Origin of the sequence: Shewanella sp. KT0246 (assembly GCF_019654955.1) — a bacterium.
Lineage (GTDB): Bacteria > Pseudomonadota > Gammaproteobacteria > Enterobacterales > Shewanellaceae > Shewanella > Shewanella goraebulensis.
Genome location: NZ_BPEV01000002.1, coordinates 115,344 through 173,014, shown reverse-complemented (window position 1 = coordinate 173,014; position 57,671 = coordinate 115,344). Strand labels below are relative to the sequence as shown.

Below are 57,671 nucleotides of genomic sequence, written 5' to 3'. Positions count from 1 at the left end.
TGCAAGTGTTGAAGAAGCTATTTTATGGCATGGTGGTGAAGCTAAAAACAGTAAAGATGCCTTTATGGCTTTAACTAAAGCAGAACGAGATCAGTTAGTGTCTTTCCTAATGTCGCTATAATGCATTCGTCGTATTAGTTGCTTTAACACCTTATTTATAGTGTCAAAATCAGCAATTTTAAATTGCTGATTAACAAAAACGAAGTGGATAACTCATCAGGGTTATCCACTTTTTTGTGAGCAACTCAAAAGTCTTAACTATTAATAGTCGTTGTTGCTAATTTGCCGTGATCTGGTCCATGTAATTATATTTCGCTTTCTATTAAGATTAGATGTAATAGCATGGTTGAATAAAATCTTACTGAGTGTTTCAAGGTTTAAATAATCGTATTAGCTTTTTTATTATCATCGAGGTGCACGTGAGTAACATTTTAATTATCTATTCAACTGTCCACGGTCAAACCCGTAAGATTTGCGATTACATGGGAGAGAAGCTTACAGCAGCTGGTGAAACCGTCACGTTAGCGCCGCTGCAAGATAAACCAGATATCAGTGATTTTGATAAAGTGTTCATTGGTGCCAGTATTCGTCATGGTAAACATCGCCCTGAGCTTTATCAGTTTGTTGCTGAGAACAAAGAGGTGCTTGATAGCAAAGCGAATGGTTTCTTTTCAGTGAGTTTAGTAGCAAGAAAGCCAGGTAAAAATACCCCAGATACTAATATGTATATGCAGGCATTTTTAAAACAAAGTGAATGGCAACCAAAGGTACTAGAAGTATTTGGCGGTAACTTAGATTATCAATACTATGGGCCAATGGATCGCAATATCATCCGCTTTATCATGTGGATCACTAAAGGTCCAACGGATCCAAATACCAAAGTGGAATACACTGATTGGACGAAAGTAGATAACTACGTCGCTCAAATTCAGTCAGCGTAAATAAGTTTAAAGCCAACAATTAACTTGTTGGCTTTATTGATTTTATGACCCAATTTCGTTTTCCTAACACGCTGAACATAAAGTAAGGAGCATTATGAGCCAGAGTTCATCCAAGTTAATTCAGCTGATATCAGAGAAACTTCATGTCATTGTCGTGGCCTTGAGTGTGTTTCTTGTAGTGACTAGTCCATGGATATTAATTGGTAGTCGTTTACGTGCTAAAGCCAGTATTTGGGACAGTTTGCACGTTTATATAGGCTTGATAGCGGCAGTATTTGGCTTATTGTTTTTACTGAAAAACTTACTCAATGGTCATTGGCGGCAATTCTTTCCCTGGCTCAAATTAGACTTTTCACAATGTATTGATGAAGTAAAACAATTAAAGCAGGGTAAGTTACCGAGTTCTGGCGGTAAGGGCATTTTCAGTATTGTTGAAGGAATAGGCCTGATTTTGATGGCGCTAGTGAGTATTACTGGTATTGCTTGGTTTATTGTTCAAGGAACCAGTGATGCATTGATGTGGCGTAAGTACCACATTATGTTCGCTCAAGGTTTTGTTGGCTTTTTAATGATTCACATCGTGTTTGCTGCATTTCATATTATCGATATGGTTCGAAACTCTTAACTTACTAAGATGGTTAAAGTTGTAATATCAGCAAGAAACAAAAAGCCCGACTTTATTTTAATAAAGTCGGGCTTTTTAATGTCCTAATCAGCGCTTCAATTTATATTAGAAGCTTGTGACATCATAAATTACTTCTTTTCTAACGCTAAGTAATTCATAACATCAATCAAGTCACCTAAGGTGCGCATTTCGTTCATGTTGATTGCATACTTATCGTTAACGATAAATGTTGGAACGCTTTGTACGCGGAACATCACTTGCTGTTGACGCCATAGTGCTAGCTTCGCATCAGTTGCTTCGCTGTCTGCAATTTTGTCATAAGTTTCAGCATCAACGCCGTTTGCTGCAAATACTTTTTTGATGTCGTCACGGTTGTTGATTTCTGGCTCGTCATGGCTGTGGCCTGGAGCGCTATGATCGTGATGACCGCCTTCACCTTGAATAGCTTGGAACATTGCTGCGTTTAATGCTTTTTCATTACCCACTTCATGAATAACAGCTAATGCGCGCATCACTTCAGTACCAATTTCGCTGTTCATAAAGTCAACGTGCTTAGTTTCAAAGCCAATCTCTTTGTTCAAGTTGCCTTTAATTTCAGGCAGGTACTTGGTTTCCATGTTGTAACAGTTATGACAGTAAAAAGAGAAGTACTCAGAAATCTTAGGTTCGCTAGATGCTGGGCCATCAGAAATTTGAGTGTAATGCTGGCCTTCAACAAATTTAGATGGAATAACAGCAGCTGTTTCAACCGTTTTTTCAGGAGTGACTTCAACAGCTTTTTCAGCAGTGACTTCAGCAGGTTTACCACAGCCAGTAAGAGCCATTGTGAATGCCGCAAGTGCCATAGTGAATGCAATAGGTTTAATCTTAATCATTTCAGCCTCAATAAAAGTGTCGCGTTACCCGCTGGTAGTTGCGAGAAATCTTAAAATAGTCTTAATTAAGCCAATACTTAATTGCCTTAATATTAACAAGAATTATGACCTAAACGATGATTTATTTCAGGGGTAAATATGTGATGTGATGCGGCTTTCTTATAAAAATAAATAGCTACTAAGTTAGGTGCTATCCCACTTTTGAGCGTAAAGTTTGCCATGCTTCACAAACTTGTCGAAACTGCTGTGCATCTCCGCCTGGGCGATCGGGATGAAGCTTTAGTGCCAGCTTACGCCATTGTTTACGAATATCTTTATTCGTGGCGCTTGCATCTAACTCAAAAATACTCAGGGCATGGCTGTCATGCATTAATACTTGATTGACGCCAATATACTCTTGATAACTCGACCAAAAGGACTCTAACATTTCTTTGACTACGTTAGCGCACGTATCGTATTGCTGCCAATCGAGGTAATACTCTTTTAACGCTGCATCATGGCTTTGCTGCACGGCAATGTCATGGGGCAAAATTCTGAAAATCTGAATATCCATAGCTTTAACTTGCAACCATTGATTAGGAAGTAGCAAGCTCTGTAGTTCAAAAAGGGCGTTCATTAACAGGAAGTTACGTTTGAAGAGATCTTTTTCAGGTTCAGGATCTAAATCATGCATTAATCCTTTGCCTTGCAATTCGCTGGCTAAATGGTGGACTTTCCAACTTTGACAAGAACTTTGCAGTAGAGTGAGAAGCGGCCATATCAACGGATTATCACTTCTTGAAGATAATCTATCAGAGTCGGCTTGTTGTCGAAGTTGAGCGTCATTAGCTGCAAGCATAGTGTTGGTTTCGCTATGAATTGGCATTAAATTTACTATGCCACAGAACAATGTGGAGTCAATGATGTTTTTTTGTTCAACCGCTTATAGCGTCCCTAAGTTCATTTTGTTTAACAAATATGACGATTAAACGTATTCCTCACAGACAAACTATCCTAATTTGGTATAAAATTCGCCGCAATAAAAATGATAGGGGCCAAAACCAATGACAGATAAACATTACATCAGTGCACAACAGCTACTGGAAGATTCTTTTAAACTTGCTGCGCAGGTTTATGACAGTGGCTTTAGACCACAATTTATTGTTGGTATCTGGCGTGGTGGCGCTCCAATCGGTATTGCTGTGCAAGAATTCTATGATTTCAAAAATGTTGAAACGGATCATATCGCCGTAAGAACGTCTTCTTATTACGGAATTGGTACCGACAAGCAAAGCAAGAAAATCAAAGTACATGGCCTACATTACATTATTGAAAATGCTAATGCTGATGATGGACTATTGATTGTTGACGATGTTTTTGACTCTGGTCGTAGTGTTGATGCGTTAATCGATAAGCTGCAAAAGTTTATGCGTAAGAACATCCCTACTGATATTCGTGTTGCCTGCCCTTATTACAAACCAAAGAATACAGCGGTAGATTTGAAGCCTGATTACTTTATTCACGAGTCTGAAGAGTGGTTAGTGTTCCCTCATGAAGTATCGGGATTAAACCCGCAGGAAATCGCTGAAGGTAAAAGTGATTTTAAGAATATTCAGCATTTGTTTAAGTAAAAGCAACGAAACTGGTTATTTTTTGCTAAACTAGCAAGCTGAACAGTGCGTCAATGATAGTGACATACACGTGGTTTTAGTCCGTGTTTAGCTACTATCTTGATGCATTTTTTATTACCTAGAAAAAGATAAACATTCATTATGAGTTCTGTAGAAATATTTTCGCCGACATCAACGCCAACTAAGCCTACTGAAAAGAAACAGTTAGAGCTTCTTGCACCTGCAAAAAACGCTGACTATGGTATTGAAGCCATTCGTCACGGTGCTGATGCGGTTTACATTGGTGGCCCAGCTTTTGGCGCACGCCATAATGCGGGTAACAGTGTTGAAGATATTACTCGTTTAGCTGAATTTGCTCATCGCTATCATGCTCAAGTCTTCGTTGCGTTAAATACCATTTTGATGGATGACGAAATTGAGCAGGCGCAGAGCTTAATCTGGGAATTATATGAAGCAGGTGTCGATGCGTTAATTATCCAAGATATGGGGTTGCTGCAATTGGATTTACCGCCAATTGCCATGCATGCCAGTACGCAAATGGATAATCGCACCCCTGAAAAAGCAGTATTTTTAGAGCAGGTGGGATTCTCGCAAGTAGTATTAGCCCGCGAGTTAAACTTGCCGCAAATTAAGCAAATTGCTGACAACACCAAGCTTAAATTGGAATATTTTGTCCATGGCGCACTATGTGTAAGTTACAGCGGTTTATGTAACATCAGTCATGCGTTTTCAAATCGCAGTGCTAACCGCGGTGAGTGTTCGCAAATGTGTCGTTTACCATGTGACCTTTCAACCCGAGATGGTGAAGTCTTAGCTGAAAATGAGCATTTATTATCACTTAAAGATAATAACCAAACGGAAAACCTCGAAGCATTGATTGATGCGGGCGTGACCTCTTTTAAAATTGAAGGACGTTTAAAGGACATCAGTTACCTTAAAAATGTCACCGCACATTACCGTCAGCAGCTTGATGCGATTATCGATCGCCGCAGCGATCTAGAATCTATGTCTCATGGTCGCAGTGAGTTCACTTTCACACCAGATCCTGAAAAAAGCTTTAACCGTGGTAAAACCGATTATTTTATCAATCAGCGTACCGCATTGATTGAGCATTTTAGTTCACCTAAATACATAGGTGAAAAGGTCGGTACCATTGTGGGTGTTGGCCGCGACTTCATTAAAGTCGACAGTGCAAAAGCTGGTAAAACCATCGAGTTTAATAATGGTGATGGTTTGTGTTTCTTTATTGATGGTTATCAAAAGCAACGTTTGTCAGATAACAAAACCAAAGGTTTGCGGGTAAACCGCGCCGATGGGAATACTTTATTTTTAACCGATGTCAGTAAAGACTTGAAAGTGGGTGTCGAGCTTTTCAGAAACTTTGACCACCAGTTTGATGCTTTGCTATCAAAAGATTCAGCCACCCGTAAAATCATGGTCGATATGGTGTTAGATGACACTGAGACTGGTATTGCATTAACAGTTTCAGATAAGCATCAACATTCAGTCACGGTTAAACTTGAATGGGCTAAAGAGCCAGCAAAAGATTACGCCAAAGCTGACGCGAATTTACGTACTCAGTTAGCTAAACTGGGTAACAGTGACTACAGCTTGCAGCAGTTACAGGTTAATTGTGCCAATCGCTGGTTTTTACCAGCTTCAGTCATCAATGGTCTACGCCGAGATGCGATAGCGGCTTTTGATGAGGCTCGTGTAAATGCTTATCAGCGTCCACTTCGTGGTGAGCATGATAAAGAAGCGCGTTTCCCGCAAAAGTATTTAAGCTTTTTATCTAACGTTGCCAATGATAAGTCTCGTGAGTTTTACGAGCAGCATGGCGTGATTCAGATGGAAGATACTTACGAGAAAAACCAAGTATTAACTGATGCGCCATTGATGGTGACTAAGCACTGTTTACGTTACAGTTTCAACTTATGTCCTAAAGAAGTTGAAGGGATTAAAGCCGATCCTATGGTGTTAGATATCGGTAAAGATAGATTGAAGTTAGTCTTTGATTGTCAGAAATGTGAAATGATGATTGTGGGCTCAAACCAACTAGTAAAGCAGTAGCTTTACCTTTTAATTTAAAAGTGCTCAAAATGAGTGCTAAATAGACAATGTTCGCGTACACTGCGCGACCTTAATTTAAGCTGAGTTTAGCTAGGAAAAACCGAATAATGAGCAAAAGTAAGAAGTACGATTTTAGAGTGTTAACCGTTGGCGATACTTTCAAGACTGAAATCACTCGTCGTATGAGTGCAACTAAAACGATCGTGTCTAAGAGTCACGATGGTTTTACAACAGAAGATGAAGCGGTTGCATGGGGTCAAAAAGAGCTAACAGCATTTATGAGCACCCAAGTTGAACGTAATAAACGTAAAACTGAAAAGAAAATTAAAGCTAAATCTATTGCTGATGCCATTGCTGCAGAAGCGTTAACTGATGAAGCAAATGAAATAGATCTAACTGATTCAGCGGATGAGCTTGAAGATTAATCGTTAAGATAATACAGTAATGCAACATTTTGGTGACATAGTTGCTGTATTTCTGTTTGATTTAACTAGGTTTCACCTTTCAGCACCAATACCAAGGATGATTTCGGTATGAAAGCTAGCATGACCCTAATAATATCTGCGGGGCTATTTTTATTGAGCCCTTCTTATAATGTAATGGCCAAAGAGCCAACCCCTCATATTAACGCTATAACGGCATATTCAGATGCTGATGGCGGTTCAGAACAGAAACAACTTTCAATCTTTGCTAATAAAGTATCATTTGATCTGCCTGTTGGCTGGAAAATGGCTTTTAATTCTGAAAAAGGCAACATGTACAAAGCTGAGTTTGTACCTGCTGGTGAAACTCTCAACGATTGGTCTGCGTTATATTGCATTCAAGGCTTTAAAGGCCTAGCTACCAGCATTGATAGCACTCAATTTCTAGATAGATTTGCTGATACATACCAAGATGCCTGCCAAGGTAGTGTGACTTATGAGCAACTTGGTATGACCCAAATTGGTGGCAAAGAGGCTTATCACGGTATTATTGGCTGTACCAATATGAAGAATGTTTATGGTGGAGCAACATCTAGAACACGTCAGGGTGAAATTGGTTATTACGCTGTACTTAAAGATACCGAAGATATGTATTTAATTCATAAGTCGATGAGAGGCGAAGTGTTTAGCGAGTCTAATCCACCGCTAAATGGCTCAAATCATCGCGATTTCATTTCAAAAATGCTGCAACTTAAATTTCAGCGTTAGGTCTATTTAGCAAGCCTTTATCTATTTTATATGAGCTCATATTATTCAATCTGTATAACTCAGCATTGAATAATATGAATGATCCTCATTCTTTATACCAAAAAGTAACTTTAACCAGTTATAATGCGCCTAGTTGTTATATGGACTTGTTTAACGACAATCGTAACAATGACAAATTTATCGTCAATCTTATGTGGTGCCTGTGAGTGCTTCATCTTTGTGATGTTGTGACACGGGATAATCGGGAAACTAGTGAGAGTCTAGTGCTGCCCCCGCAACGGTAATGGTGAGAACTGAGTGCGTTTGCTTATGTTTGCTATTAATTACAATAAAGGTAATTACAGTAAATGAAAACGTTTAAAACTCTGCTTCGTGAGTCATTTATATGACTTTATCCTAAGTCCGGAGACCGGCCCCAAAAAGATGATTTTGAGATTTCGGTGGGCAGATCTCGAAATGTAGCTTCACTAGTTGATAGCAAAGGTGAGTGGATCCAATAGATCCGATTCTCTGGCTGAACACTAGCACAATTCGCTGCGGCAAATATGCCCCATTTTTCCTTTCAGGAGTTAAAGGTAAATGGGTACTAATCCAACTAAAATCGCAACTGCGCTTAGCCTAATATTAAGCGTTTCTGCTGTATCATTTGTTTCAAGCGCAACAGCTGAAACAGCTAACACTTCTTCTGCTACTAATAGCACTGAAACCATTGTGGTTATCGGTCGGAGTGAAGCCAATCCGTTAAACATTGCTGCCAACGTTAACGTTATTGATCAGGTTGATATTGAAATGAGCGGCGCGGTGAGTTTAACTGACTTACTTCGTAGCCAAGCAGGTATTCAAGTTTCTGATAATAACTCAGGAACCACCTTTGCGATGCGTGGCTTTACGGCGTCACAAGCTGCCAGTAACACCTTGATTTTGATTGATGGTCGCCGCTTAAATAATATCGATATCTCAGCGCCTAGCATCAATGCCGTGCCATTAAATCAAGTTGAGCGCGTAGAAGTTCTATACGGCTCAGCAGGTGTGCTTTATGGTGACCAAGCTGTAGGTGGTGTGATTAATATCATCACTAAGGCACCTAATGGCACTGGTGGAGCCTTTGAACTTAGCGGTGGTAGCTTTGATACTTATGAAGCTAAAGGTGATATCTCTGGGGCGATAAATGAGGCGTGGCGTTATTATTTAGCAGCGAGCTATAACCAAAGTGACAACTATCGAGACAATAATGAAAGCGAAACTGGCTCAGTGTTAGGTCGTTTACAGTATCAATCAGATAAACAGCAATTCTTTGTCGAAGCTAACTATTTTGATGATAACCGCCAAGCACCAGGTGCATTATCACTTGAACAGTTTGAGCAAGACCCAACTCAAGCTGCTCCTTTCACTGATGGCGAATACACTCACGAAATGACCACAGCGCTGCGTAGTGGCTATGAATATCAGTTAAACCAAGAGTGGGCATTAATTGCTGATTTAACCTACTCAGACACGTTAACCACTAACTTTTTATATGGCAGCGCTGGTCGTATTGAACGTAATTTATTAAGTTTTTCACCAAAAGCCACGGCTAACTACCAGCTTGAACAGGGTGATTTAGATATTGTTGCAGGTATTGATTTAAGCATCGGTGAAGCTGACTTTGATTTAGCCTATACTCAAAGAAACAATGAGCAAAAAATGGCCAGTGTTTATGCTCAAGCGTCAGTACCGTTAACTAAGACATTATCTTATGTTGTTGGTGGTCGTTACAGTGAAGTCACTGATGACTTAACAGATCAAACACTCTATCCAACTGGTGTAGAGCTTGATAATGATGCGCATGCATTTGAGTTAGGCCTTAACTATCGTCCAAGTATTGAAAACCGTTTTTATATCCGCGCCAATGATAACTTCCGCTTCGCTAAAGTGGATGAACAAGCTTATACCCCTATCACCACTATTGGGCTAGACCCACAAACTGGTCGCTCATATGAAGCGGGTTGGGATTGGACCACAACAGCACAGGTATTTAAGTTAAATGCGTACCGCCTCGATTTAGAAGATGAGATTGTTTACGATGCTGGTCGTACTGACGGTCCTCAAGGTGGTGGGGCTAACGTTAATGCTGATGCATCGCGTCGATACGGGATCAATACCAGTTACGATATTCAGTTATCAGCTGATTGGTTATTAGGAGCATCGTATGAATACATTGATGCAGAGTTCACTGAAGGCGAAAACGAAGGTAAAGCACTTTCTTGGGTTGCAAAGCATAACGGCCGCGCGCACTTAAGTTACGATATTGCATCTGAGTGGCAGCTATTTGTAGAAGGTATCTACACAGGTGAACGTTTTATTGAAGGTGATAATGGCAACGTTGATCCTAAGTTATCAAGCTATGTGCTAGCTAACTTAGCGCTTAACTATACACGCGATAACTGGTCTGCGAGTTTGCGCGCCGATAACTTATTAGATGAAGAATATGTCAGTGCGGGTTACTACTCTGCTTGGGGCAATGGATATTATTCTGGTAATGGTCGCTCAGTTCGCTTAACGGCGGGATACCGCTTTTAAGCCATTTTTTTGTACTGCTATTATATTCGCTTAGCTGCGTAAATGACGAAGAATCTAAAGCCGACAAGCAGCTTGTCGGCTTTTTGTTTGATAATAGATTAATTACTTGACCTTAGTGCCGCTTATGTGGATAAATTCCCTAATAGAAATCTAAAAATATTAAAGGGAAGCAGTACAATATGACCTATCTTGAGCAACAGGTGCTAACTCAAGTCAAAGCTATTATCGGAAACGAAGAGCAAGTGATTGGTCGACGTGGTATTTTGATTCCTTTAAAGAAAGCACTGATTAACGAAGCCGATATTCGTATTTTAATCGACATCGTTTCAAGTGACCCAGCCTTAGCTGCGCATCTATTATGGCGCAGTAATACTGCTCAAGCTGGTGGTATCATCTCTACTAAAAATCGTAGTATTAAAGATGCTCTTATCCGTTTAGGACAAGTGAATATTTATCGCTATGCGTTTTCTTTTTATTTAAAAGAGCGTTTAGATGAGTTAAAAGAACCTTATAGTAAACTGGTAAAAGGCTATTGGACATTAACTGAGAATATTGCAGTTGATGCGGTTCAGCACCTTCGTGATATTGAAGAGAGCGATCAACCCATTGATATTGATGCTGACGAAGTGCAAACCCTAGCCTTATTCAGTGTATTTGGCCAAGTGATTACCTTGAGTGCTTTTGCATTTTTAAATGCCGCCTCAGAGAAAGCGATTGCATTGCAAGTGATTAAAAACTTAATTGATACACAGCAGCAAAGTTTATCTATCGAAGCGTTTGAGGCGCTAGGTTTAGATGATGATTTACGTAATGAATTTATGGTTGCTCATAATATTAGCCAAACGAATAATCCTAATTCTGCGGGGATGGTTTTGAGACATGTGCTAGCTAAGCGCAATGTGCTGATTAATCCGCTTGTGGGAGATGAGTAACTGCTAACTTATAAGTTAACTCATGGTTTTATCTAAATAGTTTCAGATACAAAAATGCCACTCAATGAGTGGCATTTTTATGTCTAACGCGCTCTTTGACAGGTTATATAACTGCGCTCAGATTAGTGTTGCTGACTTAAGCGCTGTAACTTTAAGCCCTCTGCTGCCACTAACGTTAACCATTTTTGAATTAAACTCGTATTAGCCGCATTACGGCGATAGGCTGCAAATAATGGACGCTTTAATCCTTCTGCGCCAAGTTTTACTGAAGAGAGGTTTAATCCATGGCTCTCATTAATTGACCAACTTGGTAATGCCGCTATGCCATCGTTACACGCGACACGTTGTAATAACATCGCGGTTAAGTCGCACTGTTTTTGCTCACCAGCTTCAACACCTGCAGGTTCTAAAAAGTGTTTAAAAATATCTAGACGCTGCAGTGGAACAGGGTATGTAATTAATGTTTGTTTAGCTAATTGCTCAGGCTTGATGAAAGCTTCTTTTGCTAATGAATTTTCGTTAGCGACAACTAGTTTAACCTCAAAATCGAATAAATGCTGATAAGCCAAGGCGTGACCAGGTACAGGATCTGAGGTCAGCACTATGTCTAACTCACCCATTTCTAATGCATTTAATGAATCAAACAAATGTCGACTTGAAAGGTCAATTCGTCCGTCTGGTGCAATATGTTTAAAAGCTTCTGTCACTGGCATTAACCAGCGGAAACAGCTGTGACATTCAATGCCCAGTTTTAGTGATTGTGACTCCGCATCTAGACCTTTTTTAAGATCTGATTCGGTTACCATCACTTTAGGCAAAATCTCTTCAGCGAGATTCAATAATCTAGCGCCTTCTTGTGTGAATGACAGCGGTTTGCTTTTTCGAATAAAAATAGCCGAGTTAATTCGGGTTTCTAATTCTTTAATCTGATGTGATAACGCTGACTGAGTTACGAAACGTTTTTTCGCGGCACCAGCTAGGCTACCACTCTCTTTGAGCGCCATTAGAGTACGAAGGTGTCTCAGCTCTATCATATTATCCTCACATGAATTTTGTTCAACTTTCGGGTGAAATCTATTCGATTGCTTAGATGCAGAGTACCACAGTAAACTTCTAGACGTCCAGACGCCTGTGTAATTAATTTACATAAATGTACTTAACTTGTTAACTTGTTGCGTTTTTTGATATGAAAATTACAAACTTACGGTTTCCTTTTATTCGTCACCAATAAAGCTAAAACTTGTATTATCGATTCCTTTTGCGGATAAACTCATAGTGTTTTATTGAATAAGCCTAATGGTTCGTTCGGCCTTATGATCGTAGATAAATCCATTTGAGTTAGGGTAGCTAGCAAAGTTACCTAAGCCTTATAGAATAAGGCTTTTATGATATCCAATCACCAAATATCCATACTGTTTATGCAATAACCTGTTTAAGCCATAAAGTGGCTAATAAAATGTCAAACGTTCAATTATGCTTCAGCTTTGGTAGTGGTTAAAAGTTGAATGTGAGAGTAGAAGTAAGTCACTTTTAGTGACTTGTTTGACTCATTTTATTGATGAAAAAAGCTTTGGGTTAAAACTTAGAATAAACATAACAAGACTCTGCTGCTTATCCTTAAAAGTGCTTTTAATATGAGTAATATTCATTCATTGTGTTGAAGTTACGCAGATTTTTATAGGTTATCTATACTCAGTTAATGTCCTTTAATAATGATGGAGTAACAATGAGTCATACCTATAAACTGATTGAATTGACAGGATCATCACCAATTAGCTCGGATGACGCGATCAAAAATGCGATCGCGGCGGCTAATAAATCAATAAAGCATATGCGCTGGTTTCAAGTGGTCGAAACAAGAGGGCATTTGGAAGAAGGTTTGATTGCGCATTGGCAAGTGACTATTAAAGTTGGATTCACTTTAGATCAAAGTTAGCAGCTTCTAGTGACTCTTTTACTATTAAACACAATGCAGTTGAAGGTCACTTCAGCTGCATTTTAGTTTTTATCACTTGGCTATGGCTATATGAAAGAGTGCTAGGCGTCTCTAGGTAAGCCTTTTTCAATGGCTCTAATAACACGTTGAGTTTTACGGCTGAGTATTTCTGTATGAGCTTTGTTTTGCTCTTCGATGGCCCAATCAATATGTTCAATGACCATATCGTTTACTCCATCAGAATCCTTACGAGCAAGCAGCGCCAATATAATATCTTCATTAAATGGAGCATTACCTAATGCAACGGCGATGTTTCTGAGCCAATTCTTATGGCCAATTCGCCTTATTGGACTGCCTTCGGTGAGTGAAAGAAACTGTTTCTCTGTCCAAGCGAATAAGGTGAGCAATTTAGGCTGCAATAATGGCTCACGAATATGAAAATCAGCTTGCTCTGTTAAAGGGGCTTTGGCGTTAACAGGGCAGACTAATTGGCAGTCATCACAACCATAAATACGATTACCAATGGCACGTCGAAACTCAACAGGAATAGCACCTTGAAGCTCTATGGTTAAATAAGAAATACAACGGCGGCCATCAACCACATTATCTTCAAGTATTGCATTGGTGGGGCATGATTTAATGCAAGCTACGCAGGTATTACAGCTTTGATTGATTGGAATATCAATTGGCAGTGGAATGTTTATTAATACTTCACCTAAAAAGAACCAACTGCCAGCTTCTGGGTTTAACAATAGGGAGTGTTTCCCTGTCCAGCCTAAACCCGCTTTTTCAGCCAATGGTCTTTCAAGCACTGGGGCTGAATCGACAAAAGGTCGAAAATCAACACCTGTTACACCTAAGTCGTTGCAATGTGAGACAATTTTATCGCCGAGCTTTTTAAGCTGTTTGCGAATTAATTTATGGTAATCACGTCCGCCAGCATAACGCGAAATATACCCAAGGTTGGGATCGGAGAGATTAGTCGCAAACCCCGCCTGTGGCGGTAAATAATCCATTCTTGCACTCAAGACTCGCACAGTACCTGGATGAAGCTCATAGGGGCGTGCTCGCATCATGCCGTGATTTGCCATGTAACTCATCTCGCCGTGATAACCATTGTCCAGCCATTGCTGTAACTTAGGTTCTTCTGTTTTGAGATTCGTATCTGTTATTCCTATCTCGGCAAAGCCTAACTCTTGTGCCCATGATTTTATCTGGCGTGACAAATCTGACGTTTCTTGAGCTGTCATTTCACGACTCAAGCTTGAGTCAGCTTGAATGTCGGTGTTTGGTTTTGAGTCAGGCATGAAAGGCTATTACAGTTGATGATTACTAGTGCTGATTATACTCGCTAACGGCTGGCTAAGCATCATCACGGAAGTAAACCACTTGATTGCGGCCTTGGTTCTTAGCTTGATATAAAGCCAAGTCGGCTTTTTTAATGATCTCGGTAAGTTTAGCTTCGTCTTTATAGGCCGCGACTCCAGCACTTACCGTTACCGATAAGTTTTCACTAAAATTACTAAACTCGACAAAATTTACTTCATCAATAATAGTTTGAGCTGTTTTTATTGCACTTTGGGAGCGAGTGTTAGGCAGTAACACTAAAAACTCTTCCCCTCCTACACGGCCCATAACACTCGTTTGCGATATTTTACGACGTAAGATTTGTGCAATAGTTTTTAACACTATATCGCCAATGCTGTGACCATGTTGGTCATTAACCTGTTTAAAATGATCGATATCTATAGATATTATCGAGAAGGGCTGTTGATGTTGAGATAATCGGTTAAAAGTATCCTGGGCTTCTCGATAAAAACTGAGTCGATTGGGTAATTGAGTCAATAAATCTGTTAACGCAAGTTCCTTGAGTTGTTTAGACTTTTTATTGAAATAGAGACTGAATAAAATTAACAATAATATCGATGCAAAACCCAGCGCAAGGGTAATGATTTGTAATCTCTCGTTGTCTTGTTTAATGCTCAATTGTTGATCTTTTAACTGATGAAACGCCACTAATTCGGCATTTTCGGCTTCAATTTTTTCGCTATCAAATTTTACACGCATTTCAGTACTGGCTTGGTTTTCAAGAGCTTTATCTAGAATAAGGTGAATATCATAGAGCTTAAGTTGTGCTTCGTAAGCCTGTTGCCACAGTCCTAATGATTCATAAATTTCTACTTTTAGTTCGAGAAGCATTTCATGACCACGTTTATTGTGGTTTTTATTAAAACCTGCAGTGGATTTTTTGAGATGGGGTATGGCTTGCTCGGTTAAGCCTAAACCATGTTTCGCCTGGGCTTTATAAAGATGTAAAAAGCTGTAATGGGTATCAACTGATGGGCTGATCACCGATTCAAATTTGTCGAGATAATCCAATGCTTGCTGATACTGGCCTAGGCGGATTAAAGCTGATGACATATCGACTGCAACACGGGCTGTAAAAGTAGGATCTGAATGGACCTCTTCATAGTATTTAAAAATTGCTAAATAATAATCAGCGGCCTTTTGATATTCATTGATATCTTCATAGGCATAAGCCATGTCATTTTTCACTAACATAACCAAGGCAATTTGATTGCTGTCACTAAAAGCTTGTTCAAGTTCTGCGTAGTACTTAAGCGCCGTATCGGTTTCACCAAGACGGCGGTATGTGATGGCTAAATCCAGCAAACCTAACCGTTCAAGTGTGATCAATCCTAATTGCTGGTAACGCTCATAAGCTTCTAGTAGGTTTTTAAGTGCAAAAGCAAAATCTCCTGTATAGGAGGCGATTTGACCTAGCATTGAATAAGCATCGGCAATGAGTCGCTCATTTGCTATTTGTTGGGCGTTGTTAAGAGCTGCTTTAACCATTTCGTTTGCTTCAGTAATCTCGCCTTTATAGCGTAATAACGTTGCTTCACAGAGCTTTAGTTCAATGCTAATTGCTGGTGGTATGTCAGGATAATGATTATAGATATTGCTAAGAAACTCTTGAGCATTCTGGTTTTGTTGCTCTGCTAAAAAATTATATGCCATACACTGCTTTGGCATTAGACGGTAAGTTCGTTCAATATCACCTTCAGCAATTAGCTGCGCCATTTCTTCAATTAGAATGGGGAAACTGGCATCATTGATATCGCCGTCATCAACTTGTTTAAAAATCTCTTCAAACCTAGGGTTATCGAATGGTTTCTTTTCGCTTGCAGTAATTTGAGTTGTATCAGCGCTTAATGCGAAGGCTTGCGAAGAAAGCGTGATAGATACTGTCAAGCATATCGACATGGAAAGCATGAACATGACAGTGAAGAGATGGCGCATCATTGGCTGTGCTCCTGCTTTGATGATTTAAGGTTTAGTGCTAAATCTTCTTCATCTTCATCTTCATCTTCAAGAGCTATTTGATAATTCACGTAGCCATCTCGGCCAGCATTTTTTGCTTGATATAGTGCGATATCTGCTTTTTTAAGTAATGGCGAGATTGCCTTTTCATCTGTGACTGTTGCAATGCCAATACTGACAGTAAATGGGTTTGGCATCGACAGAGCTTGCGTATCAATGAGCTTTACGTGCTGGTTAATTCTACTGGCTAAACTGATTGCATCGGTGTCGTCAGCATTAGGCATAATAACCAGAAACTCTTCGCCGCCAATACGCGCTAACGTGTCTTCTTTGCGACAGATTTCATTGATTTTATGAGCGATTAATTGCAATGCTGTATCACCAACATCATGGCCAAAATTGTCATTTACGGCTTTAAAGTGGTCAACATCAATTAGTAGGATAGAGAACTTATTTCCTTTTAAAAATAGATGCTTAACTATTTTATATGCAAACAATCGATTAGGGATTTGAGTCAGTGGATCAGTTAAAGCAAGTTGCTTATATTGGATGGATTTAAATATGAGTTTGACGAAGAAAATAGCCAATATAACAATGAGAATAAAGGTGAGCACTATAGCTACATATTGTAACTGTTGTTTGGTGGATAAGGCTTCAAGCTGGCTTTCTTTTAAGGCTTGGAATGCAATTAACTGGCTCTGCTGTTCTTCAAGCTGTTTTGAGTCAAACCGAATACGCATTTCAGAGTTAAAGGTGGCGAGTGCATTTTCATCCAATTGATTATGGATGGTTAAAAACTTATGATGCCAATGATTAGCTGATTTAAAATCTCCTTGCTGAGCATACAACTCAGCAACCACAGGATAAGCAATGGCTAGGCCTTTCTTGTTATTGTATTTATCAAAGCTCTTCTTGGCTTCAATAAAATGCACTAATGCTTGCTCGTATTGCCCTTGTCGTAATCGCAATTCAAGGTAGTAAGTGTGCATATAACCAAAGTGAGAATAATTATTAGCTTTAATGAAGGGCTTAGCTTGATCTAACCACTTTTCTGCTTCATTTAAGCGGTTAAGTTTAATTAAAGGTGCTGACATATCGACAGCGATTTCAGCCATGTACAAGTCACTTCCAGATTTTACTGCGACCTGATATATCTTCTCAAAGTAATTCAGTGACTCTTGGTAGTCACCGCTATCGAGCTTAATATAAGCCATCGCTTGTTCTACCGTGGCCAATAAATTGAGCTTATTGTTCTCGATAAAATGTTGCTCAACAATATTATAATAATAGAGGGCTTTTTTGTTATCTCCCAAACGACGGTAAGCACTGGCTAAGGAGATAATATTAATATTGGCAGTGTTCCAATAGCCCAGCTTTTGATAGAGCTCAAACGATATCGACATACTGTCGATAGCGCTTAAAAACTGGGATTTAAATAAGCTTAATTGGCCTATTGTAAAATATGCATCGGCAATTAATTTGGTTTCGCCTAATGCCTCTGCTTTGGCTAGCATTTGTTGATTTATCTGCTCAGATTGTTGCAGCTCACCTAAGTACATCAGCGCAATAGAGCGGCACAAATTAAGTAATACGGGCGAAGATTGATAATAAAAATTCTGTTGTTCAAGGCTTGAGTATTGAGTAACAAAATCCTGCAGCTTTTCTTTTGAACCAGATGGGATTCGAGTACAGCTTAAGGTAGAAAGCTTTTCTAATCTTGGTTTATCAGCTTCATCTATCAGAGCTTCAAGCTCAAGTAGCTTTTCATCAAAATATAACGTTCCCGTCAGTTGATCACTTTCAAACTGACTTATTAACTCATCTGCCGCCTTATTCTCTATCATGTTGGCTGAGGCTGAAAATGAAACGTGCCCGAACAACACGATAATTGAGACAAATATACGGATGAGATATCTATAATAATCGTTACATCGAATATGTTTTTGCAAGGTTATTTATACCGTCTTAACACAGTTTCTTCCTGCAGACTTTGCTTGATACAGTGCATTGTCGACACGTAATAATAGCGCTTCTAAGTTACTATCATTGTCAAATTGACTCACGCCCGCACTAATAGTTTGTTTAAGCTCAGGGGCAATTTCATGCCAATCAGCATTAGCTACGGTTTTGACTAACCTTTCGGCAATATCCTGTGCTTGTTGCTCATTGGCACCTGGTAATAAAACCAAAAATTCTTCACCACCAACGCGTCCAACAGTATCCGATTTGCGCATTAAATTACGAGAAACCTCAGCTAATAGCACTAATACTTTATCGCCTATATCGTGGCCAAGCGTATCGTTTACCTTTTTAAAATGATCGGCATCGAATGAAATCAGCGAAAAATGAGTACTTTCTTTACGTGCTTGTTCAATATAACTCTTTGCCAACTTATATGTGTGTCGACGATTGGCTAATTGTGTTAACTCGTCAGTAAGTGCTAGGTTCTTGAATAATTGCTTTCGTTTGACCTGTTTAATTGCATACAGGGTCATTATAATTAAAATAATGGCGACTAAAAAAATAATAACTTGCTGTAACTCTTTATTCTTCTCTAATACTTTGAGCTCTTGTTCTTTTATACGCTGTATGTGTTGAAGCACCTGATTTTCAGATTCAATTTTATCGGTATTAAATCGTGCACGCATTTCACTATTGCGACTGCTGAGGCTTTTTTGATCAAGTTTATGGTGCAGTTTCAGATAATCACTCAAAGCGTGGTGGGCAGATTGATAGTCCTCTAAAAATAAATAAATTTCATTTCTTAAGGTATAAACTTGGCTTAGACCTCGCTCATTTTTACTGACATCGAAACCCATTTCAGCTTCGATTGCATAGTCTAATGCTTTTTCTGGTTGCTGTTTTATTAGTGCTGCCTGAGCCCTGAATAACTTCATAAAACTAAATAAACCATCAAGCTCTATGGTAATGGTCTTTTCTGCGAGCTCTAACGTTTCGATGGCTAAATCAACTTGACCCAGTTTTAACTGAATACCTGCAATATCAACTGCAGCACCTGCTGCAGGGATTGGCTGGTCTCTGTTTATCCAGAATTGATAACTTTTCTCGAATCGTTCAAGTGCTAGCTCATTTTTTCCGAGTTCTTCGTAGGAATAAGCGATTTGAGTATTGACATCGATAGCTTCTAAATCTTGATTATTTTCAAGATAAGCTTTCTCGAGCTTTTGCTGATAATTAAGCGCCATTTGTGGGTCGCCGAAACGGCGAAAACTATTGGCTATCTCACTTAAGTTAACTTGTGCCCAGTAATCCAATTTAAGCTGTTCATACATAGATTGCGCGGGAATGAGATCTTCAAGCGCGCCAGTATAATCTCCTTCATAGGACAGCATAGCACCGCGCATACTTCTACCATCGGCAATTAAGCGTAAGTTTTCAATTTGATAAGCTTCTTGAATCGCAGCGTCGTAGTCTAATTTTGCCTGTTGAGGCTTACCTGAATATTGATAATGAGAAGCGCGGCAAAGTAACAAATCTGCGTGAAGGGCTGATGGATAGCTCTTTTGATGGCGATTCATTAATTCTTCGGCGTGTTTAATCGCTTGTATAAATTCTTCGGACGTTTCTGAAGGATGGTACCAGCATTGAAGAGGAATGAGTTTTTCTTGCTGCTTAATATCATCTTGAGGAATGAGCGTTTCAAGTTCAGCTAAGTATGCTGCTAGTTTTTCAAGATCACCTTCTTTCCCCTCATTGAACACGTCGAATAGATAATCGATTCTTTGTTGGGTTTTCTGATCATTAATATTGTCGTTAGCTTTAGCTTGAGTTGTGAGAGCCGAGACACACAAGAATATAGCTAATACAAAGTGCAGCAGGATTTTAATCGAATATGTCTCATGTGAGTTTAAATGTCTGGCTTCATTATGACATATAAACTGGTTTGTTCAATTAAAGCTTTAAGGTGATTGCTATGTGGTCTTTTGTTAACTTATTTGAGATTAATTAGCGGGTTACTGTTGCTTAAATAGCAGCTTTTATTGATACAAAGGTTAAGTTTAAGTGAGTGGTAATTAATGTACTAGTCATGTGTCTACCCACTTTGTTAGGCTTCTATTTCACTTACTTCTTCTGAACTAAATTTGAAATGAATTCATCATATTTACTGAAACAAATATGTTGATATCTTGTGTTTGTAAATATATTAAACAATCATATTTTCTCTTGAACGTCTTTAGCTTTATGCCAGTTAAACAATGTGTTTCTTTTTATCTAAGCTTAATTAGGTAACTATTTATAAGGCTGAGCTTTATAACATCAGCTTAGAACACATGACTGCATAAATATCAGCATCCAGTGTATGAAGTGGTGACTCAAGTTATGTTTGCTACTTTTAAAGTCTACGCGAGAGGTAAGTTTGTGAAACTCTCAAAGATGCAGCTTACGCAGGCTATGTTGCTTTACTAGATTAAGTGAAGGCATTAAGGTATGCGCCATTGCTGGATATACACCGTCGAGTATCCAAACCCTGATTGGTATCTAGAAGTACTTTTAAATCAAGAGAGAAATGTAAATGAGTCATATGAGTGAAGAATATAAAGCAGTAGCGAAGCAAGTGTCTTTCAACGTAGCCAACAAAGTACTGCCGATGGATAAATTGCCAGAGACATTACTTGAAGCTTATGAAGGCTTATTCAAAGAGTTAATTGAAGATAATGCCGGCTTATTCGTTAAAAGCTGGGATGCTATGCCAGCGAGTGCGCAGAAATTGATGCCACAAGCGGAGTTCCACGGTTTCTATATTGCCAATGCTTGGATGCAATTAAGTCGAGTAGCTCAAGAAATCGCTGATGAAGCTGAGTCTGATGAAGCTATTGATGAAAAAGAATATGACGGTGTCTTTGGCCGCTTAGCTGAGCAGTCATTGAAAGAAAGTATTAGAAAATTGAAAAAAGCCCGAACTGATCGTTCGATGTTGAATAGTTTTAAACAAGTTATGTCAGCATAACTTGTTATAGCAAATGTTTGGAAACCCAATGACGTCAATATTAACCAACCAAATAACCTGGCCTTGTGAATTAAGCGAGCGAACTAAAGCCGAAATACTAGATGTTGCGATTGAACTTGATGGCATTCAAAAGTATGCGACGCTTCTTCATGGTGATGATGAACGTGGTTTGTTTTATTGTGCCCAAGGGTTAGGAACATTTGCGACAACCAGTTTAGATAACAGACCTTTAGCGAGCTTTATATTTGGCAAGCAGATGTGGGTTGGCGCCGTTGCTATTGAGATTTATCCTAGGTTTAACTTATACACTTGTGAGCTTGAACCTATTAGAAGTCTGTTTTTTCCTAAAAAAGAACTCAATGAATTAGCTAAGACTAACGGTGAAGTATACAAGCTGCTTTACAGCATTATGCGAACCAATAGTCCTAAGCTTGTACAAGGTATGCATTTATCTTTTTATGGGATTGAAGAGCGAATTAATTTCTTCTTATTAGAGCTTGCTCGCAGTAAAAAGGTTACAGACTCAACAAGAATTGAAATCAAAATTACTCAACAGCAGTTGAGTGAAATTGCGAATGTGAGCCGTCCTCGCGTCAATGAAGTGCTTAATAAGTTCGCCCAAAAAGGGTTTATTGAGTTGGTAAGAGGCAAAATGATCATTACAAATTATGCGGGTATGTGTAAGGCGTTAGAAGATAAAGTCGTCATGTAATTCAACATTATATTACTCGCTTAATACTGCACCATTTGGTATTAAAATAAACATCACCATATGCTCAATAAAAAAGCCTAGCAATTGCTAGGCTTTTTTGAGCTCATCATTTAATGGCTTCAACTATTAATGATTAGAACGAAGTACGTCTATAACGGCGGTATTCAGGCTCCCAGAAGTTGCTATCAATCTTCTGAATCAATAAGTCATCAGGGCAAGGTAATGCCAATTCTTGTTCAATGGCTTTTTTCGCCACGGCAAAGGCAATGTATTTACTGACTTCTTGAATATCTTCAAGGGCTGGCAGTAATGAACCTGAGCCATTCTTACCTAGTGGTGAGCATTCTGATAACGCCAGACTAGAAGCCATTAGCATTTCATCTGACACGCGTGTTGCCCCGCTAGCTAATACGCCTAGACCGATACCAGGGAAGATAAAGCTATTATTACATTGGGCTATTTCGAAGGTTTCCCCATCAATGACGACTGGCTCAAACGGACTACCTGTCGCGACTAATGCTTGACCAGAAGTCCAATGCAGCACATCTTTAGGTGTCGCTTCAACACGGCTAGTCGGGTTCGATAAAGGGAATACAATCGGACGTTTACAATGGCTATGCATTGCACGAATAATTTCTTCAGTGAATAAACCTGGCGCGCCAGATACACCAATTAATACGGTTGGTTTGGCATTATTTACCACATCAAGTAATGAAATATGATCGCTAAAACCATCCCACTGCTCAACATTGACTGTTTTTTGTGCCAGCTTTTTCTGGAAATCCAGCAAGGTCGGCATGTTATCAAGCAATAAGCCCCAACGATCGACCATAAATACTTGCGAACGTGCTTGTTCATCTGAAATACCTTCAGAAACCATTTGTGCCACAATGGCTTCAGCAATACCACAACCTGCGCTGCCAGCACCTAAAAAAGCGACACGCTGCTGACAAAGTTGAGTATTAGCCGCCTTACATGCCGCCAATAATGAGCCGACAGTCACTGCTGCAGTGCCTTGAATATCATCATTGAAAGTACAGAATCTGTCTTTATATCGCTCAAGTAATGGCATGGCATTTTTCTGAGCAAAATCTTCAAATTGAATTAACGCTTCAGGCCAGCGGCGACTCACTGCTTGCATGAACTCTTCGATAAAGTCAGCGTATTCTTCGCCACCAATACGAGGGTGACGCGAGCCCATGTACATAGGGTCGTCTAGTAAATTAGGATTATCGGTACCCACATCCAAGGTAATCGCCAAGCAATAGGCTGGACTGATACCACCACAACTGGTGTATAACGATAACTTACCAATTGGGATCCCCATGCCACCAATACCTTGATCGCCAAGACCTAGAATGCGCTCACCATCGGTTACCACGATCACTTTCACTTTGTGACGGGTTGAGTTATTTAAAATGTCATCAATACGGTCTTTGTTGTCGTATGAGATAAACAGGCCACGGTTACGGCGATAGTTTTTCGAAAAGCGCTCACAAGCTAAACCCACTGTAGGGGTGTAGATAATCGGCATCATTTCACTGATGTGGTTGCGCACTAAGCGATAGAATAAGGTTTCGTTAGTATCTTGAATATTACGCAGGTAAATATGCTTATCGAGGTCATTACTGAAACTTTTATATTGTTCATAAGCTCGTGATGCTTGCTCTTCAATGGTTTCAATAACCCAAGGAATTAGCCCTTCAAGATTAAAGTAAATGCGCTCTTCTTCGCTAAAGGCGGTGCCTTTATTTAGCAAAGGAGACTCAAGAATGGCCGGACCTGCGAAAGGAAGATAGAGAGGGCGTTTATTATCGTCCATTGGAAACCTTATTATCAGTGTCGAATTACTGTTATTTCTAGCTAGTGTTAGGCGGTTATTCTTGCCTAATAGTAGACGCTTATTGTTATCGGTGAAGGTTAACACAAGTTATATTTTTTGTGGTCTGTTAAGTGAGCTATTTCACACTTTTTTTCTGTTTGAATTTGACTTGAGATTGGGTGGTTGGTTATAGCTGCGGGAATGTTGTTAGAGGTAAGGCGGCTAATTGATGAAAGTGAAGGTGTAAAACATCGTAACATTTTGATTCTGACATTAAGGTGATTAAGTGCCATGCTGAGTTGTGTATAAATTTTATTCTGTGAGGTGTGAATGGCTCTTCCACTTATTTGGCTTGGAACCGCAGCTGTGGGTGCTATTTTGCTTGCTGACGATCGAAAACAACGAAAGACATTGCAGCATGAGCGCCTCATGGGGCGATCGCCAAAAATACCTACTGAAAACTCAGCGAGCGCTTTAACTCCAAGCATTTGGCATAGAGGAGAAGTGAAAGTTGCAGCTGCGCCAGGTGCTATTGTTTGTTGTTTTGTTTTTGGCGTGATTGAGCATAGCGGTATTTGGCTAGGGGATAATCACTTGGTTGAGTTACATGGCAGTGGCTTAATAAGGCCGATATCGGCACAACGGTTTTTAAAAGGGCGCAGTGGCAGTCGTATTTTCCAAGCATGTAACCATTTACATCAACCTCTTATTTCTCCGAATGCGCTCACGCGAGCAGAAAAAGCAATATATCAATATAGAGAATATGATCTGTTCACTAATAACTGCCATCGTTTTGTATGGTCTTGTGTTAACGGTGAAGAGGTGGAAATACGGAGCTTTGAACAACTCAATACGCTATTAGCACAGAAATTTAAGCAGGTTGTTTATTGGGATGAAGTGATATTAAGTGATAAGTGAAAAAAAGACATAAAAATGCACAGCCAAAGCTGTGCAATCAATAGCGATGAACACTACAACGCATTTTTACAACTCAACACCGCGGTGCTTGATTGATAATCCGTGTAAGAAGTTACGTAAAATCTGATCGCCACAGGTTTTGTAGTTCTTATGATCAGGATTACGGAACAATGCGCCTAATTCTGACTTGCCAATAACAAAGTCAGCTAAGCCACAAATTTCAATAATGTCATCTTCTCGAAGTTCAAGCGCAATGCGTAACTTTTTGAAGATTAGGTTATTGGTAAGATTTTTAACAGGTGCAGGTACTTCACTACCTTCACGTAAACCACGTTTTTCGATAATTAGTCCGTCTAAGAACTGACACATAACCTTATCGTTACAGGCTTTGTAACCTTCTTCCGCTTCTTTTTTAAGTAAGCTAATGATTTCATCAGTGCTGACTTCAACATTGGCTTGAGCGAAAACTTTAATCATTTTGGCATTCGAATAATCAAACACAAAACGAAGACGGCGAATAATATCGTTGTTAATCATATAAGTCTCTGGGCGCGGCTGCGCAGTTTTTTAATAGCAGGATTAAGATTCCAGCAATTAAATAAAAATCGGACACGGATTATACCTGAAAATAGCCACATAGTTCAGTTTATCTGCAATTAAACGGTTAAAAGCTTGAAGGTAAATAGCAAAAATTGCTGCATTTATTGAATGGCTAACTTCCAATAAATAAATAAGCCAGAAAATCCAACCAGATAGACCAGTCCTGTCCACGCCAGTATCTTCATTTTTGTACCATAACGGTGTTTTTCTGGCAGGGTATCACTGGTCATTAATCGAAGGTTGAGCCATGCAAAAATCACAGTGGTTAAAAACGCTAGGGTCATGACAAATTCAAGTAGTGGCAGTAGTGCACCTTTAAAAAACCAGGTTAATAGTAAGCCCAGTGCCGACACTATCAACATGACACGGGTTAACCTTTTTGAGCAGTCCTGTTGGTTGTTCAATAACTGCCAACCAATATCTAATGTGCGGCTATAGCCATCAATCACAGTCACAGTGGTACTGAAAATACATAAGAAAGCCACAAGGCCAATTAAATAGCGAGTTTGTTCGCCCATAACATCACTATATAAATCCACTAACTGACCTGCGAAAACAGCGCCAGAGTTTGAGAAAGACTCGCCGCTTCCATGCATGACTAATGCGCCAAGAGCAAGAAACACTATGGCTAAAATAGCAGTGACGATAAAGCCTAAATTAAAATCGAATATTGCTTGTTTACTCGTTATTGTTTGTGTTTTTTTCTTTTCGATTAACCATAACGAATTCCACGCGCTGACTTCTATCGGTGCAGGCATCCAGCCCATCATTGCCACTAAAAATCCAACATAAGCCCATTGCCAAGGGCTGGTCGAGGTCTCTGTAATTGCTGGTGCTTGATAATGTTGCCAAGCGAGAGCTACGGCTATAAGGGTGGTTAAGGTGAGTGCGAGCATGATGACTTTGGTCATTTTGTCGAGCAGTTGATAATGACCTAAAATTAGCACAGCTAAAGAGCTGATTAAGACTAAAAAGGCTAACACATCTATGGGTAAAGGGATGAACTGGGTCAGCATTGCCGCGGTTAGCATGCAGACTCCCGCAGTGCTAGCAATGGCTGCGATAGTATTTAAACAAGTAAACATTAACAAATAGCCGCGGCCTTGTTTTAAATAGCCGTGCAGTAAGCTTTCATTAGTTGCTGCGGTATAACGAGCACCAGCGGCAAAGAAAGGATACTTAAGAAAATTCACCAGTAACACCACCCACACGAGTTGCCATCCAAACTCAGCGCCAGCGCGAGTGGAAGACACCAAATGAGATGCCCCAATTGCGGCTGCGGCCATCAAAATCCCTGGGCCAAGACTGGCAAATAATGTGGTAGCTGAGTATTTACTGTTGGAGGCTTTTTGATTCGGCATCATGTTCTTATTGTTTAAGGTGAGAATACTATTCAGTTTCAAGGTGATGTATGACTATGTCATATTTTGCTGAATGCGCAAAATAACAAATTGTTTACAATATGTAAGTGATAAAGCGTTCTGTTACAAGTGATTAAAAACTAGCCATTGACATCTGGTGTGAATTATTTATGTTAGAAAAACATGATGCACTAATGTAGTGCGCATGAGATGAACCTAAATAGAATAATTTGTAAGTCATTCATATTAGGAACATAAAGGCTTAAAAATGATGTTGAGTCTATTCAAAATAATAATTCATATTAGGGACAATTATGAAACGACCTCAATTCTGGCAGAGCGCCTGCGCCGCTGCCGTATCACTCATCCTTACTCCTACTGCTTTTGCTGCCGAACCCGAAGTCGAACGCATTGAAGTCACAGGAACCCATATTAAACGAACCGATTTAGAAGGTGCTTCACCGATGACGGTGTTAAGTGCTGAAGATATCGCTCGCTCAGGCGCGCAAGATATTTCGCAGTTATTGAGTAAATTACCCGTGTCAGGGAGCGGCACATTTTCAACTCAAGGTAATAACTCAGATGACACCGCGAATGGTGGCGCTGCGGTATCGTTACGTGGCTTAGGTGCGGATGCCACATTAGTGTTATTAAATGGTCGCCGTATAGCGGTGTCATCATTTGCTAAGTCGATTGATACAGCGTTTGTTGATATCAACTCAATACCTATTTCGGCGGTGAAACGTATCGATATCGTCAAAGATGGCGCATCTGCGACTTATGGCTCCGATGCGATTGCAGGTGTAATTAACATCATTATGAAAAAAGACTTCGAAGGCTTTGAAGTCAACGGCAAACTTGCTGAAACTGTTGAAGATGGAGGAGGCCAGCAAGCAGGGTCTATTTTGTGGGGGACTGAGGCGGCAAACGGTAAGTCTCATACCACTGTGATTCTAGATTACTTCAAAGAGCGTGAAACACTTTTTGCCGATCGCGATTACTCAAGCTCTGCCGATCAAACCCCTAATGGCGGGGACGACTTTAGATCGTCCGCAGGTAACCCTGGCTCTTATATTCCAGCCACGATTGGAGCTGATGGCTCAATCACCCCTAAGTCTGATTTGTTCAGTTGGACGCCAGACGTTAATTGTCCTGCTGATAGCGTGAAGGGAAATTACTGTCGATATGATTACGCGCCATTAATGACTTCTGTACCAGAGTCCACACGCATGGGCTTATCTGTTTTTCAAAACTATGAGTTTAATGATGACTTAAGTCTGTTTGCTGAAATGATGTATCAACATAATGAAAGTGTGGTTAAAGGGGCTGCGAGTCCATCGTTTGGCGAGTTTTATATGCTTAACGACAACCCATTATTCACCAGTGGTGCAGCAATAAACCCGTTTCCTGGTGAAGATTTAACTATGCGTCGCCGTCTAACTGAAACAGGCCCGCGTCAGAAATCTTCAGAATCTGACAGTGCGAGATTGGTATTGGGGCTTAATGGCATGCTATCAGATTGGGAGTGGGAGTTAGCTTATACCTATTCCTATAATCGCAATCATGAGTACGGTGAGCAAGGTTTTGTATGGACTCCACGTTTGCAAGAGGCCATAAATTCAGGTGAATTTAATCCGTTAGCCACCACACAGCAAGGTGATGTGATTGACGAGATTAGTGTCAGTACCACTCGTAACGGTAAATCCACAACCAATGCTTTTGACGGAAAAATAACCGGTGATTTATTTGATATGCCAGCAGGTAGTGTAGCGATGGCCGTTGGGTTTGAGTATCGTGAAGAAGAGTTATCTGATAATCCTGATGAGTTATTTAAGCGGGGAGAAATATTTGGTACAGAAGCCACTGAAGCCTATGGTGAACGCGATCAAACGTCATTGTTTATTGAGTTAGCTGTTCCCGTTTTTGAAAAGCTTGAAGCTCAATTAGCACTACGTTATGAAGATTATAGTGACTTTGGTGACACAACTAACCCTAAAATAGCTCTGCGCTATACACCGCTTGATAATTTAACCTTCCGTGCAAGTTGGGGCGAAGCCTTTAGAGCACCGTCTTTAGTGCAGTTAGGTTTAGGCCCTTCACAGGAATCTCCAGGTTTAGTTGATGCGGTGCGTTGTCCTTTAACTGGGCTTGAAGAAGATTGTACCGCGCAAGAGCGTACAGTTATTTTTTCAGGTAACCCTGATCTACAGCCAGAAGAATCGACTTCGTATAACTTCGGCGGTATTTGGGAAATTACCGATGGTTTAAGCGTCGGAGTGGATTATTGGAATTATGATCAAGATGGGCTAATTACCTCGGATACTCAATATTTGGTAAACACTCAAGGTGATGACCCAAGTGTGGTTAAGCGCGAGCCAACAGATGCTAATGGTGTACCTGGGCGAATTATCGAGATTTACGACCAATTTGCCAACTTAGGAAGTCAAACAACAGACGGTGTTGATGTTGACTTGCAGTACACCATGAATACTCAGTCTGCTGGTGAATTTGGCTTTAGTTATAACTTAACTTGGGTTAATAGTTTTGATCAGGTTCGCGAAGATGGCAGCAAGCGTGAATTAGCAGGTGAGTATCAGCATCCTGAGTATCGTTGGACGGGGGGCATGGATTGGGGTTATACCAATTGGCAAACCAGTGCGCGTTTAAATTATATTGGTGAATACGCTGATAACATTGATGCTGGCGCTACGGGTACCATTGATTCAATGATGACACTTGACTTGAACGTGACTTACATCGGTTTCGACCATTGGTCACTTACTCTAGGTGGTAATAATGTATTGAATGAAGAGCCTTCATTCAGTGCCGCAGACTTTATGGGTTACGATCAAGCGACCCATTCAGCCATTGGTGCATTATGGTACGGTAAAGTCAGTTATCAGTTTTAATTAACCGAACATATGTTAGGTTTAATTCCTAGCTTAAGAAAGAAGGCGAGCTTTAGGCTCGTCTTTTTTAATACCGATTTTGGTGGCGCCAATTTAAAGTCGGTTTGATTGTTAACGAAGTCTGGTTCAGTAGTTCATTCGCCAAAGGAAGATAAAGCATGGAAATAGATGTAAGCAAAGGTATTACCTTATATGGCACGCCACGTTCTAGAGCGCTGCGGGTTTCATGGTTATTGGAAGAGCTCGGAGTTAATTGGCAGTTTAGATTTCTTAATTTTGCTAAAGGTGATAACCGTAGCGAGGCATTTTTAAGCCTTAATCCAAGCGGTAAAATGCCTGTGATAACTGACGGTGACTTTGTGCTGACAGAATCAGCCGCTATTTTGCAATACCTTGCAGAGAAGTACGGCAAGGGTAAATTTTTACCAGAACCAGGCAGCAAGCAAGCAGGCTTGCACCATCAGTGGGTGAGTTTTGTCATATGTGAGTTAGAACAGCCGTTATGGAGTATGGGCAAACACCGTTTTGCTCTGCCAGAAGAACAGCGTGTAGACGCCATGTTACCCGTTGCTAAATTTGAATTTGATAAAGCCGCTAAAATTGCAGAGAAATGGGTACCCGATACAGGTTATGTTTGTGGTGACTCGCTAACTATCGCAGATATTCTACTGACTCAAACCTTGTTATGGGGAACGGTATTTGAACAAACGATACCGCCGAAACTCGCAGCCTATAGAGACCGCTTAAAACAGCGACCTGCAATGACAAGGGCGTTAGAAAAATCTGAAGCGATTGCTAAAGCGGCTCAAGAAGAGCTGTAATGATTTAGTCCGAATAATGGATATAAAAAAGGGAAGCAATTGCTTCCCTTTTTTAATCATTAGACAGCTTTATAGCTGAGTCGCAGCCCATTTTGCACGGCTTTCACGAGACTCACTCATGCCATTATCAGCGCGGAAGCTTTTATAAGCTTCAACTTCAAGTGGGATTAAGCTAACTTCTACTTCTAGTACAATTTGACACTCTTTTTTGATGCGCCATGCCGCAGTATTATAAAGCTCTGTAAAAGGTAGTGAGCTTAAAAACTCGGGGTTGTACTGAGTGTAAATCGCTTGAGTTGGATACACCACAAAGGCTAAGCGACGCTTTGGCTCTGTTTTAAATAATGCTTCGATACCGTCTGTGGTGTTGAGGACTTGCATCTCAATGGTATCTTCAATTTCAAGCAGCTTCTTTTGTGCAATAGCTGGCGCTTCGGCTTCACCGGCTTCCCAAGCTGTCACGGCTTCAGCTGTGCTTTTAGTTAGCTCAGCAATTTGCTCAACACTTAAGCCTAAAGATAAGCGTAAGCACTGCATTTCAATTGCGTTTAGGGTGTTTGATTTAGCCATGGTAGTTCCTATAAATTCAATTCTTGCTGGTGAAGTCTTTGGCGTTTTAGCTTCAAGATAAGCTGTTGGCTATTTGCGTTTCAGCCAAATATCTTGGATCCAATCCCAAAGCGATTCCCACATGATGTCTGCCATGCGACCATTTTTAAAGAAGCGCACATTGCCTTCTTGATCGATGCAGTAAAAGTTATCCCCTTGCTGACAAATAGCAATATATTCTCTTGGCATACCAACAGACCATGCATAGCTGGTCACTTCTGGTAAGTAGGTATGAGAGTATGGATCAGATGCGGTGACCATTTCGATGGCGCCGTAAATTACATCACTGCCAAATAGCAGGTATTCTTTTAAGTCGTTTGGCAGTGAAATTAAAATTTGTTCTTCAACTTCTACCAGTTGCTCGAATGTCGGTAATTCAAGTGGTACAGGTACCGTTTCGCTTAACTCTTGAAGCATTTCAATGATGTCATTCATCAGTGTTTCCCGTTATCGGCAATAATGGCGGGAGTATAGCTTGAATAGCGCCTATAACCAATTATCTCATCGGTAAAAAGACAAAAAAAAGCACCTTAAAATAAGGTGCGAAAGGAAGGGGGTCTTACGAAAAATAGATGAAACTAAATGGGGTTATGCTGCTTGTGTCTGTTCTCCTATTTGAGTGTTGTCAAATTGAGCAAGACTCTGGCGTTTATAGCCAAGCCAAGCTTTGTGGTAAAGCTTATGAGATGACTGACGTAATTTGACGATTTGCATCAACTCAATATCTGTAAGTGCACGGTGTTGGGTTTGTGCTATAGCTTCAATATTTTGAATCTGTTCATATACGTGATGTTCAGGACCACTCTTAATGTCGGCAATTTCAGCTAGGTGTAATTGAACTTCTACAATCATCTTGGTTTGAGGCAGTTTTACTAGCAAGTTTAAATCGCGGTAACCTGAGGCCTTTGGCTCTGCAAAACGGTTTTTAACTTGCACAACTTCAGTGGTCTCAGCCAAAGCGTGATAGCTACGCATTAAGGTTTCAACGTCATCAGCAACCAAGGTTGCTCTGGCTATGTCGGTTATATAACTTGCATCACCATCAAATTTACGGTCAATTTTAAGTTGGGCACGTTGGTAGCTTTTAATCTCTGGTATTAACAATTGTGCATGGCAATCTTGACTAATGTTATTCAGTAAATTGGTTAATTCGGTTTGTGCTAAGGGTGCTCGTTCAAATAATTGGTTTAAGTTATCTGTATATTGTTTTGGCGCTGTGCCAGAAGTGCTGGCTAAGTTGAGCAGACTATCTAAATCATCAATTAGAGTATGATTCACATCATAAATGGGTTTAACAGGGCTGGTATCTACCGTCACTGCAACCGCATTTCGGGTCGTAAGCAGTAATAAAAAGATAAAAAAGGTACGAAAAATTCTGTTCATTTGCGTTACCACTGACTCTATAAGTAATGAATGCATGAGTAATAAAGTTTTTATATATAACCCTTTTGGGATATGTGATTACTTTAACTGGTTGAAGCTGAATCAATGCTGAATATTTTATCGAGATTGGGTGGGTTTACGCTTCTTTACAAAGTCAGTTTTAATAGTGTGACAGGGATGTAGAGCTGGGTTAGATTTACAATTTTTAGAAAAAGAAAAAGGACATCTGAATGATGTCCCTTTTAATAATGCTTATTCCTTTTGGAATAGCTGTTAGCTTAATTTATTACCAAATTTTTACGCGTTTAGCTGGCTCGATATACATCTTATCGCCTTCTTTTACATCGTAAGTGCTGTAGAATTCAGGCATGTTTGATAATGCACCTAAAGCACGGAAATGACCTGGCGAATGCGGATCTGTCGCAACGCGGTTACGCAAAGCTTCTTCCTTCATTTTAACGCGCCAAATTTGCGTGAAGCCCATAAAGAAGCGCTCATCGCCAGTTAAACCGTCAATGACAGGTGCTTCTTTACCGTCTAACGACATTTGGTAAGCTTTATAAGCAATCGTCACACCTGATAAATCACCGATGTTTTCACCTAGGGTTAGTTCACCGTTGACATGTAAGTCGTCAAACACTTGGTAACCGTCGTATTGAGCGATTAGTGCATTACCTTTAGCTGTGAAGGCTTTTAAGTCAGACTCGGTCCACCAATCACGCATGTTACCTTCGCCATCAAACTTAGCACCTTGGTCATCAAACCCATGGCCCATTTCATGGCCGATTACTGCGCCGATGCCACCGTAGTTAACTGCGTCATCTGCTTGCATGTTGAAAAATGGCGGTTGCAGAATCGCTGCTGGGAACACAATTTCATTCATGGTTGGATTGTAATAAGCATTAACGGTTTGTGGCGTCATGTGCCACTCACCCTTATCAATTGGGCCACCCAATTTGGCAATATCTTTATTGTGGCTTTCAATGCTTGCACGCTTAGCATTACCGGCTAAATCATCACCTTTGATGGTTAGCTTGCTATAGTCTTTCCATTTATCTGGGTAACCAATTTTTGGATTGAACTTAGCTAATTTATCTTTAGCCGCGACTTTAGTGTCAGCGCTCATCCAATCTAATGAATCAATACTAGTACCGTAGGCGCCACGTAAGTTTTCAACTAAAACACTCATGCGATCTTTAGCTGCAGAAGTGAAGTGACGCTTAACATACACTTTACCCACTACTTCGCCTAAAGTGCCGCTAACGGTATTTACACCTCGCTTCCAGCGAGACTCTTGTTCTTCTTGACCGTTCAAGGTTTTAGCAAAGAAATCAAAGTTTTCTGCATCAATGGCTTCAGATAAGTTACTGGCTGAGTGAGTTAACACATTCCACGTCATATAAGTTTTTAAAGTGTCTAAATCGGTCGAGCCAATCACTTCACTTAAACCGCTTACATAGCTAGGTTGATTGATAATGATATCTTTTTGGTCTGCAACACCCATAGTGGCTAGGTATTGATTCCAGTCAATATTTGGTGCTAATTCAGCTAATTCTGACACCATCATCTTGTTGTAAGTTTTAGTGCTATCGCGCGTTTCAACCACATCCCAATGTTTTTCTGCAATGGCGGTTTCAAGAGCTAAAATAGATTCGGCTGCCGCTTTACCATCAGCAAGGCCAGCTAAGTTATACATTTTCTCAATGTGCTCAACATAGGCTTTGCGGATATTAACGAAACGTTCTTCTTGGTTAAAGTAGTAATCTTTTTCTGGAAGGCTTAGACCGTATTGCCAAATATGCGTGGCGTAACGAGTTGAGTCTTTGGCGTCAACGTTAATGTAAAAGGCAAGTGGTGTGCCGTAACCATTGACTTGGCTGTAAGCAAAAAAGTTGGTTAAGTCAGCTTTTGAATCAATCGCAGCGATTTTATCAAACTCAGCTTGAATAGGTGTGACACCAAGCTTATTTAATGTCTCTACATCCATGAAAGAGCGGTACAAATCTGCAACTTTTTGCTCATCTGAACCCGCAGTTAGAGTTGGCATAGCAGCCACTTCTTCAATAATGGCTTTTACGTCTTCACGGGCGTTTTCACGTAAGTCGTAAAAGGCACCAATATTGGTACGATCGCCTGGGATCTCAGCTGTTTTTAACCAAGTACCATTTACATATTCATAGAAATCATCTTGTGGGCGGACAGATTTATCAATGTTTTGAAAATCGATCCCTGAAGTTAATGCAGTTTGAACAGCTTCTGCAGTGGCTGTTTTTGAAGTGGTTTGAACTTCATTGTTACTACAAGCACTTAGGCCTGCGATAAGGGAGGCACAAAGACCTCCAATAACCAACTTTTTCATGTTGTTTCCCTTTGCATTGTTTTAATAAGCCCTTCTATGAGCTTTAGATGCTAATTTTTCATTTACTCTTACTCGCTAAAGAGCTTCCAACGAGAAATAGTAAATAAAAAATGAGTCTTTATAGTTGTGAATCCTATGTTAAGTGTTGAAAAGGTCATTTAACAAGGGGATAGCTGGTTTTTGTTGATAAAATGTGAGCTTTTAATAGGAAGATATGTAACTAAAAATTACCGTTTTACAGCGATAGATGAATATTTGATGTTCATTTAATTACTGACAGCTCATAATAGCGCTTAATTAAACTCTCAATTGGTTGTAGTAATGCGTTTAGATAAGTTTATCTGTGAAAGTACTGAGCTCACACGTTCATTGGCAAAAAGGGTTTTAAAGTCAGGTGAAGTAACCTGTGATGGCATTGTCGTCAAGGATGCTAGCTTTAAAGTCGGTGATGATACCGAAGTCTGTATTGAAGGCCGCAAGATAAACATCATTGGCGAACGCTACATTATGATGAATAAGCCTGCCGATATAATCTGCTCAACAATTGATGAGGAATATCAGTCGGTGTTGAGTTTAATGGATATTGAAAAGGTCGACACTTTACATATCGCTGGACGTCTCGATGTTGATACTACTGGACTTGTGTTGATCACCAGTGATGGCTTGTGGTCGCATAAAATCACTTCACCTAAAAAAGATTGTGGCAAACGTTATTATGTTGAAGTCGCCGACCCATTAGATGAGGCTTTAGTCGAAACCTTTAAAGAAGGGGTGCAACTTCGCAGTGAAGATGGGCTAACCAAACCCGCTGAACTTGAAATTATCGATGCAACTCATGCTCGCTTAACTATCAGCGAAGGTAAATATCATCAAGTGAAGCGAATGTTTGCTGCGGTGGGTAATAAAGTGGTTAACCTTCATCGTGAAGCCGTTGGAAGTATCGAAATGGAAGATGAGCTCCTTGAAGGCGAGTGGCGATTTTTAACGGATGAAGAAATACAGTCTGTTAAGTAACCTTAAATTTAGTCTATTTACCCTATCTATATGTCTGAAAATCAAAAATAAAAAAAGGGCCTTCTTGGTAGAAGGCCCAAACACTAGTTTTGGAACGCTTTTTTAGTGTAGTTTACGGCGACGAACTGCGCCTAGTAAACCGACTAAAATCAGACTAAAGATCCCTAAGCTACCGCCTGAATCAGACTTAGCAGGAGTGTCATCTGGCGTCACTTCTTCAGCTGGTGGGGTTGGATCAACACCATCAGAGTTCACCGTTAGCATGAAGCTTGTTGAGCCGCTATCAGATGGGTATGCCATGTCATGAACGGTCACTGTGACTTCTGTTGTCCCGTGCCAATCAGCATCTGGTGTAATCGAGAATGTTTCACCGGTTACTTCAGCTGTGATGTTCTCACCAGAGACCATCATGCCGTTGATAGTGCCCTTAACATCATTATACATCACGGTTAAGCCTTCCATTGTGGTGTTCTCTTCCATGCTCATATCAGCCATATCAGCAACAGTAATGTTACTTGGTGTTGAAATGGTATGAGATACAGATGCTAATTCAGAATCTGAATACTGAGTTTCCACCGACAGCATACTGTCTGCACCAATCGCATTAGCAGATACACGAGCGGAGAATTTTAAGGTTACGGCTGATTGTTCTGGCCCGCGATAATCGGCACATACAACCATACCTTCAGTTACTTTTTCATCGACATCGTTGTATGCAAAGCCATCGTTTAAGTAACCAAACGAAGGTCCAAATGCACCTCGTTCACCCCAATAACCGTGCAGGCCTATAGATCCTATATTGTCATTTGCAGACTGTAATGTGTGATATGCAAATATCATTTCAGGGCTTTCTTCATCAAAACTAATATCAGTAGAGATAATGGTCTGAATGTTGAATTTTGCATCTGGATCTGGATTTACGTTACCGGTTAAGAAGCTATTCCATTCTTGACCACCGTCCCACTGGAAGATGTAATGATCATTCGTCACGACACCATAAACAGCATTTTTATAACGGAAGGTTACCCAATCAATCACAGATTGAGGCATTTCTACATCACCTCGCCATAGCGGTGCAATAATAGTATCAGGGAACGTTTGGAAAGCTTCATTAAACGGAAGATGAGCATTCCAAAAGTCTGGGTTAGAATCTAACTGAATGTACCCAAATGGTGAGATCCCTAAGACATTTTGACTAAACAAATCTGGATTAGCATACAAAGGAATAGACGGTAGGCCGCTTTCTTCCATAGGAATATAAAATACTTGGTTAGCAGTACCCGAAATATTCATATGCTGATGACCTTGCGAAGGTAAATCAAAGAATGATGGGTCTTCACCATAAGGGACTTTACACGTTGCGTCTTCTAGGTTTGTGGTAAACACATAGTGGCGTGGCATGTCACTTGAAGAAGGTTGAACTGCATTGATAGATAAATTGTTACCTTCAATAGTCATACCTTCTGCAAAGTTACCAACACCACCTACGCTGACAGAATCTTCAATCAGTTGCATGCCTTCAGTTAGATTGGCGTTCAGAGTAAACTCCCTTTCACCACCTAATAAATTCGGTGCAAGTTCGACCACAAAATCGATAGTATCACCGACTTTTGCTGCAGTTTGTGAAGCTTCAATTGTTGTATCTGAACCCATGTGAGTCAGTTTGACAGGGAAATTGCCTAAGTTTGAATCGTTATATTCATCGGTACCTAAATTAACAACACCGTAGTAAGTATCACCTTCAACAGCATCTGGTAAGTCGTAGTTTAATGTTAGTTGATAAGGTGTAATTCCATCTGTAGAAGCTTCACCTTCGACGGTCATGTTTGATTCGTCAGAAGTGCTGACAATACCAAGACTTAAGACAAATTCATCTGAGGTTTGTTTTGGATCTTCATAATCGAATTTCCAGTTAGCGGCGATTGCCCAGTAGCGACCAGGTGCTGGGTTATTAACAGCACAGTAATCACCATTATCTGTGTATGAATAACAAAGTGCTTCATCTAACCACTGAATTTCACCGTCCTCATTAATATCCATCCCTAAATCAATTGATGAAAAAGCATGTTTTTCAACAGACAGTACTTCCCACACAATTCGTTGAGTACCTTCAGGTACATCAAAGAAAATGACTTTAGCACCACCCGCTTCAATTTCAGCAACGGTTAGACCGTTTTCATATAGTCTTTCTAAGGCAATAGGTAATTCATAAGTGAATTTTTCACCTTTAGTTAATCCTGTTACCTTGCTATTTAACGATTGGACTTCATCAGTTGTTAACATCGGGGTGAGAGTATGTCCCTGGGCACGATGAATAATACCAGAAACTTCTTGAGGTAAATTGTCGCCTTTAAAACGCACACCAACAGGTAGTTTCTGCACAGGTTTATCTGCGTTGGTATTACTGATATTCACAGAACCCGTTAATTGAAGCGAAGAAGAGTCTGCGCCAATTGCTTCAATTTCTAATATTTTAGCTTTAAGACTAATTGCCTGTGATTCACCTGCTTTTAGGGTAAAGGTTTTTGGAGTGACCTCTAGCTCAAGCATAGGAGCACCATCGATAGTCTCAGGTAGTGCCTCGACAGTCCAAGTGCCATCTTCTGTTGCTGTTACTGTTCGCATCCAGCTACAACTACCTGCGCAACTATCATTATAGAAGTAAGGTAAGTTCAATGTATGGATGTTACCGCCATTGCGTGGGTTTGCTGTACGATAGTTATCCGCCGTTTCATCAAGCAATAACGTTGCGTTGTTAGCGCGAGATACATTAATCACCCCACTACCCGCATCACTGTATCCAGCAGGTACAGGATCATATGGAGAAGCGTCACGCGCACGAGTTGCATTTTCGATTGAAGCTGTTGTCATTAGGGCTGACTGAATTTGAGCAGCTGTCCAATCAGGGTGAGCTTGGGTTAGCAAGGCCATGGCTCCTGCTACATGTGGCGCTGCCATTGAAGTACCACTTATCTCCGCCCAATCAGCAGGCATGCCTTGTAAGCTAAATGGCATTTCATCTGCATAAGCGGCATAGACATCTACCCCAGGAGCTGCAAGGCTTGGTGACATCACATCAGGTGCTTCAAAGTTAGGGCCACGGGATGAGAAGTCAGCGACATAGTCAGGGGTGCGCTCGCGAGACAATACTTCTGAAGCGGTAATAGTCAACATGTGATCGCTGCCAGAAGATAGCCACTTTTGTAGACCGTAGTAGCCGTTTAGATAATTACCGTAATAGCTACCGTAATCGATGTTAATGCCCGGAACAGAGTAGGCATCATTGTTTGTGGTTTCTGAATATCCTGAGTTCCACAAAATTAACCCACCAGCCCCACCAGCTTCAATATTGGTTGCTTTAGTTACACGAGGTATATCACCACGTTTACAGACAACAATAGGGGCGCTAACAAATGGATTGCCATCTGGGTCTGCATCGAAAAAGCCTGCAGGGAAGGGTTCGTTACATTTTTCAAACTCATAACCATAGTCTTTAGCTTCAACAACAGGGCCGGTATAAGCTTCAGTAATACCCCCACCAACGAGATCCCCTAATGACTGATCGCCACCAGAAGAATCGGTAAGCATTTTACCTTCAACGGTAACTTCACGACTATGGGTGGTTGCAGCAACAGAGGTTAACCAAGGGGATAAGTGATCAATTGCTCCTCGAGCTTGGCTTGCATAGACTGGGTCATATGAGTTGCCTGCAGAAGCTGAAACGGAAATACCTGCTTCACGTGCAGCAAGGAAACCGAGCTCCATCGGGTCATCCCAAGGGAATGAGCCATAAGTGGTACCAATAGAATAATTGATAACATCAACACCATCAGCAACGGCATCTTCAATTGCTGATAACAATGCAGAGCCAGGGCAGCCTCCGTAAGAGTCACCGTAACTGCCATCACCTGGGTAACATACTTGGTACATAATGATATTAGCGCGAGGAGCCACCCCTGATACTTTATCAAATTTTAGGTCAGTTGCTTTGCCATCGCCTATTTCGCCGGGCTCTGCTATGACATAGTCAACATTGAATAGCTCATTACCGGCAGACGTAGAGGCAGTATGAGAACCGTGGCCATTATAGTCTTCACCATTTTGAGGGCGTTTAGGTTCAAAATCTCCCCAAGACGGTAAATCAGGTTGAAAAGCTGGGTCTTTATAGCTATCAGTGATTGAATCATATGAACGAATACCAATGAGCTTATCATTACACATGCTAGCAAATTCGGCTTTTTCACAATCGCCCAAGTAACTGTTGTAACGATCAGGCATTTGATGCACATATCCGTCACCTGCAGTTGCAGCAAATGATGGGTGATCAGAATTAATACCGGTATCTAGTACACCAATGACGATACCTTCACCTTTGTATTTATCGTCAGCTGCACTGCCTGTCCATAGGCCTTCTGCACCAATGTGTTGCGGTCCATTATCAGTATGAAGCTCATAAATTTTTTCGATACTGACGTTTCTCACGCCAGGTAATTCAGCCACTCTTGCTGCTTGCTCTTGAGTCATTTTAAGAGACATACCATTAAAAGCTAAGGTATAGCGACTTTTGACATTTAATTGACCACCCACATTGGCAGAGATCTGTGATAGCACTTGATCTTGTTTGCTGGACAGATATTGGCTGTAACTTTTAACCGCAGTACTGTTGATATCAAGCTTGTTGTAACCGCGAGGGTTGAGCATAGTTGGAACCGTGCTCATTTTTGGAGAAGTGGCTTGAAATTGCGAATTGTCTCCACGATATAGAGACACAGGTTTATCACTTAGCTCAATAATATAAGTTTGCTCACCTTGAAGGTTTGCTTGGTATTGAAAAGGAACTTTACTGTTTTGGGTTGTTGCAATTGCTCGATGAACATTTTTCCCGTTACTGGTTGGACGTGAAAGGCTGTTGCCAGCTCTACTTTTGCCACTTCTTAAATCTTCATTATATTTTATAATCGCATCGGTAATTTCGATACTACGCATGTTGTTATTGTCATTAACAGAAGCAGCAACGGAACCTGCCCCAGCTGCATATATTGCAGCCATAGTCATCAGACTTATTTTTTTTAGTTTCATGAAACCTTCCCTATTATTGTTGTTTGAGCAGGTCAAGCACAATCCTGTCTTTCCCTTTTTATCTTTCAGAACAATCGACATCCAATGTCTTTGAGCTATGCATAAATGCTCAAATGGAATGCATAAAGAGAAATTTTGATGCAAAAAATCATTTGTTAAGGGTGTGTTAACGTATGGTGTTAATGTTTAACGTATTGTTTTGTTTGTTTTTAATTTTATTTGTATTGCTTGATGTTTGATTGTTACATTTAGGTTGCCAATGTTAATTTGTGGCTAAAAGTGTTCTTTGGGATATAAATGGTCACAGAATGGAGGCTTGTTTGTGATTGATTAGTTATTTGCTTTTGCTAAGGTCTTGTTACCCAAATAACAAGAGAATTAATGTGTTTTGCATTTTGAAAATTAGAGCCGAATTTAATAATTTTTAAATGTTCAACATCGGGGAGGATAAGCATATGGAGCTGAGGCATATTAAGCATTTTGTGTTGCTTGCAGAGGTGAAACATTTCAATAAAGCGGCTGAAGTACTCAATATTACCCAACCTTCATTATCTAAGAGTATTCAGCGACTCGAAATGCTGATTGGTGGGCAATTATTAAATCGAGACTCAAAATCGGTTTCGGTCACGGCGCTAGGGCAAGTTTTACTTAAGCATGGTCAAAAAATTCTTAAAGAGTTTGAAGAAATGGAGCAAGAGGTAACTTTGTTCCAAGGTTTTGATAACAAAGAACTGCGTGTGGGAGCGAGTCCAATACCGTCAAATAGTCTTGTTGGTCCAATTGTCGGTCAGTTTTTACGCCATTATGCTGATATGAGTGTTGAGTTAAAAGTCGCCCCTTGGGAGGACTTATATCAACAGTTGATATACGGCGATATTGATTTTTTTGTTGCTGAAACAAAAATCACTGAACTTGAGAAAAGTGAATTATTAAAGGTGACCGAATTACCGCCATTTAAAGTGATATTTTGCTGTCGCCCCGATCATCCGTTAACGCAACTACAACGGTTATTTTTGCCTTCATTTAGAGATTACCCATTAGCTATTCCGCGTCATATGCCGAAATCCATTGCCGATGCGTTTGAGGATTTGTTTAAGCAACAACGGGAAGACTTTTCTGGTATGGTGCGTTTTGATCAATTTCATCCTATTAAAGAGTCCATAATTAATGGTGATTTAGTTGCTTTAACTCCTGAGATTTCGGTGAGAAACCAGCTTGAAAAAGGAGTTCTGGTTGAATTGTCACCCTATATCATGCCACTGATTTATGCACGATTTAGCGTGGTGTCGTTAAAAGAAAAATCTCACTCTAATGCCGCTGAGGGTTTTATTGATTTTCTGGTTAAGCGTGCAGAGGATGTTAAATTGGAGTCACCAATGCAAAATGAAAAGCAAGAAACTGTGCAGGCTTGATTTCATGCATTGTGTGACTGAGTTGCTTACAACAGGTTATATAATGTGTTTGCATAACGAAAAAGGCCTTCATATGAAGGCCTTTTGATTTTATCGATATCGCATTGACATATTATGTGAAGGTATTGAGCTTAATGACGTTTTTGACGACGGATGGTCGTTAATCCCAACATCAATAACAAACTCCACAAACCTAAGCTACCGCCAGAATCAGATTTGGGTGCTTCTGGCTCAATTGGGTTTTCTGCTGCTGGTGGCGTTGGCTCAATACCATCTGAGTTTACCGTCAGCATGAAGCTTGTGGAGCTCATGTCATTAGGGAAAATATTGTCAGATACTGTAACTGTGACCATTGTTTCACCCCAAAAGTCAGCTGCAGGCGTAATGTCAAAGCTTGAGCCCGAAGTATGACCGTTCACGACCGCGGTAATATTGTCACCCGTAACTGTAATGGTGTTGGCAGAAACGCCACCATCGTTATCAGCATAAGTCACTTTAATACCTTCGAGTGTGGTGTTTTCATTAGTCATTTTATCGCTAATATCAGACATAATGATATTTGAGGCGACATTAATCATTTGCTCTGCATTGGCATTAGCAATACCTTCGATATCACCAGTAACGGTGACGCTTTGATTAACGCCAAGGGCGTCTGTTGTGACTTCAGCTTGCATATTCACAACCACAATACTGTCACTTGGGCCGGTAATGTCATAACACACCACTAGGTTGTTAGACACTTTGTCTTCAAGATCATTGAAGGCATAGCTCACACCAGTGTGGCCTTTTAATGGGCCATACGTGCCACGAGGGCCATTATAACCACGCACACCAATTGAGCCTTCACCCGCTTCACCTGCAAAATCGATGTTGTTATATGCCATAACAATTTCATATTCACCTGGCGCATGACCGGTATTATTTTTCAGAAATACTTGGTAATCATAGCTATCATTTCTTGGGGTTATCACTGTATTCCAGTTTTCATCCCAGCTCTTGTCATGAGTTGCTGCTTTATTCCATTCAATGATGGTGAAATCATCCGCAAAGGCTAGTGTCACGCCTTTTTCTTGGCTGATATCCCAGCTTTGCTCATACATCGCCAATGTCCACTTTTGTGGACCAAACATGGCCATAGGGTCTGTAGCATCTAAGCCGCCCCATAAAGGCGCAATGATAAAATCTGGTGGAGTTGAATAATCATTAGTTGGAAGCTCTAAGTACATATTCATAGGGACAAAATCCCAAGGGTTATAGTTGCCCGTATCTAATTGCAACCAACCTTTAGAACTTAGAATCATAGAGTCAGTACTAAAGTAATCCTGATTATCAAATGGAGTCAATGTACCTGCGTTTAATGGCATTTCAACATCATGAACCCAGTTTCCGCCCCACTCAGTGGTTTCAAAGAAGCTACCCCACGACACGTTAATGCCAAATTTTGCCAAGTCTAGGTATCCACCATCTACTGGTGTTCCGTCAGGATAGTCAATATCCAATGGCGTACGACACATGGCATCTTCAAGGTTTGTAGTAATGGTGTAATTGGTTTCACGTGCTGAGGTATCAAGCTGACTACGGAGTAAGCTAAAGCCGTTTCCAGTTTCAGTCAGCCCTTCAATTGCAGCGATGCTTCCTGGTACTAACTTAAGACCTGCCGACAATGTTGCATCGAGCTCTAAAGAACGGTCATTACCAGATAAGTTAGGCTGAACCACAACACTCACATCAATAATGTCACCTACTCTAGCAGCATCTTGAGAGCTATTAATTGAAACACTATTCACATCGCGCTTAATGTTTAACGGAACGATTGCTAAAGAACCTGGTGCATTATCACCTGCTGAAATAGCAGCTGCTGAGTAGTAATGCTTTCCTTGTTCCATCTCCATATTCCAGTCGATAGTTAATGAAGAATTTAGCTCGCTAGTATCTTCAAAATTAAGGTTAATAGCTGATGAAGCTTCTTTAGGAATGACCACATGAGCCATTTCAATCGTATCGACATTATCGTATGGGAATAATGGGTAGGCACTCATTACTAAGATAGTGTATTCACCCGCTTCAGGCTCTTCTAAAGCACAGAATTGACCTTTGGTTGTTTGCCCAAGCATTGAACCACAAATGGCTTCAGATTGGTGTAAACGCCCATCATTGTTGAAATCTCTAAAGATATAAACATCTGATTGAAGGTACTGGTTAAATGGATGGTCAGTCTCAGAGGCAACGCGACCTAGTAATTCAGCACGTAATACTGCGCTGTTTTCAGGTACGTCGACAGTGAAGGTTTTGATGTTAGGTAATGTGGTATCCCAATAAAATTCTTCATCAATGGTTATCGCACTAAACTGACGGCGAGGTAGATCAAAGGTTTCGGTTGTCGCTTCAACGGGAGTATAAGCAACACCAGTTAAACTCGAACTAGGTGCGCCAAACGGGACATCAGCTATCACGTGCTGAGATTGGTCATCGTTTGCGGTGATATTGATGGTATTCGGCAGTGTTTTTCCGTTGTACGTTGCCAAAAATGGCCAATGTGCAGCAGGAATGGTTTGATCTTGAGGTGTGAATTGAATTTCACCCGCAGCCGTTTGCACTGTACCATCGTACCAAGCCATGTCTGACTCTTTAAATAGGCTAGTGACAGTTAAGTCTATCGTTTCGCCAGCTTTAAGGGTAAAGGTTGATGGAGTCACGTTAACTTTTGCGGTTGGATCTAAGGTAAAATCCCAAAACAGAGGCGAGCGATCAGAATATTGTGCTTCAGCACTCCATGTTCCATCGCGGGTTGCTTTAACTGTACGGATCCAGCTACAGCTTAAACCACAATCTTTATTAATAAGTTGCGGTAAATTAAGCTCACGCACCTGACCACCATTTTGTGGGTTGGCTCTGCGAAAGTTTTCTGCAGTCTCATCCATGACTAGACCACTATTAATTGCGTGTTCAACATTGACTAGGCCATGTCCTGCTCTATATGGACCTGCTATTTCGACTTTTCGATCATAAGGGTGAACGGTTTTAATCGCTTGGCTATCGGCGGTCATTTGTAATGCCGATTGCACTTCTGATGCTGTCCAACTTGGGTTTGCTTGACGCACTAAAGCCATAACACCTGCAACATGTGGACTTGCCATTGAAGTGCCGCTAATGGCGTTATAGTTACGGGTATCTGCTTGCGGGTTTAATGGATTTTCATCATTCCATGGGGCAAATATATCGACGCCTGGCGCCGCAATTCCAGGTGAGAATAGCTCTTCAATAGTGCTTGATGGGCCACGAGATGAGAAGCTCGCAAGTTGATCGGCATTTTCTGGAGTGATAACGCGCGTAGCTGTCGATGCGGTAATGGTGCCTTGTAATTCACTGCCTGATTGAAGCCAAGGTTGAAGGCCTTTCGTTTGCCAATTGCCATACCACTGATTTGCCGTGATATGTACACCTGGTATTGCATAAGTGTCATTAGCGACGTCATCGGCTTCGTTCCAAGTGTTATAAAGTACAAATCCGCCAGCGCCACCTGCTGCAGCATTTAAAGCTTTTTCAACGCGTGCAATATCACCACGTTCACAAATAACAATGTCTGACGCTTGGAAAGTATCGGCAGGGAAAGGTGAATTACAACGTGCATCACCAAAATCAGCGGCGATAACAAAGTTACCGGTAAACGACTCTGAAATACCAGCGGCATCCAGCCTATCTGGAACTAGCGTTTCGTCGCCACCGACAAAATTATCTAGTGCTTTATCTTCAATCGCAATTGAGCGTGCATGCGTCGTTGCTGCAACGTTCAACACCCAAGGTGATGTGTGGTCGACGGTATAAAGTGAGTCTTCACCATTTGCCGCGCCAGAATTACCTGCAGATAGTGCAACAGCGACACCCGCTTCTCGGGCCGAAAGAAACGCCATTTCAAACGCATCATCCCACGGGAAGCTTTCACTGCCACCAATAGACATGTTGATGACATCAACACCGTCTTTAATCGCTTGCTCGATAGCAAATAACATGGCATCGCCAGAACAGCCGCCACTTACCATACACACTTGGTATGAGATGATATTTGCATGTGGTGCAACGCCTGAAATTGATGGCATTTGCACGCCAATGGGATTACCAGGACCACCGCCAAGTTGTGAACCAACGACATCTACATCATATAAAACATTACCCGCAACTGTGCCTGCTACATGGCTACCATGGCCTTGAAAATCTTCACCAAAATCTGGTGCTAATGGGTTTCCCCATTCATCTTTAAATTCAGCTGTAATGTCTTTGTGAGTATATACACCAATTAATTTATCATTACAGCGGACTGCAAACTCCTCAAGACTACAATCCCCGAGATAATTTCCTTGCCCTAATGGATTGGTGTGTTCAAAACCATCACCGCCAACGGCAGCAAAAGAAGGGTGATCAGTATTGATGCCTGTATCGATAATACCGACTATCATGCCTTCACCTTGGTAGGCTGTACCATCTGCAGTGGAGGTACCATCCCAAACTCCAGTTGCGCCTATATGCTCAGGACCAACATCGGTATGTAATTGATAGATTTTTGAACGTTGAATGTAAGCAATTTCTGACATGGTAGACAGTTGCATTGCTTCTTCTTGGGTCATTTCAACTGTAAAAGCGTTCGCAGCTAAGGTAAATTGTTGCTTTACCTCTAAGCCCGCTTTTTGAATAAGACTTTGCTGTTTTGATAGTAAGTGATTGGTATAAGCATCAATGGCATTAACACTTGCGCCAGTGGCGACTCCCGCCGTGAATAGTTTGGTATTTTTATTATTGATTGTAGCCTGAGTTGCTTGTAAACCTGGAATATCACCTTTGTAAGTTGCTACAGAATTGCCATGCATTCTTACTATGTAGGTCTGTTTGCCAACAATTCCTTGTTCAATTTGAAACTTGTCTTTTGCTTGCTTAGCTTGGAAATGAATATTGCGCATGTCACCACGTCGTAGCGGCGCAGTTGTATCGGTACCCATTCTTGCCTGAGTTTCCTTCTGGGCGAGGTACATTTCCATTAAGTTAACGCCTTGCAATTGCACATTATCATTTGCAGATGAAGGGCTACTTGCAGCAACACTACCAACACCGCCCGCATATATTGCAGCCAATGTCATGAGTGATAATTTTTTTAATTTCATGATGCTTCCCTATTAATTATTATTTTAATAACTGCAAATGAATATATTTGACAGTTAAATAGAGTTTGCAAAATTGTTAATTAATAATCCAATGAGAAATTAAGCATTTAATGATGCATGAAAACTATTAATTGATGTTTTGTTTTTTATTTTATTAATACATTTTTTGAATCGGACTAATGTTTATAGGTAATCGATTAATTTAATATTAACTGATACATTTTGATACGTATTAATTTTAAGTTATTTCCTTTTTAAACAGTGGTTTATGTTAATTTTGGTTTGATTGTTATTTATATTGATTTGTTATTGTGTTTGTAGTTAATATTCAATTAATAAATTAATTTTTTAATTTTTTAGTTTGTTTTTATAAATTGTTTTTTAATAGTAAGTTGACGTGAATGCTATTAATTATTTATGTTCTTATTTAAATTGGGGTTATTATGGAATTGCGTCATTTAAAACATTTTCTTGTTGTTGCTGATTTAAAGCATTTTCATCGAGCAGCATTGGAATTAAATTTAGCTCAACCTTCGTTATCTCGAAGTATCCAAAAGATGGAAGACTTATTGGGAGCTAAATTATTAGAGCGAACTTCTCGGTCTGTGAGATTAACGCCATTTGGTGAGATTGTTGTTGAACATGGCAGCCGAATAATACGCGATGTCGACTTTTTAAAGCGCGAAATACAAGCAGTTCAGGGGCTTGAAACGGGTGAGTTAATTATTGGCGCCAGTGCTATCCCATTAAACAGCATCGTCGGGCCAAGTATTGGTCAGTTTATTCATACTTTCCCCAATGTTAACGTAGAATTAAAAGTGGGCAATTGGTTATCGCTTTATCAGCAGCTATGCAAAGCTGAGGTCTCACTATTTATTGCAGAAACTAAAGCGACAGAGTTAGAGCACAGAGATGATATTGAGGTGGTGCCGCTGCCGAGTTTTCAAGCTATTTTTTGCTGTCGTAAAGCGCATCCATTAACACGAATAAATCCACTGAATTTAGCTGATATTAAGCAGTATCCCATTGCTATTCCATCAGCCTTACCTAAGACCCTATATGATCAATTTGGCGACCTGTTCAATAAGTATCGTAAAGGATTTTCTGGTTTGGTTAAATTTGAGCAGTTTCAAGCAATTAAAGAGTCATTGAGCGAATGTGACTTAGTTTCTTTAGCACCAGATGTTTCGGTCAAAAAAGAGCTCGTTAATGGCTCGTTAGTCGCATTGCCGATAACCGATATGCCAGATATCAGAGCATCGTTCAGCATAGTGTATTTAAAAAGCCGCAAACTGACACCGGCAGCTAAAGCTTTTATCGATTTTATTCATCCAGCAGAGTGCTAATTTTACAGGTTTCTCTCAGATAAATGTTGTTGCTTAACTATTGCCTCAATCGTGTCGAATAGCCACTGAAACAACGGTTTGTTTCTATGGCGATAGTGATGACAAAAATAGCTATTCAGCTCGACAGGTTTCTCTCTGAAAAATGTTGTTGCTTAACTATTGCCTCAATCGTGTCGAATAGCCACTGAAATAACGGTTTGTTTCTATGGCGATAGTGATGACAATAATAGCTATTCAGCTCGACAGGTTTCTCTCTGATAAATGTTGTTGCTTAACTATTGCCTCAATCGTGTCGAATAGCCACTGAAATAACGGTTTGTTTCTATGGCGATAGTGATGACAAAAATAGCTATTCAGCTCGACAGGTTTGTTATTGATATGAATAATTTTACTACACACTTTATCAGTATTAATGCCGTGGTATTGCGCACCTGCTGCATGAATTAAATGAGTTTGCGAAACCACACTTAATACTGAATCAGGATGCGGACTTCGATAAGCTATCTTCGGTGTTAATCCAGCATTTCTAAGATACTTTTCAACATAGGTTGTATTTTCGTTCCACCCTGTCACATGTAAAACAGCTAGTGGATAATCGGCAAATGATTGTTCATTAATGACATGCCTCGCTAAAGGATGTTGCTTGTTTAAATAAGCTTTGGCAAATAACTTTGGTAATGTCCTAACTGTCATTTCTTTGGAAAAATCAGGTTCAACCATTGTGACGGCGATATCTTGCTTACCTGATAGTAACTCTTGCTCTGTGTTACTACTCCACACCGAAACCACTAATTCAATTTTTGGTGCTAATTGATGCAAGGCTAAAAATAATTGGTCACTAATTAATCCTATGAGAGCAGGGTGCAGAGTGACATTAATTTTACCCGTGAGCGCCTTAAGCTCAAACTCTTCCATGTGGTTAATAATATCGGTCAGCTCTTGCCAAGTATTAGGCAACTTTTGCGCTAAATAATGGGCTTTATCGGTTGCAGTTAAGCCGTGTCTGGTTTTAACAAATATGGGGTCGTTAAAAGCATCACGTAACTTCTGTAATGCTCTACTCACAGCAGGTTGGCTGATGTGGAGCCTTTCGGCTGCTTTATGGGTGTTTAGCTCTTCATATAAAATGAAAAAAACATTGATCAAATTAAGATCGAGAGCTTCAAATGGCGTTTTATTCATTAAATTTAATAGCAATGCCGAAACAAGGTGTATTCAGTGTATTGCCATTGAGCTTAAATGTCGAAAGTGAGTAATTGATACATTGAATTGATAGTAAAAAAGGGCGCAAATATTGTTTGGAGCTAAATGCCCTTAATCAAATAGAGTTTAATTAAGGGCTAAGTTAGCTAAGTATTTATGACTACTTCTCTAGTTTTACTTTGCCACTAATTGTGCTGGCATTAAAGCTACCGTCACCTTGTTGAGTTTTAAACTGAATAGACTGTCTTGAAGAATATTTAGTTTTCATTGGTTTATCGCTGGTTAAGCGGTTTTCAATTTTGCCACCTGGGCCACCATCAATTTCAAATGTTAAATTAGGCATATTGGTAAACTTGACTTCAATGTCGCCACTAACGGTATCCAATAACACTTTAGATACCGCGTTACTAAGCTTAACTTCGATATCACCGCTTACTGTGACGACTTTGACTTTTTCTGCCGCAATAAAACTGCCTTCGACATCACCAGAAACTTGATCAATGCTTAAATCAGTGACTAAATTATTTTCAGACTCAAGTTCACCACTAACTAAGCGATATTTTGCTTTACCTTGAATATCCTTATCTTTGATGTCACCAGAAACTGTTTCTAGCTCAATTTTACCATTTAGTCCTTCTGCTTTGATGTTACCTGATACGCTAGCAAGGCTGATTTTTCCTTCAATATCTTCGACTTTCATATTGCCGCTGACTAAAGATAGCTCGACTTTACCGGTGAGTTTCTCCATCGCATAATCAGCAGAGACCCCTTCAGCAGCGATCTTTAGTTCTGATGGCACGTAAATCACCAAATTAGAACCTTGTTTATTATTGCCTCGGTAGCTACTTGGTAGTTTATCTTCGATAATGACCTCATCGCCTTTCTGTTCAAAAATAAACCCTTCAGATAACTCATCTAAATGACCTTTTACACTTATGAGACCTTTATCCCAGCCAATAATTTCTACTTTCCCACGCTGAACTTTTAATTCAATCTGCGGGTTAGCTGAAACCGAAATTTCACGGTCAACTTGCTCTACCGCTTGGGCCATGAGTGAGGTGAATAACACACTAGAGCCGATAATAATGCGGCCTAGCAGTTGGCTAAATTTTGCGTTCATATTAGATTTCCTTGAGTCGGTGGAGTCGTATTAATTGGCGTACGTTGCTGCTGTTGTAACAATTCGATTTCTCGCTTCATGATCCAAAGCCATAAATCCCATACCTGCTTGTTATTTGGATCATTTTTTAAGGCTTGTTGGATCTGTTTTGATGCAAGCTCTAGTTCTGAAAACCCTTTATTGAAAGGATTCGCTTGATTATCAAGCTGCATACCTACGGTATATTTGTTGTCATCAAAGGCGGCTATTTGTTGCTGGTGGGTCTGAGCAATTTGATCCACCAATGCGATTAAATCTTCAGTTGACTGATTCGATAAGGCATTGTTAACCGTCAAAGGCTCTTGAATGGGTGTTACGGCTGAAGTTGATAGTTTCCAACCTAAGACCATCACAAAAGCGAGACTTGCAGCCATAGCGAGCATTTTCCAATGCTGTTGATGACTGGCGCTATTTGAATGGCTGATATCATGAGTCGTTTTAGCACTGATTCGTTCGTCAATGTTTTGCCATAAATCAACAGGGGGCGTTATCTCTTTTGGCAAGCTTGCAATGAGCTCATCAAGTTGATTCTGGTTATTATCTTGCTGCTCTAGAAGCTTAGACTGTGTTCTTTTCATGACAGCATCTCCTGTAACATCTGTTTTGCTCTGTGGTACTGGGCTTTGCTGGTACCCACTGCAATATTTAATATTTGTGCAATTTCCTGATGCTGATAGCCTTCAATGGCGCTTAATACAAAAACCACTCTGGTTCTTTCTGGTAACTTCATAATCAATTTATCTAAACGGTGGTACTCGTATTGTTGACTTGAGTCTTGCTCATTTTCTTCAGCAATATTGCTGTCAGGTAAAAAACGATGCCAAAAACGTTGTTTGGCTTTCATGCTGTTGATGGCTTGATGAACCGACAATTTATGCAGCCAAGTCGTAAACTGACTTTCACCGTTAAATTGATCCAACTTTTGCCATAATCTGACGAAGCAGTCTTGGCAAATTTCGTCAGCATGGTCATGACTGCCACTTAAGCGAAAACTAATCGCATATACCCGACCTTGGTGACGCTGATAGAGGGCTTTAAATGCGGCCTTATTCCCCGATTTTGCTTGGTTCACTAATGCCTCGTCAGACATAGGTCCGTCGATGTGATCATGGCTAGTTTCAGCTGTAAGCGTTTGCTGCTGAAGTGGCTGATCATGTTCAGTGATGTTGCTGGAATTCAGGTTCACCGTTTTATCCGTTTGAGTGCGAGTTACTAGATTAGACATTAGCAAGTACTTAAAAGGTTTACTCGTATTTAAAAAATATATGAAGATAATTGTTACTTGGTCGATAAATATACAGTGTTAAGGTTGTACTAATAAAGTAATAGCTTGTATTTCCAGCACAAATTTAGTTTGCTTAAAAATTGTCTAATACTGAGTTAAGCATCTATATTTTTAATGTACCTGAAGGATATTAGGGATTTATATGTTAATTCGTACCAAATTAATACTTAGTGTAGCCGTGTCTCTGGTGGCTTTTACTGCCATGTTTGGTTTGCAGTTATATACCAGTGACGTGAAGTCAAAATTAGCCAGCGCGGCTAATCATGTAACTGAAATTGAGCGTGAAGTATTACAACTTAGAGTGATTGAAAAAGATTTTTTTGCGCGCTTAGATACAAAATACACGCAGCAGCATGACAGTACTTTTGCTGAAATAAATACGATTATTCAGGTGCTCGATGAAGTGCTTATTGAACGTGGATTGCCTAATCAAAGTTTGACCAGTTTTAGTCAAAGTTTACGGATCTATAAAGGGCTGTTTAGTGAATTAGTTACGCTGCAAACAGAAATAGGCTTAACACCCAAAACAGGTTTGTATGGTGATTTACGTCAATCGGTACATAACGTTGAATCTATCCTTAAGCAGCAAAATCAAAACTTACTATCGGTAACTATGCTACAACTGCGCCGAAACGAGAAAGACTTTATGTTGCGCCGCACCCAAAGTTATTTAGATAGATTTGATAAAAATATCGACTTATTTAAATCTCAATTGAGTGCCTCAACGCTCGATTATCAAATTAAAAAACAATTAAATTCTTTAGTGGATTCTTATCAAAAAAGCTTTGATTTACTGACAAACAAAGAAAAAGAATTCGGTTTAACTGCTTACGATGGTGATATGCTCAAATTAAGAGAAGCCATTAAAAAAACTGATATAGATTTAACCACCTTACAGCAACAAACCCATCAAGAAATCAGTGCCGCTGAGAATAACGCCCTCATCTTAGGTGCCAGTATATTTATTTTAATCACCTTCATTTTATGTGTTTTCGCTTACATGATATTACGCAGTATTGTGGTGCCAATTAATGATATTAATAAAGTGATTTCTGAAGTCGAAAAAAACAAAGATCTGACCCTTAGATGTGACGAAACTAGAAATGATGAACTCGCTAGAATAGCTAAACATTTTAATGCCATGGTGGTTAGCTTTCAGACCTTGATTGAGCAAGTTAATGAATCTGTCGATGCGATGAATATCTCTTGCGAAGAGTTAACCCAAAATGCAGTTGTGGCCTCAGAAGGGGTGTCAAGACAGCTGAGTGAAACCGACATGGTCGCAACTGCCATTACTGAGATGGGCGCGACAATTGAAGAGATTGCCAGTAATACTGAGCAAGCCGCGCTGAAAGCTAACGAAACCAACGATCATGCTCAGCAAGGCTTAGTCAGCGTTGAGCAAACCATTGAGAAAATTCAAACCTTAGCTAGCCAATTAAGTGATTCATCTGAAGTGGTTGGAGATTTAGAACGTGATAGTGAAACCATAGGTAGTGTGTTAGATGTTATTAGAGGCATTGCCGAGCAAACTAATCTACTGGCATTAAATGCCGCCATTGAAGCTGCCAGAGCAGGCGAACAAGGGCGTGGTTTTGCGGTTGTGGCCGATGAAGTGAGAAGCCTTGCTATGCGCACTCAAGAGTCAACTGAGGAAATATCCAAAATTATTACTACATTGCAATCTAGAACCCACTCAATAGTGCAATTAATGGAAGCGAGTCAGCAACAAGGTAGTGACAGTGTCGATCAGGCTGCAGGGGCAGGGAATTTATTGCAATCTATTACTCAAGATGTGCAAACTATTTCTGATATGAGCACTCAAATCGCAACAGCCATTGAAGAGCAAAGTATGGTCGCGGCCGAAGTGAATAAGAATGTCGTGATTATTCGAGATATTGCTGATGAGACAGCCAATGCCACCGAAGAGAACTCAGCAGCTACCCAAGATGTAAGACAGAGAGCTGAGACATTACACGAAGCTGTGAGCTTATTTAAAGTGGGTTAATTCCGCTTATTAAAGCCAATAAAAAAGCCCAATCAATGATTGGGCTTTTTGTTTAATAAACGTATTTGTTTAATAAACGTATTTGTTTAAACTGTTGCTTTCAGACGACTTATTCTGGCAAAACGGTTTTAACACCATCTGGTGAACCAACAAGCAATACGTCAGCGCCACGGTTTGCGAACAAGCCGTTAGTCACCACACCTACAATAGCGTTTAGCTGAGTTTCAAGTGCTTTAGGGTCAAGAATTTTGTAGTTGTACATATCTAGAATAACGTTGCCGTTATCTGTTACTACACCTTCACGGTAAACAGGATCACCGCCAAGTTTAACCAGTTCTCGGGCAACATAAGAACGTGCCATAGGGATCACTTCAATTGGAAGTGGGAACTCGCCTAATACGTCAACTTGCTTGGTATTATCAACGATACAAACAAATTTCTTTGCTACTGCAGCAACAATTTTTTCGCGAGTTAATGCCGCGCCGCCACCTTTAATCATATCCATGTGAGCGTTGATTTCGTCAGCGCCATCAACATACACAGATAAGTCTGCAACACTGTTCATGTCGAACACTTCAATACCTAATTGCTTCAGTTTTTCTGTTGACGCTTCAGAGCTTGAAACTGCCCCTTGAATGTCATGCTTCATCGTTGCTAATGCATCAATAAAGTGATTTACCGTTGAACCCGTGCCAACACCAACAATACTGTTTTCTTCAACGTATTTAAGCGCAGCCCAGCCGGCAGCTTTTTTCATTTCATCTTGGGTCATATCAACATCCTAAGGTGGCAAATTTGCAATGGTAAGTATTAAATTTGGCAAGAGTATAGCAAATGCCGTGCTGTTCAAGATATGGCAGTAATTTAATTAATTGCCTCAGCGGTCTCAGAAGTTGACATAGAATAAAGTTCTGCCTGTTTAAAGGCATTTAAAACTCGAAAATTAATATCGCTGGCAAACTTTCGTTCTAGCCTGATATCCATCACATAGGCCTTAATCGTTAACTGAATAAGATGTTCGCCATACTGGTAATCGGTAGCAATATTGACAGTAATGGGTTTATCTAAAAAAGTATAAGGTGAGCATTGAGTTGCCTCTTTTGCGAGCTGTATTGCTTTTAAGTGATCTGCTTTAATGGGGAGATTGAATGTCACCACCACCATTTCATCTAATGCACCACTGTTAGCATTCGACACCGCAGTTTTAAGCGCCTCAGCGTTAGGTATCATTACAGTATTATCATCAAAAGTCCGCAGCCAAGTGACACTCCAGTCAAGTTGAATTACTTCACCGTAGTGACCAGACAGCGTCACCATGTCGCCCACTCGATAAGGGGGGGTAATCATAATGATTAGGCCAGCAATCATATTTTTGGCGGGCTCTTGGGTAGCTAAACCCAATACAATACCGATTGAACCAATAACGGCTAAAACCAGATTTTCGTGGGGGTTTATGATCTCAGTGATGGTGTAAATTATCACTGTCGCCCATACAAACAGGCGTACAAAAGGGTATAACCGGCTCCAGAGTAATCGGTACTTAGGCAGCTTTATGGTTAACTGCTTCAGAGCAAATTGTACAATAACCATGATTATCCAAGCGAAAAAACACACCAAGGCAAAGGCAAATAGTTTATCAAATGAGATGATATCCAATATGGCTTGTAAGGCTTTACGAGAGTCTTCCATGTTGCGCTCCTACAAATAAAGCTTGTTGTGGTTGACTAAATGGGTCGCAATAAGTCGAGTTAACGTGGGGGTGATAACATAATTATGCTGGGCAAAATCTTGTTTCGAATAATGTGCCTTCAGCAATCCTTGCCGTGATAGGTACTCAAGTTTTAAAGAGCTTTGTTCAACACTGGTGGCAAATATCTCGGCGTGCTGGAATATACGCAAACCGCCATGGACGTATAGCTCCGCTAAACTAAATAAGTCTTCATCTGAACATTGTTTAAGTGTGGTGGTATCGGGCGTGCAAATAGGTTCAATGCTTAACGGGTGGTTTGGGTCTTCAGTTAACGCATTAAACAGTAACACACAGGCCAATTTACTATGACCGCCACTGACTTGATGTAGCTGCTTAGTGAGTTGTTCAAATGCTGTTTTTTCAGCATCTTCATTGCCATCGTGGGTTAATATCAGGCCAATATTAGTGGTTTTACATTGAATTACATCCCTAAGCTCTAGCAAAGAAAAATAGTCTAATCTGATGATCGTTTTGACAAAGTTAGTGATGGAGTATTGCGACGATAAACGATGCCATACATAAGTTTCGCAACCTAATATCCAGCAATGCTGTTGCCTCGTTTCCATAATCACAGTGGCGAACGTCACTAAGGCTTGGTAATTTCCCATCATTCTCAACATCAGTTTGTGAAGATCATCAATAATAATGATATGTGAGTCTTGCTGGTTAATCAGTGAAATAGCCGCAGTGATCGATTTAGGTTCATCGGTTATGTTGAAGCAATAGCACAGGTTTGCGATGGCCTCTTTAGTGGATAGTGCTGCATGATAGAAGCTTAAATAAGTGACAGGCTCTGTTAAATGGTACTGGTAATGAAATTGATTCAGAAATGAGCTCACACCAGATCCAAATGGGCCTATGACTGCGGTTAACTCACCTTTGTTGTTTTGCCAGCGCGTTATCGCATCAATGACTTTTTGTCGTTGAATATCTCGGCCAATAAAAAGACTGTCATATGCCAATGATCTTGTAACCAAATTCTGGTTCGTTTGCTCTGATAATTTTTGAAGGTGTTGATCTGAGCCTATGTCTGCGCTTAATTCTGAGCTTAATTCTGAGCTTAGTTCTGCAGTTGGCTCAGTACTGGATATGAAAGTCGAGTCTGTTCGAAACTGGCGATCGGGTCTTATTGGATTATAAAGCAGACTTTTTTCTACTTCTGATGCGATTGGTTTATTACGAGGATAAAGTTGAGTGATTTCTTTGAGTGATAGTTTTCCTTCAATACTATCACTATCTGAGCTTATAGGAGCTTGCCCTGATAGTAAGCTTTTGATCGTTTGCCATGCTTTAGCAACGAGAGGAAATTGAACATCCATTTAGTGGCAGCCTTCCTGTCGGCCTCCTGACGACTAATGTCTTCAAAAAGCTCATTATTCCATTGGTATCACTTAACTCTAGCATAGTTATTCACATAGTTAATTGTGGTTAAATTAATCGCTTTTTTCAATTCGAGTGTACACAACACAAATAACTTCTGCTTGTATAGATAGGAACTGGACATTTACAGGGAAGAGTGTAACTGGAAAAGACGATTTTTTGATACAAAATAGTGTGATCTATTCTGGTTGTAATCGGTATTTTTGATGTGGAGCTGATGGCTAATCTGTTATGTGGTTAACCTATCTTATTTGCTAAAAATAACAGTGATTTAAGTCTCGTTTTTATCATCCAAATCTGCGATGGAGTCAATCGGATTTTGTCATTTTATCTCTTAAAAAAGCGAGGATAAGATAG

Annotated in this window: 42 protein-coding genes and 1 riboswitch (1 of these 43 only partly in view); of the genes, 19 read left to right on the top strand and 23 right to left on the bottom strand. The window is 40.3% G+C overall.

Annotation, left to right across the window (positions count from 1 at the left end; translation table 11 throughout):
* The 3 genes from K5Q58_RS01805 to K5Q58_RS01795 form a co-directional block, all read left to right on the top strand.
* Positions 1-121: the 3' portion of a di-heme oxidoredictase family protein gene (locus tag K5Q58_RS01805; protein WP_220751961.1), read on the top strand. Its footprint begins 1,541 nt before the window's first position; the window shows 121 of its 1,662 coding nt (coding positions 1,542-1,662); its start codon lies off the left edge, out of view; it ends in the stop codon at positions 119-121.
* 298 nt (positions 122-419) lie between these two features.
* Positions 420-941, top strand: coding sequence for a menaquinone-dependent protoporphyrinogen IX dehydrogenase (gene hemG, locus K5Q58_RS01800; RefSeq protein ID WP_220751959.1), 522 nt, complete (start codon positions 420-422; stop codon positions 939-941).
* Between the two features lie 94 nt (positions 942-1,035).
* A complete protein-coding gene (locus K5Q58_RS01795) occupies positions 1,036-1,566 on the top strand; it encodes a cytochrome b/b6 domain-containing protein (protein ID WP_220751957.1) in 531 nt (176 codons plus the stop codon).
* Positions 1,567-1,694: 128 nt separating this feature from the next.
* On the opposite strand, the gene K5Q58_RS01790 is transcribed toward K5Q58_RS01795, so the two are convergent.
* Both K5Q58_RS01790 and K5Q58_RS01785 read right to left on the bottom strand, forming a co-directional pair.
* Positions 1,695-2,441, bottom strand: coding sequence for a thiol:disulfide interchange protein DsbA/DsbL (locus K5Q58_RS01790; protein WP_259651198.1), 747 nt, complete (start codon positions 2,439-2,441; stop codon positions 1,695-1,697).
* Positions 2,442-2,631: 190 nt separating this feature from the next.
* On the bottom strand, positions 2,632-3,306 hold the full coding sequence (locus tag K5Q58_RS01785; RefSeq protein WP_374758468.1) for a DNA-J related domain-containing protein: 675 nt from the start codon (positions 3,304-3,306) through the stop codon (positions 2,632-2,634).
* Between the two features lie 178 nt (positions 3,307-3,484).
* On the opposite strand from K5Q58_RS01785, the gene K5Q58_RS01780 reads away from it, so the two are divergent.
* The 6 genes from K5Q58_RS01780 (at position 3,485) to K5Q58_RS01755 (ending at position 10,802) form a co-directional block, all read left to right on the top strand.
* On the top strand, positions 3,485-4,051 hold the full coding sequence (locus K5Q58_RS01780) for a phosphoribosyltransferase (RefSeq protein ID WP_102528939.1): 567 nt from the start codon (positions 3,485-3,487) through the stop codon (positions 4,049-4,051).
* Between the two features lie 141 nt (positions 4,052-4,192).
* Complete coding sequence (locus K5Q58_RS01775; protein WP_220751955.1) at positions 4,193-6,121, top strand: U32 family peptidase; 1,929 nt, start codon at positions 4,193-4,195, stop codon at positions 6,119-6,121.
* A gap of 107 nt (positions 6,122-6,228) precedes the next feature.
* Positions 6,229-6,546: a DUF3622 domain-containing protein gene (locus tag K5Q58_RS01770; RefSeq protein ID WP_220751953.1), complete on the top strand. Its 318-nt coding sequence runs from the start codon at positions 6,229-6,231 to the stop codon at positions 6,544-6,546.
* A 108-nt stretch (positions 6,547-6,654) separates the two neighbouring features.
* Positions 6,655-7,311 carry a hypothetical protein gene (locus K5Q58_RS01765; RefSeq protein WP_220751951.1) on the top strand — a complete coding sequence of 219 codons (657 nt, stop codon included), beginning with the start codon at positions 6,655-6,657 and terminating at the stop codon, positions 7,309-7,311.
* A 177-nt stretch (positions 7,312-7,488) separates the two neighbouring features.
* Positions 7,489-7,744: riboswitch (cobalamin riboswitch) on the top strand.
* Positions 7,745-7,890: 146 nt separating this feature from the next.
* Positions 7,891-9,870, top strand: coding sequence for a TonB-dependent receptor (locus tag K5Q58_RS01760; protein ID WP_220751949.1), 1,980 nt, complete (start codon positions 7,891-7,893; stop codon positions 9,868-9,870).
* Positions 9,871-10,049: 179 nt separating this feature from the next.
* The gene (locus K5Q58_RS01755; RefSeq protein ID WP_220751947.1) at positions 10,050-10,802 is read left to right on the top strand and encodes an HDOD domain-containing protein; all 753 of its coding nucleotides are present in this window, start codon (positions 10,050-10,052) and stop codon (positions 10,800-10,802) included.
* A gap of 122 nt (positions 10,803-10,924) precedes the next feature.
* On the opposite strand, the gene K5Q58_RS01750 is transcribed toward K5Q58_RS01755, so the two are convergent.
* The gene (locus tag K5Q58_RS01750; RefSeq protein WP_220751945.1) at positions 10,925-11,836 is read right to left on the bottom strand and encodes a LysR family transcriptional regulator; all 912 of its coding nucleotides are present in this window, start codon (positions 11,834-11,836) and stop codon (positions 10,925-10,927) included.
* Between the two features lie 692 nt (positions 11,837-12,528).
* Here K5Q58_RS01750 and K5Q58_RS01745 point away from each other — a divergent pair.
* The gene (locus K5Q58_RS01745) at positions 12,529-12,738 is read left to right on the top strand and encodes a dodecin (RefSeq protein WP_055026266.1); all 210 of its coding nucleotides are present in this window, start codon (positions 12,529-12,531) and stop codon (positions 12,736-12,738) included.
* A gap of 101 nt (positions 12,739-12,839) precedes the next feature.
* Here K5Q58_RS01745 and queG read toward each other — a convergent pair whose 3' ends face one another.
* The 4 genes from queG to K5Q58_RS01725 form a co-directional block, all read right to left on the bottom strand.
* Entirely contained in the window at positions 12,840-13,988 is a 1,149-nt protein-coding gene (gene queG / locus K5Q58_RS01740; protein ID WP_259651202.1) for a tRNA epoxyqueuosine(34) reductase QueG, read from the bottom strand.
* A 112-nt stretch (positions 13,989-14,100) separates the two neighbouring features.
* Entirely contained in the window at positions 14,101-16,044 is a 1,944-nt protein-coding gene (locus K5Q58_RS01735) for a tetratricopeptide repeat-containing diguanylate cyclase (protein ID WP_220751941.1), read from the bottom strand.
* Positions 16,041-17,906, bottom strand: a complete 1,866-nt coding sequence (locus K5Q58_RS01730) for a diguanylate cyclase (protein ID WP_220751939.1) — start codon at positions 17,904-17,906, stop codon at positions 16,041-16,043. Before K5Q58_RS01730 ends, K5Q58_RS01735 begins: the two co-directional genes overlap by 4 nt.
* A 111-nt stretch (positions 17,907-18,017) precedes the next feature.
* Complete coding sequence (locus tag K5Q58_RS01725; protein WP_220751937.1) at positions 18,018-19,874, bottom strand: GGDEF domain-containing protein; 1,857 nt, start codon at positions 19,872-19,874, stop codon at positions 18,018-18,020.
* A gap of 722 nt (positions 19,875-20,596) precedes the next feature.
* On the opposite strand from K5Q58_RS01725, the gene K5Q58_RS01720 reads away from it, so the two are divergent.
* Together K5Q58_RS01720 and K5Q58_RS01715 are read left to right on the top strand one after the other, a co-directional pair.
* Positions 20,597-21,031, top strand: a complete 435-nt coding sequence (locus K5Q58_RS01720; RefSeq protein ID WP_220751935.1) for a DUF3069 domain-containing protein — start codon at positions 20,597-20,599, stop codon at positions 21,029-21,031.
* 28 nt (positions 21,032-21,059) lie between these two features.
* Positions 21,060-21,743, top strand: coding sequence for a Crp/Fnr family transcriptional regulator (locus tag K5Q58_RS01715; protein ID WP_220751932.1), 684 nt, complete (start codon positions 21,060-21,062; stop codon positions 21,741-21,743).
* 133 nt (positions 21,744-21,876) lie between these two features.
* Here K5Q58_RS01715 and K5Q58_RS01710 read toward each other — a convergent pair whose 3' ends face one another.
* Positions 21,877-23,565: an NAD-dependent malic enzyme gene (locus tag K5Q58_RS01710; protein ID WP_220751930.1), complete on the bottom strand. Its 1,689-nt coding sequence runs from the start codon at positions 23,563-23,565 to the stop codon at positions 21,877-21,879.
* Between the two features lie 330 nt (positions 23,566-23,895).
* Here K5Q58_RS01710 and K5Q58_RS01705 point away from each other — a divergent pair, with 330 nt between their 5' ends.
* The gene (locus K5Q58_RS01705) at positions 23,896-24,483 is read left to right on the top strand and encodes a DUF778 domain-containing protein (RefSeq protein ID WP_220751928.1); all 588 of its coding nucleotides are present in this window, start codon (positions 23,896-23,898) and stop codon (positions 24,481-24,483) included.
* A 66-nt stretch (positions 24,484-24,549) separates the two neighbouring features.
* Here the strand turns inward: K5Q58_RS01705 and K5Q58_RS01700 are convergent, their stop codons facing one another.
* A complete protein-coding gene (locus K5Q58_RS01700) occupies positions 24,550-25,020 on the bottom strand; it encodes a DUF1456 family protein (RefSeq protein ID WP_102528924.1) in 471 nt (156 codons plus the stop codon).
* Between the two features lie 164 nt (positions 25,021-25,184).
* The gene (locus tag K5Q58_RS01695) at positions 25,185-26,444 is read right to left on the bottom strand and encodes an NRAMP family divalent metal transporter (RefSeq protein ID WP_259651197.1); all 1,260 of its coding nucleotides are present in this window, start codon (positions 26,442-26,444) and stop codon (positions 25,185-25,187) included.
* A gap of 314 nt (positions 26,445-26,758) precedes the next feature.
* Between K5Q58_RS01695 and K5Q58_RS01690 the strand changes: the two genes are divergently transcribed.
* Both K5Q58_RS01690 and K5Q58_RS01685 read left to right on the top strand, forming a co-directional pair.
* On the top strand, positions 26,759-29,353 hold the full coding sequence (locus tag K5Q58_RS01690; protein ID WP_220751924.1) for a TonB-dependent siderophore receptor: 2,595 nt from the start codon (positions 26,759-26,761) through the stop codon (positions 29,351-29,353).
* A gap of 158 nt (positions 29,354-29,511) precedes the next feature.
* Positions 29,512-30,174 (top strand): glutathione S-transferase family protein, encoded by a 663-nt coding sequence (locus tag K5Q58_RS01685; protein WP_220751922.1) that lies wholly within the window; start codon positions 29,512-29,514, stop codon positions 30,172-30,174.
* A 69-nt stretch (positions 30,175-30,243) separates the two neighbouring features.
* On the opposite strand, the gene K5Q58_RS01680 is transcribed toward K5Q58_RS01685, so the two are convergent.
* From K5Q58_RS01680 to K5Q58_RS01665, 4 genes are all read right to left on the bottom strand, one after another.
* A complete protein-coding gene (locus tag K5Q58_RS01680) occupies positions 30,244-30,744 on the bottom strand; it encodes a DUF4447 family protein (protein WP_220751920.1) in 501 nt (166 codons plus the stop codon).
* 69 nt (positions 30,745-30,813) lie between these two features.
* Positions 30,814-31,218, bottom strand: coding sequence for an SMI1/KNR4 family protein (locus tag K5Q58_RS01675; protein WP_220751918.1), 405 nt, complete (start codon positions 31,216-31,218; stop codon positions 30,814-30,816).
* Positions 31,219-31,371: 153 nt separating this feature from the next.
* On the bottom strand, positions 31,372-32,166 hold the full coding sequence (locus K5Q58_RS01670) for a RelA/SpoT domain-containing protein (RefSeq protein ID WP_220751916.1): 795 nt from the start codon (positions 32,164-32,166) through the stop codon (positions 31,372-31,374).
* Between the two features lie 286 nt (positions 32,167-32,452).
* Positions 32,453-34,525 carry a M13 family metallopeptidase gene (locus tag K5Q58_RS01665; RefSeq protein WP_220751914.1) on the bottom strand — a complete coding sequence of 691 codons (2,073 nt, stop codon included), beginning with the start codon at positions 34,523-34,525 and terminating at the stop codon, positions 32,453-32,455.
* Positions 34,526-34,846: 321 nt separating this feature from the next.
* Here K5Q58_RS01665 and rsuA point away from each other — a divergent pair, with 321 nt between their 5' ends.
* Entirely contained in the window at positions 34,847-35,539 is a 693-nt protein-coding gene (gene rsuA, locus K5Q58_RS01660) for a 16S rRNA pseudouridine(516) synthase RsuA (RefSeq protein ID WP_220751912.1), read from the top strand.
* Between the two features lie 102 nt (positions 35,540-35,641).
* Here rsuA and K5Q58_RS21230 read toward each other — a convergent pair whose 3' ends face one another.
* Complete coding sequence (locus K5Q58_RS21230) at positions 35,642-40,618, bottom strand: S8 family serine peptidase (protein ID WP_220751910.1); 4,977 nt, start codon at positions 40,616-40,618, stop codon at positions 35,642-35,644.
* Between the two features lie 455 nt (positions 40,619-41,073).
* Here K5Q58_RS21230 and K5Q58_RS01650 point away from each other — a divergent pair, with 455 nt between their 5' ends.
* Entirely contained in the window at positions 41,074-42,030 is a 957-nt protein-coding gene (locus K5Q58_RS01650) for a LysR family transcriptional regulator (protein ID WP_220751908.1), read from the top strand.
* A 131-nt stretch (positions 42,031-42,161) separates the two neighbouring features.
* Here the strand turns inward: K5Q58_RS01650 and K5Q58_RS01645 are convergent, their stop codons facing one another.
* Complete coding sequence (locus tag K5Q58_RS01645; RefSeq protein WP_220751906.1) at positions 42,162-47,183, bottom strand: S8 family serine peptidase; 5,022 nt, start codon at positions 47,181-47,183, stop codon at positions 42,162-42,164.
* 443 nt (positions 47,184-47,626) lie between these two features.
* Between K5Q58_RS01645 and K5Q58_RS01640 the strand changes: the two genes are divergently transcribed.
* A complete protein-coding gene (locus K5Q58_RS01640; RefSeq protein WP_220751905.1) occupies positions 47,627-48,529 on the top strand; it encodes a LysR family transcriptional regulator in 903 nt (300 codons plus the stop codon).
* 234 nt (positions 48,530-48,763) lie between these two features.
* Here K5Q58_RS01640 and K5Q58_RS01635 read toward each other — a convergent pair whose 3' ends face one another.
* The 4 genes from K5Q58_RS01635 to K5Q58_RS01620 all read right to left on the bottom strand — a co-directional run bounded on the left by K5Q58_RS01635 (position 48,764) and on the right by K5Q58_RS01620 (position 51,981).
* Positions 48,764-49,711: a LysR family transcriptional regulator gene (locus tag K5Q58_RS01635; protein WP_055026425.1), complete on the bottom strand. Its 948-nt coding sequence runs from the start codon at positions 49,709-49,711 to the stop codon at positions 48,764-48,766.
* Between the two features lie 181 nt (positions 49,712-49,892).
* Complete coding sequence (locus K5Q58_RS01630) at positions 49,893-50,852, bottom strand: DUF4097 family beta strand repeat-containing protein (protein ID WP_220751903.1); 960 nt, start codon at positions 50,850-50,852, stop codon at positions 49,893-49,895.
* Complete coding sequence (locus K5Q58_RS01625; RefSeq protein WP_220751901.1) at positions 50,849-51,469, bottom strand: hypothetical protein; 621 nt, start codon at positions 51,467-51,469, stop codon at positions 50,849-50,851. Before K5Q58_RS01625 ends, K5Q58_RS01630 begins: the two co-directional genes overlap by 4 nt.
* Positions 51,466-51,981 carry an RNA polymerase sigma factor gene (locus K5Q58_RS01620; RefSeq protein ID WP_220752057.1) on the bottom strand — a complete coding sequence of 172 codons (516 nt, stop codon included), beginning with the start codon at positions 51,979-51,981 and terminating at the stop codon, positions 51,466-51,468. Before K5Q58_RS01620 ends, K5Q58_RS01625 begins: the two co-directional genes overlap by 4 nt.
* 337 nt (positions 51,982-52,318) lie before the next feature.
* On the opposite strand from K5Q58_RS01620, the gene K5Q58_RS01615 reads away from it, so the two are divergent.
* Positions 52,319-54,184, top strand: a complete 1,866-nt coding sequence (locus tag K5Q58_RS01615; protein ID WP_220751899.1) for a methyl-accepting chemotaxis protein — start codon at positions 52,319-52,321, stop codon at positions 54,182-54,184.
* A gap of 109 nt (positions 54,185-54,293) precedes the next feature.
* Here the strand turns inward: K5Q58_RS01615 and rpiA are convergent, their stop codons facing one another.
* The 3 genes from rpiA to K5Q58_RS01600 all read right to left on the bottom strand — a co-directional run bounded on the left by rpiA (position 54,294) and on the right by K5Q58_RS01600 (position 57,253).
* Complete coding sequence (gene rpiA / locus K5Q58_RS01610; protein ID WP_220751898.1) at positions 54,294-54,956, bottom strand: ribose-5-phosphate isomerase RpiA; 663 nt, start codon at positions 54,954-54,956, stop codon at positions 54,294-54,296.
* A gap of 92 nt (positions 54,957-55,048) precedes the next feature.
* A complete protein-coding gene (locus tag K5Q58_RS01605) occupies positions 55,049-55,873 on the bottom strand; it encodes a mechanosensitive ion channel family protein (RefSeq protein WP_220751896.1) in 825 nt (274 codons plus the stop codon).
* A 9-nt stretch (positions 55,874-55,882) separates the two neighbouring features.
* Entirely contained in the window at positions 55,883-57,253 is a 1,371-nt protein-coding gene (locus K5Q58_RS01600) for a hypothetical protein (RefSeq protein WP_220751894.1), read from the bottom strand.
* Between the last annotated feature and the right edge of the window lie 418 nt (positions 57,254-57,671).

Excerpts from the sequence above, each read along its gene's own strand:
- K5Q58_RS01795 (WP_220751957.1), top strand. The coding sequence starts at position 1,036 with ATGAGCCAGAGTTCATCCAAGTTAATTCAGCTGATATCAGAGAAACTT.
- K5Q58_RS01790 (WP_259651198.1), bottom strand. The coding sequence starts at position 2,441 with ATGATTAAGATTAAACCTATTGCATTCACTATGGCACTTGCGGCATTC.
- K5Q58_RS01785 (WP_374758468.1), bottom strand. The coding sequence starts at position 3,306 with ATGCCAATTCATAGCGAAACCAACACTATGCTTGCAGCTAATGACGCT.
- K5Q58_RS01780 (WP_102528939.1), top strand. The coding sequence starts at position 3,485 with ATGACAGATAAACATTACATCAGTGCACAACAGCTACTGGAAGATTCT.
- K5Q58_RS01775 (WP_220751955.1), top strand. The coding sequence starts at position 4,193 with ATGAGTTCTGTAGAAATATTTTCGCCGACATCAACGCCAACTAAGCCT.
- K5Q58_RS01770 (WP_220751953.1), top strand. The coding sequence starts at position 6,229 with ATGAGCAAAAGTAAGAAGTACGATTTTAGAGTGTTAACCGTTGGCGAT.
- K5Q58_RS01765 (WP_220751951.1), top strand. The coding sequence starts at position 6,655 with ATGAAAGCTAGCATGACCCTAATAATATCTGCGGGGCTATTTTTATTG.
- K5Q58_RS01760 (WP_220751949.1), top strand. The coding sequence starts at position 7,891 with ATGGGTACTAATCCAACTAAAATCGCAACTGCGCTTAGCCTAATATTA.
- K5Q58_RS01755 (WP_220751947.1), top strand. The coding sequence starts at position 10,050 with ATGACCTATCTTGAGCAACAGGTGCTAACTCAAGTCAAAGCTATTATC.
- K5Q58_RS01750 (WP_220751945.1), bottom strand. The coding sequence starts at position 11,836 with ATGATAGAGCTGAGACACCTTCGTACTCTAATGGCGCTCAAAGAGAGT.
- K5Q58_RS01745 (WP_055026266.1), top strand. The coding sequence starts at position 12,529 with ATGAGTCATACCTATAAACTGATTGAATTGACAGGATCATCACCAATT.
- queG (WP_259651202.1), bottom strand. The coding sequence starts at position 13,988 with ATGACAGCTCAAGAAACGTCAGATTTGTCACGCCAGATAAAATCATGG.
- K5Q58_RS01735 (WP_220751941.1), bottom strand. The coding sequence starts at position 16,044 with ATGATGCGCCATCTCTTCACTGTCATGTTCATGCTTTCCATGTCGATA.
- K5Q58_RS01730 (WP_220751939.1), bottom strand. The coding sequence starts at position 17,906 with ATGATAGAGAATAAGGCGGCAGATGAGTTAATAAGTCAGTTTGAAAGT.
- K5Q58_RS01720 (WP_220751935.1), top strand. The coding sequence starts at position 20,597 with ATGAGTCATATGAGTGAAGAATATAAAGCAGTAGCGAAGCAAGTGTCT.
- K5Q58_RS01715 (WP_220751932.1), top strand. The coding sequence starts at position 21,060 with ATGACGTCAATATTAACCAACCAAATAACCTGGCCTTGTGAATTAAGC.
- K5Q58_RS01710 (WP_220751930.1), bottom strand. The coding sequence starts at position 23,565 with ATGGACGATAATAAACGCCCTCTCTATCTTCCTTTCGCAGGTCCGGCC.
- K5Q58_RS01705 (WP_220751928.1), top strand. The coding sequence starts at position 23,896 with ATGGCTCTTCCACTTATTTGGCTTGGAACCGCAGCTGTGGGTGCTATT.
- K5Q58_RS01700 (WP_102528924.1), bottom strand. The coding sequence starts at position 25,020 with ATGATTAACAACGATATTATTCGCCGTCTTCGTTTTGTGTTTGATTAT.
- K5Q58_RS01695 (WP_259651197.1), bottom strand. The coding sequence starts at position 26,444 with ATGCCGAATCAAAAAGCCTCCAACAGTAAATACTCAGCTACCACATTA.
- K5Q58_RS01690 (WP_220751924.1), top strand. The coding sequence starts at position 26,759 with ATGAAACGACCTCAATTCTGGCAGAGCGCCTGCGCCGCTGCCGTATCA.
- K5Q58_RS01685 (WP_220751922.1), top strand. The coding sequence starts at position 29,512 with ATGGAAATAGATGTAAGCAAAGGTATTACCTTATATGGCACGCCACGT.
- K5Q58_RS01680 (WP_220751920.1), bottom strand. The coding sequence starts at position 30,744 with ATGGCTAAATCAAACACCCTAAACGCAATTGAAATGCAGTGCTTACGC.
- K5Q58_RS01675 (WP_220751918.1), bottom strand. The coding sequence starts at position 31,218 with ATGAATGACATCATTGAAATGCTTCAAGAGTTAAGCGAAACGGTACCT.
- K5Q58_RS01670 (WP_220751916.1), bottom strand. The coding sequence starts at position 32,166 with ATGAACAGAATTTTTCGTACCTTTTTTATCTTTTTATTACTGCTTACG.
- K5Q58_RS01665 (WP_220751914.1), bottom strand. The coding sequence starts at position 34,525 with ATGAAAAAGTTGGTTATTGGAGGTCTTTGTGCCTCCCTTATCGCAGGC.
- rsuA (WP_220751912.1), top strand. The coding sequence starts at position 34,847 with ATGCGTTTAGATAAGTTTATCTGTGAAAGTACTGAGCTCACACGTTCA.
- K5Q58_RS21230 (WP_220751910.1), bottom strand. The coding sequence starts at position 40,618 with ATGAAACTAAAAAAAATAAGTCTGATGACTATGGCTGCAATATATGCA.
- K5Q58_RS01650 (WP_220751908.1), top strand. The coding sequence starts at position 41,074 with ATGGAGCTGAGGCATATTAAGCATTTTGTGTTGCTTGCAGAGGTGAAA.
- K5Q58_RS01645 (WP_220751906.1), bottom strand. The coding sequence starts at position 47,183 with ATGAAATTAAAAAAATTATCACTCATGACATTGGCTGCAATATATGCG.
- K5Q58_RS01640 (WP_220751905.1), top strand. The coding sequence starts at position 47,627 with ATGGAATTGCGTCATTTAAAACATTTTCTTGTTGTTGCTGATTTAAAG.
- K5Q58_RS01635 (WP_055026425.1), bottom strand. The coding sequence starts at position 49,711 with ATGAATAAAACGCCATTTGAAGCTCTCGATCTTAATTTGATCAATGTT.
- K5Q58_RS01630 (WP_220751903.1), bottom strand. The coding sequence starts at position 50,852 with ATGAACGCAAAATTTAGCCAACTGCTAGGCCGCATTATTATCGGCTCT.
- K5Q58_RS01625 (WP_220751901.1), bottom strand. The coding sequence starts at position 51,469 with ATGAAAAGAACACAGTCTAAGCTTCTAGAGCAGCAAGATAATAACCAG.
- K5Q58_RS01620 (WP_220752057.1), bottom strand. The coding sequence starts at position 51,981 with ATGTCTGACGAGGCATTAGTGAACCAAGCAAAATCGGGGAATAAGGCC.
- K5Q58_RS01615 (WP_220751899.1), top strand. The coding sequence starts at position 52,319 with ATGTTAATTCGTACCAAATTAATACTTAGTGTAGCCGTGTCTCTGGTG.
- rpiA (WP_220751898.1), bottom strand. The coding sequence starts at position 54,956 with ATGACCCAAGATGAAATGAAAAAAGCTGCCGGCTGGGCTGCGCTTAAA.
- K5Q58_RS01605 (WP_220751896.1), bottom strand. The coding sequence starts at position 55,873 with ATGGAAGACTCTCGTAAAGCCTTACAAGCCATATTGGATATCATCTCA.
- K5Q58_RS01600 (WP_220751894.1), bottom strand. The coding sequence starts at position 57,253 with ATGGATGTTCAATTTCCTCTCGTTGCTAAAGCATGGCAAACGATCAAA.